The organism is Rhodococcus sp. IC4_135, from assembly GCF_011602025.1.
Lineage (GTDB): Bacteria > Actinomycetota > Actinomycetes > Mycobacteriales > Mycobacteriaceae > Rhodococcus_F > Rhodococcus_F baikonurensis.
This window is the reverse complement of record NZ_JAAOLG010000014.1, coordinates 1-57,671: the sequence shown is the minus strand read 5'-3', so window position 1 is coordinate 57,671 and position 57,671 is coordinate 1. Positions and strand designations below refer to the sequence as shown.

The window sequence follows — 57,671 nt, the reverse complement described above, 5'->3', positions numbered from 1 at the left end:
TGTGGCAGAGCGACAACGAGACTGCAAGGGCGCGAGCAGCTTCCGCTTTGGCTTCCGGAGGCGTTGCAGCATTCGGATTGTCCGAGAAAGAGCATGGCGCCGACGTCTACTCCACCGACATGGTGTTGACGCCCAACGGCAGCGGCGGGTACCTGGCCAGCGGTTCGAAGTACTACATCGGAAATGGCAACTGCGCCAACACGATCTCCGTCTTCGGTCGTGTCGACGGAGTGGAGGGTGCCGATCAGTACGTCTTCTTCTACGCCGACTCGGAGCATCCGGCATTCACCGTGGCGAAGAACATCGTTCCGGCGCAGATGTACGTAGCGGAGTTCTCACTCACCGACTATCCCGTTGCAGCAGAAGATATTCTGCATACCGGTGAGGCAGCATTCAGTGCCGCACTCAACACCGTGAACATCGGAAAATTCAATCTCTGCTTCGGCGGAATCGGTATGTCGACGCATGCCTTGTACGAGACGATCACCCACGCGCACAATCGAATCTTGTTCGGCAATCCCGTCACGGCTTTCCCACACGTACGACGTGAATTCGTCGACGCGTACGCGCGCCTGCTGGCGATGAGGCTCTTCTCGGATCGCGCGGTGGACTACTTCCGCACCGCATCGCCCGAGGACCGCCGCTACCTCTTGTTCAACCCCGTCACCAAGATGAAGGTGACAACCGAAGCACAGAAGGTGATCGGACTGCTTTCCGACATCGCTGCGGCAAAGGGCTTCGAGAAGGACAGCTACCTCGCGGTGGCCAAGATGGATGTCGACGGGTTGCCCAAGCTTGAAGGAACCGTCGCAGTCAACCTCGCGCTCATTGCAAAGTTCATGCCGGCGTACCTCTTTGCCCCTGAGTCATTTCCGGCGGTTCCGACGCGCAATGACGCAGCCGACGACGAATTCCTGTTCCGCCAGGGCCCGGCACGGGGGTTGTCGAAGGTTCGATTCGACGACTGGCGAGCGGTGTACGCGAAGTTCGTGGATGTTCCCAACGTCGCGTTGTTCGTCGAGCAGGCAGAAGCGCTCGTGACCCTCCTTGCCGAAGCTGCACCGGATGCGGCGCAGCAGGTCGACTTGGACTTCGGCCTGGCGATTACCGAACTCTTCACTCTCGTCGTCTACGGCCAGTTAATCCTCGAACAAGCTGAGATCTTGGGATTGGACGAGGGACAGCAGAATGGTGGAGTGGTGGATCAGATCTTCGATGTCCTGGTCCGCGACTTCAGTGCTGCAGCGGTTGAGTTGTACGGAAAACCCAGCGCCAGTGACGATCAGCAACGGTTGGCTCTCGCGTCTATTCGCCGCCCAGCGTTTGCGGCCGAGCGATTCGAGTACGTCTGGCAGCAGGTAGTCGCTTTGTCTGGTGCCTACGAAATGAACGGTGACGGCGGATTGAACGGGGAGGAATGAAATGTCTGAACTGACGATGAATCGACCGCGTGAGGATTACGGTTTCTTCGGCCCAGGATCACCTAGTTGGAAGATATGGGCGGCGCCGACAGCACTGATCGGTTTCCAGCGATCAGTGGTGCTCGAACACTTCGACCCCTTCCTTGCTGCCGCAGTGGCAGATATGAGCGGGATCTACAGCGATCCTGCCGGGCGGCTCGACCGAACCTTGGCGTACTTCCTCACCGTCGCCACTGCCGACGGGCGGACGGCACTGGCGTTGTCCGACCATCTCATGACGGTTCATGCTCAGGCCACGGGTATCGAACCGATCACCGGAACTCGTTACAGTGCAAACAATCCGGCGTCACAGCTGTGGATCCACGTGACCGGTTGGCATTCGGTGCTCAAGTGCTACGAGATGTACGGGCCGGGCCCTCTCTCCACCGTCGAAGAGCAGCGGTACTGGGAAGAATGCGTGATCGCTGCCGAACTGCAGACATGCAAAGCGTCCGACGTTCCGCGCTCCCGAGATGAGGTACGGGAGTACTTCGCTGAAGTCAGGCCCAGATTGTGTACCTCCGAGCGTGCCAACCGCGCGATGCACTACTTGCTGAGAACACCAAGAGCGCAGGGGAAGACGAAGTTCGCGACATTCAGCCGACTCGTCGCGCCGGCAACTATCGCGACATTGCCCGGCTGGATGCGAACGATGGGTGGGTTCGATCAACCCGCGTTGTTGGACAAGGCGATTGCGCCCGCGGTGCGAGCTGCGGTACGAGTGGGTAGTTCGCCGAAAAATATGACCACAGCTCTGAAAGTCATTGCGCCGATGACCGGCAAGGTGTTGGAGCGCCACCTGCGCGACGAGCAACCCCTCGACCCGAGGGTTGTCACCCCGGCCGAGATTCGGGAGCGATTCCCGCGAGGGGCCATGGTTCCGCAGGCGGTCTGACGGAATCCACGGCTTTAGGCACCGCATCGAGGGCTTCTTTGATGCGGTGCTCGGCCGTGTTCTGTTGTGCCTGAGGTTCGTCCTCAGGTTTTGAAGGTGGTGTTCGCCGGCCGCGGGTGCCGCTGCGGGTCGATCGAGGGCGGTGGGATGAACCAGGGTTTGTTGTCGATGCCGATCCGGATTTCCCATTTGCCGACGAACTCGGATTTGCGGTGCATCAGGCGGTGATGTGAACGGCACAGCAGGACCAGGTTGTTCATCACGGTCGGGCCGCCGTTGGCCCAGTGCCGGATGTGGTGGGCATCGGTCCAGGCGGGCACGCATGTGCATCCGGGGAATGCGCAGCCTTTGTCTCGGGCGATCAGGGCGACGCGTTGTTCGGCGCTGACCAACCGTTTCCCTGGTTTCGCATCGAGCGGTGCGCCGTGATCGTCGAGCAGAACGGTTGACAGGAAGCAGTCGCACCCGAGAAGTCTGGTCTGCGAGATCGAGAGTGGTCCGAGCCAGGGCATGTGCCCGACATCGAGATCCGACAGATCTAGATCGGGTGAGCCTTCCTCGTCGACATCAGTGGCAGCGGAAGATGCGGCGCAGTCGCGGTGCTCGGCCAGATCCCGGGCGTTGATGTGCACGTTCACGTGCGGCCGCTGACCACCATCCATGCCGGTCTTGGCGCAGTCGAGGTAGCGGCGGATCAGTTCGGTGAACCCGTCCGCGGTCCGCTTCGCCGCCGACCGGGCATCCGGGGTTCCATCGGGTGCCGGGGTCGGCATCGTCAGATTCGACAGGGCGGAGAGCAGCATTTCGCCGGTGAGGGCGTCGAAATCGCCACGCACCACCACCCGACCGTTCAGCGTCGAGGCGATCCTCAACTCGTTGCGGTCGACGTCTTCGGCGGGTGGAATTTCATCGGATTCGAAGATTCGCTCCAATGTCGCGATGACGTTCCGCACCTTCGTCGTCGTTGCTTCCACTCCCGAGGCGGCAGCCAACAACAAATCGATGCAGCGAGGCAACGCTTCGTCCGGCATCCCCTTCGGAGGCGACTCACAAAACGAGACGATCAACGCCGCATGCTCGAACGAACAATCCCCGCAATCGAACCCCACCGCCACCGCAGGGAATGCGCGAAGAGCCGCGCCGAGGGCGGCGATCTTCTTCCCGTCCCGAACTTGCAGCATCGTGTTCGCTGCCAACCACGCGCCGACTCCGCGGCTGGCGATCACCTGATCATCCGGGCGCAACGACAGCTCGTCGACCACCGCCACCCGAACGGCTTCCAGACGCAGGATCTCCGCGCTCGTCTCGATAGCAGCAGCACGCAATTCCGCAGCAGACAACTGCCACAGGCGTCCGCGTAACCCCACCGCAGAACCCGAAACCACTTCCGACAGATAGACACTCATTGAATCCCCCGATCCCCACCCTAAACAATACTCGAACATGCGTTCGAGTCAAGAGTGTTTTCGAATCTGCGATTCGATCCCGTCGAGGAGGATTTGGAGGCCCTGAATAAACGACTCCTCGGCTTCTCGTTCGAGATAGAAGTCGCCGCCGAGTGTTGGCGGGGCCTCCCGACCCAACTGCATCGTGTGGGGGAAGCGGTCTGCGAAGTCTGGTGCAGCAGCGGTCAGTGCAGCAGAAGACTGTGCCCACCAATGTGACTCGGATTCTCCAATCGTCGATGCGCTCCGGATCTCGGCCAGGGTCCGCGCGGATCCTCGGATGAAATGGAAAAGCATGCTCACCGATCTGCGAATGGTCGGAGAATCGAGACCTGTGGAGTAGAGGATGGACAGGAGCGATTCGAGTCCGGCTTGCTCGCGCGGACCGAGGACAGGGCGCGCCAACGAGACGTCCAATGTCCACGGATGGCGTGTGTGTAGGGCGAAAAGTGTGGCAGCCCAGTCGGACAGCGAAATGCGCCAGTTACCGGTGCCTTTGATCGTAGGTTGTTCGGCATGAACCCTGTCGTACATCAGGTCGAGCAACTCGTCCTTTCCTGGGACATACGTGTACAGCGACATTGCGGTGCGTCCGAGATGCTCGCCGAGCATGCGCATCGACAACGGTGTCGTGGGGTTGGCGTCGGCGACTTCGATTGCGGCGTCGACTACCGTGTCCGTTGACAGGGCGGGTTTCGGTCCTCGCCGTCCGGAAGGCGCCTCGGTACGGCGCCACAGAAGTGAAATCGTGCGTGCGATATCGCGTCGGCCTGCCTGTTTGTTCATCTTGTCGCTTTCGTGGAGTCGCGCTACTCTTAATTACTTTACAGTGTAAAGATTTGGGAGTGGGCATGGTTGAGGCAAGACTTCACGACGGGACAACTATCGAGGTGGAGGTTCTCGGACATGGCCCAGCCGTGCTGATGCCCGTGAACCCGATCCCGGCTACCGGCGACAAGGCGGAAGAACTGAGTGTCTGGGGCGTCGACCCGGCGCTCGGTCGAACATTCGTGGAAGCATTGGCGTCGAATTTCACCGTGGTTGCCTTCGATTACGAAGGGCACCGGATGGCGTCGCCTGCTCCGGACACGCTCACTCCCGACAAGATCGCGTCAGATCTTCTGGCCGTGGCGAATGCTGCTGGCATCGATCAGTTCGCCTACTACGGATACTCCTGGCTGGCTGTGTGTGGGTTGCAGTTGGCGCTGCGCACCCATCGTCTGACCGCACTGGTCATGGGCGGTTTCCCGTCGCTGGACGGGCCGTACAAGGCAATGCTCCAGGTCACCGAAGCGACACATCGCATGGCGAGCGAACCGCCCCAGTCCTCATTACAGTCCACGGCATCGCCGGACGAGTTCGATTGGAACTCCATCGACATTGCATTGACCGAAGCGCAGACCCGGCAGTTCGTGACGCTGTACCGCGCACTTGGTGAATTCGACGATCGAACGATTCAAGAGCGCATCCTTTGTCCGCGAATGTGTTTCGTCGGTTCGCAAGACGTCATCGAGTACGGTGACCGATGGGGTGGGGTACGGGTCGCGCCGGCCGATCTCGACCTCGACGCCGCTCGGTCGGCAGGGTGGGATATCGAGGTACTCGACGGTCTGGATCACACGCAGGCAATGCAACCGGCTCATGTTCTACCCATCCTCAAACCTTGGTTGGAGAAGGTGGTCGGTGTTTGACCGTGCGAGCACGCGGGTAACCCGCTCCGGATGCCGTCAGCGTGAGGGGGCCGTGAGTGGACGAGTCACACAAGATCCGTCGCCGATCGTTTGTTCAAGGGCTGGGCCTGCTGGCTGGACTGAGCGCATTGTCCGCTGGATCTGCGACGGCTCGACCTCCTGATGTCGATCCACTGCGCCCGTTCCAACTTCCATCTCCCCGGCTGGAACCGTTCCGGGAGTCCCTTCCTGTCCTGCCGAGCATTTCGGGTGGCAATCTGGAAATTCGTGCGGCCTCGTCGATGCACCGTTTCCATCCGGACCTACCGCCGTCGCCGTCGCTGGGCTACGGCGGAATGGATTATCTGGGCCCCACCATCGAGGCGCACGTCGATCAGCTCGTGACAGTCCGATATGCCAACGACATTGCTGCGTATCCGCTTGCCGCGGATGTGGATCCGGGTTTACACGGCGTCAGCGACCTCGACCGTACACAGGTCCCCACTTCGCTTCACCTGCACGGAGGTGTAACCGCACCGCAGTTCGACGGGCATCCGGAGCTGATCCAGCGTCCGGGCGAAGGCTTGGTCCACGAATACACGAATGGTCGTGCCGCCGGCAATCTCTGGTACCACGATCATGCCATGGGGATGACGCGCCTCAACGTCTACGCCGGGTTGGTCGGGATGTATTTTCTCCGCGACGATGCTGACACAGGCACCGCCGGGAACTCGCTCGGCCTGCCGTCCGGTGAGTTCGAACTCCCGATGATTCTGCAGGACAAGGTATTCACCTCCGACGGCCAACAGAGTGTCCGTTCCACGTGGCTCACTCCGCAGGGGTCCTGGGACCCGGCGACTCCCGGTGACGTGGGTGTGGTGAACGGCGTCGTATGGCCGAAGTTGGAAGTCGCTCGCGGACTGTACCGCCTGCGCCTGCTCAATGCAGCAACCTATTCGGTGTGGAATCTGCACTTCGCAAATCGCATGCGGTTCTGGGTGATCGGGTCCGAAGGCGGGTTGCTGGCCGCTCCTGCGCCGACGGATCACGTTCGGTTGAGTCCGGGTGAGCGCGCTGATTTGCTTGTCGACTTCAGTATGCTCGAGCCGGGCACGATGGTGGAATTGCGCAACGACGAACCGGTACCCCTTGCGGTGGCTCAACGCGGCACCCAGGTGATGCCGGTGTTCTGTCGGTTCGACGTTGGCAGCGCAGCGGGGTTCACCGGATCGATCCCACAGCAGCTGAATTCCGTTGCTGCCGAACCAGCGTCCCCGGATGTGGTGCGAAATCTCACGATCATGCAGCTGTCGCGTCCCTCGGATTACCCGTCGATCACTATGTCGCTCAACAATTTGAGGTTCACCGATTCGGATATCGAACTGCCGCGTCAGGGAACCGTCGAGCAATGGAACCTGATCAACATCACCACGGAACCGCATCCGATTCATCTGCATCTGGTGGCGTTCCGCGTTGTGGGACGCCAGAACATCGACACGGCAGCGCTGATGCAGCGGTATCCGGTGCCCGACTTGGGGGTCCGATGGACGCCGTCGGCAGAGGAATTCGTGACTTCGTCGCTGCGGCCTCCCGAAGTGTGGGAAACGGGGGAGAAGGACACGGTCATCGTGGATGCCAACTCGATCACCCGCGTGATCGTGCGCTTTCCGACTGCCGATGAGTTGGGCTTCGATCCGGATGCAACTTTCGCGAGAGGATCCATGGCAGATCACTCGGCCCATGGAGAAGCCGGCATGGGAGACCTGCAGGGGTACGTCTGGCACTGCCACATGCTCGATCACGAAGACCACGACATGATGTTGCGATACCGGGTGGTGACGTAGCCTTCAAAGGGAGAAAAGTTCCCAGAGGAGGCAGCTGTGTCGGAAGGTGCGCCCACCGGGCCCCTGGACGGATATCGGGTGATTGAACTCGGAACCTTGATCGCCGGGCCCTTCGCCGGGAAACTGCTCGGCGACATGGGTGCCGACGTGATCAAGATCGAATCACCGGACCGCCCCGATCCTCTTCGTACCTGGGGTCAGGCAGAGCAGGACGGTCATCGATTCTTCTGGACGGTTCACGCCCGCAACAAGCGCTGTGTGACGTTGGACCTTCGGGTCGACGCGGGCCGAGACCTGTTTCTGAATCTGATCGAACATGCCGACGTGGTGGTCGAGAACTTCCGGCCGGGCACCCTCGAGAAGTGGGGTCTGGGATTCGACGTTCTCAGCGCGCGCAACCCGAAGTTGGTGTTGGCCAGGGTATCCGGCTACGGACAGAGTGGTCCGCAGGCGAAGAGCGCCGGATACGCCTCGGTTGCCGAAGCGGTCAGCGGATTTCGGCATCTGAACGGTTATCCAGGGCAGGCACCTCCGCGTATTGCCCTTTCACTCGGAGATTCTCTCGGCGGGATGTTCGCCGTTCAGGGAGTGCTGGCGGCGTTGCTCTCGCGAGAGCGGACCGGCCGTGGTCAGGTGGTCGACGTTGCTCTCACGGAATCCTGTCTGGCGGTGCAGGAATCCACGATCCCGGATTACGATCGGGGCGGGATCATCCGGCAGCCCTCGGGAACGAGGTTGGAGGGTATCGCGCCGTCCAACATCTACCAGACCTCTGAAGGAAACTGGGTGGTGATCGCGGCCAATCAGGACACGCTCTTCGTGCGTCTGTGCACCATCATGGGTCGACCGGAACTAGCGCATGACGACCGATTCTCCAATCATGTTGCGCGTGGCAAACATCAGGACGAGCTCGACGAATTGATCAGCGCCTGGGTCGCGCTCCAAGATCCCACCAGCCTGGTGGAACGCCTCACCGAAGTGGGAGTTGTTGCCGGGCCGATCAATACGGTTGAAGATGTGGTCAAGGATCCGCAGCTGATCGAACGGGGGATGCTCGTCGACCATTACGACGAACGGATCGGCGAAAACGTCCTCGGCCTGGGCGTCGTGCCTACCTTCAGTGAGACACCCGGGTCCGTGCGCAACGCGGGAGCGTCGTCGCCGGGGCACGACAACGCTTCCGTCTGGGGCGGGATCCTCGGACTCTCGGACGACGAGCAGGAAGAACTGAATAAGAAAGGCGTGATCTGACGTGTCGGTACCTGAAGCAGGTGTTCCCGCGGTCAGCATTCGTGAAGTCGGGCCTCGGGACGGGCTACAGATCGAAAAGCCAGTAGCGCTGGCGGACAAACTTCGACTCGTAGAAGCTCTGGCTGCGACGGGTGTTTCGCGCATCGAGGCGACGTCATTCGTGTCGCCGCGAGCTGTGCCGGCATTAGCCGACGCGGAGTTGTTGGCCGCAGAGCTGCACCGGTGGCCGGGTATCGAGTTCTCGGCATTGGCCGCCAGAATCGGCGGAGCAAAGCGGGCCGTCGCCGCAGGAATGAAAACCGTCGAATATGTTGTGTCAGCGTCGAACGGCCACAGCGAGGCCAACACTCGGTCGACGACGCAGCAAGCGACCGAACGTATCGGAGAGGTCGTCCGGATCGTTCACGACGCCGGCGGGCGGGTAGAGGTCATCGTCGCTACAGCCTGGGACTGTCCGTTCGACGGTCCAACCGATCCGGATCGCGTTCTACGGATTGCGGAGCAGGCCAAAGAGTTCGGCGCCGATCAGTTCTCGATCGCAGATACCATCGGTACTGCAACGCCCGGACGTGTCGGACGATTGATCGACGCTGTCGGCGAAAGAGTGGGTGACTTCGGCTTGGGTGTGCACTTCCACAACACGCGTGGTGCTGGCATTGCCTGCGCGTTGGCGGCTGTGCAGCACGGTGTTCGAAATCTGGACGCATCCACCGGTGGTCTCGGCGGCTGCCCGTTCGCTCCCGGTGCGAGCGGTAACATCGCGACCGAGGAGTTGGTCTACATGCTCGAAGACATGGGTATCACGACGGGCATCGACCTGGATGCGAGCATTCGGGCCGCCGCGGTCGCGGAAGAGGTTGTGGGCCATACTGTTCCCAGTAATCTTCTCCGCGCGGGCGATCGGAAGCGATAGGGAGCTTCACTCGTTTCGGTTGGGTGATGCGAGTTGAAGTTTGACCAGCTGTTCGTGTGCTGCCGGGGGCCAACCGATGCGCTGCTTCTCCAGATACCAGGCGCCGGCGGCGAATACGATGGCGAGGACGATCCAGATCGCGACGCTTCCGATCTGCGAACCCAGGTCGCTCGATGAGGACACTTCGCCCGTGCTGTAGTCGTATTCCGTTGTCGTGGTGATTCCCTCGACTGCGAAGGTCCACAGAATCGGAAGGGCGCACAGTGCGGCGAGAGCGCGAGCGACATGCGCTGGACGCAGTTCGAAGATCATTCTTTTCTCCTGGCGATCGACCCGGTGAATCTCACTCGCCTCGAAAACTATTCGGGATCGACGGCGCTGTCTGTAGTCGGATCGACGGACATGGACGGGGTGCCGAGTTCCCCCCGATCTCCCTGCCGTACCAGCTGCACTCCATTGTGATCGAACTCGATTCGTCGAACGTCTTCAGCGTCGACCAGCATCGTGGCCATAGCGGTACGCCGAGGTGGAAGGATCCGAATGGTCACTTTCCCTCGCGTGATCGCGGTGAGTTCCCGGACGATGCTCGAGTGGATCCTGTCGCGAACGGCGGGGTTCGCGCCATCCATTCCGTGGTCGTCGAGCAGGACCACCTCGACGCCACGGTTTCGAGCGGCATGCACAGCATCGATGACATCTGTCTGTTGTAAGACAGGCGCTCTCAGCGAATCTCGGAGTTGCGCCTCGAGGAGTTCGCATTCTTGCCGTTCCGCCGTTGTCAGCGGAATCCCGGAAGCAACCCGTTCGAGAAGCGGGCGTGCAAGGAGATCGAGCCTGTCGAGTTGCGCGTCGCGTTCCTCGAGAACCGCAGCGCTAGCGGACGCGGAGGCAATTCGTTGGGTGGACTGCTCCCGAAGTTCGTAGATAACCCTGGCTTGAGGACGGATGGTGTACGCGAAGAAGGTCGACATCAGAACGGGGCCCGCGTTGATGACCGTCAATGACACTCCGTACATGGCCCCCTGGCCGGTAGTGGACGACCAGATGGCGGTCACCAACACCATGAGCCCAAGCCCGAGCCACGCGAGTGCCGTACGCCCACGAACGCACATGAAGGTGAAAACGGCCGTCGACATCCCGAACATCCACAATTGAGTCATGTCGTTGACGGGCACTGGAACCACTGACAACACCAGGCCACTCGTGACGGCGCCGGTCAGGGACACCAGAAGGCTCTGGCCCAGCGGCATCGGGTCGCCTCTGCTCAGAACGAGTGTGAATGCCGCAGTTGAGCACACGACAATTGCCAAAACCATCGGCCAGACTGCGCGGACGTCGGAGGAGGTGTACGCGACCGAGATCACGCAGGTGAGAGCGAAGCATGCAGCCATGAATCGAGCAGCACGGCTGTGCATGCCGAGGAGATCGCGGACATCTCGTCCGTCCGGTCTGGTCACGCCATCACCGCTGCGGGCAAGCTCAACGTCAGAGTCACCGAAGTACCGCGACCGGGTGACGATCGAATGGTTGCCGATCCACCGTCGAGTTGACGCATTCTGCCGCGGATACTGACAGTGATTCCGAGGCGATGCGTTTCGACGGAGCTCGGATCGAAGCCGACGCCGTCGTCCTCGACGACTACCTCGAGGCGGGTTGTGGTTGCCGTGACCGTGACCGAACGCCGTGCACTGCTTCCGGCGTGCTTGACGCTGTTGCGCAGCGCCTCGGCCATCGCACCGGCTATCGCACGAATCGAGTCGGGTGCGAATCCGCTCGGATCGGACTCGCTCGAGATGGCAGTCTCGAACGCGACGCTTTCATCTACTTCCGAAGCAGCTGAACGCAACTGAGCGAGGATTCCGTCGAAGTCGAGAATCGTCTCGTGATCGGTTCCGGAGCGGAGTTCGTCAAGCCTTTCGACAGTCCGTCGCGCCTGAGCGATGACCGAGGGATCGGCATCGTTTCTCGAGGCAGCGAGCAGAGTGGACATCACGGTGTCATGGATCAGTGCGTCGAATCTCTCGCGTTCGACGGACTTGGCCTCGGCCGCGGCGGCACCGGCGGCAGCGGCATGAGTGGTGGCGATGGTCGCGTCCAGTACTCGGCCGGTGCGCAAGGCCATGACGGCTGCTGCGACGAAAACCGCGCAAAATGTCCAGGCGAAGGCGAGGTCGGGAACAAGCAGGTGCGTCGTAGGACTCGTCCGGATTATGTGATTGGTCAACTGTGCGAGCGTTGCCGCCAGGAAAAGGTGCACGACGGCAGCGGCCGGTCGCCAAGCCGCAGCTGCCGCAAGGCTGGCGACACCGGGGAAATTGGAAATCCACAACGTGAAATCCGTGACGTGCTCACCATTCCACGCCGGCCACCACAGGAGGATGACCACGACGTAGAGAATCGCGTTTGCGCTCGCGGCTCGTTTCACCCACCGGGTGTCCGCGTGAAACGTCGAAGCTCCCAATAGCAGTCCACTACCGAAAGTTGCGACCGCTGCCAGCGGGGTCCACCATGACGCGGACATCGCAGTGGCTTCGGCAATGGCAGGGGCAAGCAATAGCAGATAGCAGATATAGCCTGCACCGATGAAGCGGCCGAAGAGCCTCAGAATTTCGTCGGAAGCTGTGGCTGTTTTGTCGAAGGCAACTCTGTCGATCAGAGTTCGTCGATCGTCACTATCCGATCTTGTATCGCTCGCACGAGTAGTTCGCATTTCGTCGGTGCTTTCCTTCCAACGTCGGCATACTTCTCGCGAATCCGAGACAGGTGAGTCCCCACCGTTCCCACGCTTATGTAGAGGTTTTGAGCGACGCGTGACTTCGAATCACTCAGTAGCCATTCCCTGAGAACCTCGACTTCGCGATCCGACAAACTTGGTCCGACGGGATCCTGTGCCATGCAGTTTTCCACAGTGACGGTCATGAGTTTCGTCCTTCTTTCGTCCAGCGGAATGACAGACTCCCCGACAGTGCCGTCTTCGTACCAGGTGAATGTAAGTCGAAGTTGGCCATTTCCCCAGACATCAATTCCTCTGCCCATATTTCCAGGGGCAGCCTTTTGGCAAAACCATTCGTTACCGAACTTTTTCTTTACTGAAGGTCATTATTAGTCAGGGTCAGATTTCTACCGAAATCCCTCCGTTCCGGAATCGGTAACACCCCGTCCTCGACTGCTCGCTTGTACAAATCGGTTTTGGTTGGCGCCGGCCGTCCGGCGGCAGCATATTTTTGCCTGATGCGCTGTAGGTAGTCGTTGACCGTTTGTGGTGCCAAACCGGTGAGCCGTGCAACGCGATCCGCTTTCTCTCCGGATGCGTAGAGTTCGAGGACCTCTAGCTGTCGAGGGCTCAGACCTACTTCATCTAGACCTGGATCCCCGTCGATGGCGGCGGCCCACTCCGTCGTCACCACTTGCCCTCCCGAAGCGGCGGCACGTATCGCATCAACCACGACGGCCGTCGGTTCGGACTTGCGCACAACTCCGAGTACACCGGCACGCGCGGCCGAGCGAACAAGGAAAGGGTTTTCTGCCCCGGTGAAGATCAGAGTCTCGAGGCCGGCGGTCCGAAGTTGCTCGACGTTGCTCTTGGGTGATGACCCGTCAGCTAATCGGAGGTCGAGAATTGCCAGATCCAGGGTGACGTTCTGCGCCAGAAGTTCGGACACGGTGGTCCCGATGCACACCAACTCGAGATCTGGCTCGTCCTTCAGCATCACAGACAGGCCGATAGCCACCGACTCGTGGTCCTCCACCAGCCCTATGCGGCGATGCTGAGATGCAGTTTGCTCTGACATAACGACCGATCCCCTCCTCTCGATGCGAAGACGCTATCAGGGAAGCTGACTGGTTGGTCCGGATAGTGTTATCGGCTGGCTAAGTTTTGAAGTCAGCCTGGACTGTTTTACGTTTCGGCTCTACAGTGTTCTTGTGACCGAGACCACTTCTGATGCGAAAGTGAGCCGTACGCAGGCCGAACGAACTGCCGCGATGCGTGGGCGTCTGCTCGACGCCGCCGTCGAATCGTTGGTCGAGCTGGGCTACGCACGGACCAGTACGCAAGAGATCGCCCGCCGCGCAGGCGTCTCGCGGGGTACGCAACTGCATCATTTTCCGACCAAGGAATCGCTGGTCGTCTCGGCCGTCGAGTATCTGGTCGACAAGCGACTTGAAGAAATCCTCACCGCTGAAGTGGATCGCGGCCGAGGTCTCGAGGTCCTGGCGGACGCGTTCTCCGGGCCGCTGTTCTACGCTGCTCTCGAATTGTGGGTCGCGGCGCGAACCGATCCTGTTCTGCACGCGGCGACGGTGCCCCTCGAACGCAAGGTCAGTGAGGCACTCGAGTTCGGTAGCGCCGAGTTGTTCGGCGATCGATTCGATTCCGAGTCGGTCGAACTCACCATCGAACTCGTCCGCGGTCTTGCAGTCTCAGCCCTTTTCCGTACACCCGAAGCCGACGATGCGCTCAGAGCGCGACTGTTGCCGGCCTGGCAATCCCGAGTGGAGAAGAAGTGAAGCTTCCCGAACATGTCGAAACGCTGATCGTCGGTGCCGGATTCGCTGGTATGGGCTTGGCAGCCAGAATGCTTCGCGACAATCACGCGGCGGACGTCGTGTTGATCGAGCGCGGAGCTGACATCGGCGGCACTTGGCGCGACAACACCTACCCAGGGTGTGCCTGTGACGTGCCGACGGCGCTGTACTCGTATTCTTTTGCGCCGAGCGCCGATTGGAGTCACACCTTTGCTCGTCAACCCGAGATCTACGACTATCTGAAGAAGGTGGCGGCAGACACCGGCATCGTGGATCGCGTAGTCCTGAACTGCGAACTCGAAGCTGCTGTGTGGGACGAGGATGCGGCGCTGTGGCGTGTTCGGACATCCCGAGGGGCATTGACGGCCAAGACGCTGGTCGCTGCGACCGGGGCGTTGTCGACTCCAAAGATCCCCGACTTTCCCGGTCTCGACCAGTTCTCCGGTACCACTTTCCATTCGGCGACGTGGAATCACGAACACGACCTGCGTGGTGAACGCGTAGCAGTGATCGGAACGGGAGCGTCGGCGGTTCAGTTCGTTCCCGAAATTGCCGACCCGGCGGACCATGTCACCGTGTTCCAGAGAACTCCGGCCTGGGTGATTCCGCGAATGGATCGCACCCTGCCTGCTGCGCAGAAAGCCGTGTACTCGCGGATTCCCTTTACTCAGAAGGTTGTTCGCGGAGCGGTTTACGGCTTCCGTGAGCTACTCGGTGCCGCGATGTCGCATGCGACGTGGGTGCTGCCTGCCTTCGAGGCGGCCGCGCGCCTCCATCTGCGAAGGCAGGTGAAAGATCCGGAACTGCGCCGGAAACTGACCCCCGATTTCACGATCGGTTGCAAGCGCATGCTTCTGTCCAACGACTGGTTGCGCACCCTTGACCGCACGGACGTGAGTCTGGAAGACAGCGGGCTCGTCTCGGTCACAGAAAACGGAGTGGTCGACGGGCGCGGAGTCGAGCACAAGGTCGACACCATCATCTTCGCCACGGGATTTACTCCCACGGAACCGCCTGTCGCGCATCTGATCACCGGAAAACATTGCGAGACGCTGGCTGCGCATTGGAACGGGAGTCCCAATGCGTACAAGGGCACCGCGGTCAGCGGGTTTCCGAATCTGTTCCTCATGTACGGTCCGAACACCAACCTCGGACACAGTTCGATCGTGTACATGCTCGAGTCCCAGGCCGAGTACGTCAACGACGCCTTGAACACCATGAAGCGAGAGCGGATCGATGCACTCGACGTGAACGAGACGGTACAGGTGCACTACAACAAGGGAATTCAGCACGAGTTGCAGCACACGGTGTGGAACAAGGGCGGATGCTCGAGTTGGTACATCGATCCGGAGGGGCGCAACTCGGTGCAGTGGCCGACGTTCACGTTCAAATTCCGTTCGCTGCTGGAGCATTTCGATCGCGAGAACTACTCCGCTCGCAAGATCGAAAGCGTCGAGGCATGACCACGACGCACTACGACGTGGTGGTGATCGGATCGGGATTCGGTGGCAGTGTCGCCGCTCTTCGCCTGACGGAGAAGGGTTACCGTGTCGGGGTGCTCGAAGCCGGCCGCCGGTTTGCCGACGACGAGTTGCCTGAAACCAGTTGGCGACTGCGAAAGTACCTGTGGGCGCCGTGGATTGGGTGCTACGGGGTGCAGCGCATCCATCTGCTTCCGGATGTACTGGTGATGGCGGGGTCCGGAGTTGGCGGAGGATCGTTGAACTACGCCAACACGTTGTATCAGCCACCCAAGCGGTTCTTCGAAGACCGTCAATGGGCGCACATCACCGACTGGCACGATGAACTGGCGCCGTACTACGACCAGGCCAAGCGGATGTTGGGTGTTCGTACCAATCCGTCCTTCACTCCCGCCGACGCGGTGATGAAGGACGTCGCCGAAGAGATGGGCGTGGGGGAGACCTTCACGTCTACCCCCGTCGGTGTTTTCTTCGGGGAGGCAGGAGTTTCCGTGCCGGATCCGTTCTTCGGTGGCAAAGGGCCCGAACGCACCGGTTGCACCGAATGTGGGGGATGCATGACCGGGTGCCGAGTCGGGGCGAAGAACACGCTGGTCAAGAACTACCTCCATCTCGCCGAGCAAGCGGGCGCCAGGGTTCATCCGCTCACGACCGTCACCGACCTTCGGCCGAGCGCAGATGGTGGTTACCACCTGCTCGCCCGAAGAACGGACGGCGTCCGCCGGCGAGAAATCAGGTTCACCGCAGATCAGGTGGTGGTTGCCGCCGGAACGTACGGAACGGCGAGACTGCTGCTCGGTATGAAGGAATCCGGCGCCCTGCCCGGCCTGTCGGACACGCTGGGCACCGTCGTACGTACCAATTCCGAAGCCGTGCTGGCCGCAACGTCGAAGTCGCGTGGACGGGATTTCACGCAGGGCGTTGCGATCACCTCCTCCTTTCACCCGGACGATCACACGCATATCGAACCGGTGCGATACGGCAAGGGCAGCAATGCGATAGGTCTTCTGCAGACTGTCCTGAGTGACGGGGGTGGGCGAACTCCCCGGGTGCTGAAGACTCTGGCAGTCGCGGCCCGGCACCCGGGTGCGTTCTTCCGATCCTTGTCGGTGCGGAACTGGTCCGAGCGAACCGTCATCGCGCTGGTGATGCAGACCGACGACAACTCCCTCGAACTTTCCAAGAACACCAAACGATTCGGACGTTCCCTCACCAGTAGGCCGGGGCCGGGTGATCCACCTCCGCCGTGGATTCCGCAGGGGCATACAGCTATTCGCAAGGTCGCCGAGAAGATCGACGGCGATCCGGGTGGTTCCATCGCCGAGATCGTGAACATCCCGATGACGGCGCACTTTCTCGGTGGCTGCGCGATCGGGGACAGTGCGTCGAGTGGTGTCGTCGATCCGTATCTCCGTGCCTACGGACATGCGGGCCTGCACGTCATGGACGGTTCGGTGGTGAGCGCGAACCTCGGAGTGAATCCTTCCCTGACCATCACCGCGCAAGCGGAACGAGCGTGCGCGATGTGGCCGAACAAAGGTGGCGCAGACGCCCGCCCGAGGACCGGCGAGCCATACGTACGTATCGACCCGACGTTGCCGTCCGATCCGGTGGTGCCGACGCATGCACCAGGCGCTTTGCGGCTTCCCCTGACCATTCGAGCTGAGAAGGTGTCCGATGTGGAGCGTGCCTGAATCGACAAGTGACCGCGTCGACTGGCCGGTGAGTGATCCGCCGCCGTGGCCTGCTTCCGTTCGCGCGACACTGTGGTGGCACCGCAGTACGCCGGCGGCGCGGGAACTCGGGCCAGACGGTCGAACGATTCCGGTGACGGTAGCCATGATGGTGGACTACCTCGATTCTCCGGTCGGCCCGTATCGCGAGATCCTCGCCAGTCCGGTCTTGCATGCGCCAGGGAAACGGATCGGGCTTGTGCCGCGGATGGCGGTCCCTTTCATCGCGGTGGATTCGGAACCTTCGGTGCACGGCGGACGGTTCCACTGGCAACTACCCAAGGTTCTGGCCGAGTTCGACGGAGACGTGCAGCAGAAATTCACGGCAACCGGCGACGGATGGCGGGTGCGTTCCGACACGCGGATGCTCGGGCCGCGTCTGCCGATTGCCGGGGCGTTGGGATTCGCGCAGCCGGAATCCGGTGGTGGTCTGGCGATCGCGTCGGCCAGGCTGACGGGGTCGTTCCGATACGCGCGCGTGAGCGTCGAGGCAGAGGGACCGACACTGCCGAACTGGTTGGCCGCGGGCACCCATCACGGCGTCGTGATTCTGGGCGGAAAAATGACTACCGGAGCAGCCGAACACCGGTAGCAGGGGTGTGACCTGCGCAAGAACGACCGAGGCCGCCCATCAGTGATTGGGCGGCCTCGGTCGTGTTGTGTTGAAAGTTAGGTGTCGACGTCCCACAGGCGCCTCTCGGCGGGTGGTCGCTCGCAGCGACAAAAGGGGTGGGGCCCGGGGCTTGTTCGGACGCCGACAGGGTGTTCAACGGTGGTCTCCCCGGATTTGTTCCCGGGGATCGCCAAGTAGTTTCCGACAGGGTGTGCAGCGAATTCCAGCAGGGCCGACGAGTTCAGGCAGGGCCGAGAAGGGCGAGTTCCTTTTTCAGTCCCACACACAGATCCGATCCCGCCGGCCCACTCAGAGCTGATCGCAATCGGTTGTAATACGTCCGCGGCGACAGACCGAAAGTGACGAAGATGTCCTCGGCGGTGGCACCGTTCCACGGTCGCCACAGGATTGCGAAGTCGATGAGGTCGTCCGCGTACGATCCACGATTTCGCGAGCGTTTGGCGCGTCGAACCTGGCATTCGTGGGTGGTAGGGACGCCCGCTCCTCCGCAGGGCTGAGGTGGCATCTTCGTCACTCGGTTCACGAGAGTCTCCTGAACTGGTCGAGCACTCACATGACCAGCACGCCGCCGTCCACAGGCAGTGCGACGCCGGTGATGTAACGCGCTTCGTCGGAGGCGAGGAATTTGACGGCATTGGTGACGTCGTCGTTTTCGACCCACGGAATCGGGTAGAGGATCATGTCTCCGGAGGCCTTGGCGAAATCGTCGCGACCCGGATTGTCGGTGCCGGGAACGAACTGGTTGTACATCGCCTGGTTCTGCACCATCTCGGTGTCGACCTGCGTCGGGTTCACGGTATTGACGCGAATGCGGTGCGGAGCGAGTTCCTGAGCGAGAGTCTTCATCAATCCCACGACGCCGTGCTTGGCCGAGACGTAGTGCCCGACACCCGTGTACGCGCGTAGCCCGGCAACTGAGGCGGTGAGGACGATCGCGCCGCCGGTGCCCTGTTCGATCATGTGGGGGATCGCGGCCTTGACGGTGCGCCACACCCCGCTGAGGTTGACGTCGATCATTTCGCCCCACTTCTCCTCGTCCAACTCGTGCGCGTTCCCGAAGGAGAGGATGCCCGCGTTGGCGATGACGATGTCGACGTGCCCGAAGCGATCGAGCCCGGCTTCGAGGGCGAGCTTGACCGAGTCGAAGTTGCGCACGTCGGCGTGCGAGAAGATGATCTTGCCGCCTGCTTCTTCGACGAGACGGATTGTTTCCTGGACGTCGTTCTCCGTGGCCAAGGGGTACGGCACGGTGTCGTTGTCCTTGACGGAGTCGAGAGCGATGATGTTCGCGCCCTCCTGGGCCAGCCGCAGCGCGTGATTGCGTCCTTGCCCGCGAGCAGCACCCGTGATGAATGCGACCTTGCCTTCGAATCGTCCGGTCATGAGGATCCTCCTGTTGCTGAAATCGTTGTATGAGTAAGTGATCGGAGAGTTACTTGACGAGTACGCCTGCATCGACAGGTAGTGCGACGCCAGTGATGTACCTGGCTTCGTCGGACGCGAGGAAAAGCACGGCGTTGCTGACGTCGACGGATTCGACCCACGGGATGGGCAGCGCATTCATCGCTTGTGACAGCGGGGCGAAATCCTCGCGAGTGGGCTCGTCGATGTTCGGGCAGAACAACTGATACATCGCGTCGTTCATGATCATCGGAGTGTCGACCTGGGTGGGGTTCACGGTGTTCACTCGGATTCGGTGGGGAGCCAGTTCCTGAGCGAGGGTCTTCATCAATCCGTTGACGCCGTGTTTTGCGGCCGTGTAGTGCGCGATGTTGCCGTATCCCTTGAGCCCGGCCGCTGAACTGGTCAGGATGATCGCGCCCCCGACCCTCTGCTCGATCAAGTAGGGGATTGCCGCTTTGGCGGTTCGCCACGTGCCGCTGAGATCGATGTCGAGGACAGTGCCCCACTGGCTTTCGGTGAGTTCGTGCGTAGGCGAGGGGATGTTGATACCGACGTTGGCGCAGATGATGTCGACGTGACCGAATTGGTCGACCCCTCGGTCCAGGACACCCTTGATCGCGGTGAAGTCGCGAACATCGGCCACCTCGGCCAGGATTCGCCCGCCGACGGCCTCGACCGACCGGACGGTCTCGGCGAGGTCGGCTTCGCTTGCCAGTGAGTACGGAACGCCGTCGATGTCGGAACAGATGTCGAGCGCGATGATGTCTGCGCCTTCTTCGGCCAGACGGACCGCGTGTGCCCGACCCTGGCCGCGTGCTGCGCCGGTGACGAACGCGACCTTGCCCGAAACGCGTCCGGTGGTGCGTGCTGTGGTGGTCACTTGATCACTCCGTATCGGCGTCGGTCGATGGTCAGGGCAACTGCGGCAATCACCACGATGCCCTTGATGACGAGTTGTGTGTAGGGGTCGACGGACGTCAGGTCCATTCCGGCGCTCAGCAACACGATCACGAGTGCGCCGAGGATCGTGCGATGTGGGCCGCCGACGCCACCGGACAGCGCAGTGCCTCCGACCACCACGGCCGCGATGGAATTGAGCAGGCTGGGACCGGCACCCATCGGAACGCCGGTGCTGGCCTGGCCGGTGAAGATGATTCCGGCGATCGCGGCGACGGCTCCGGCGACGGCGAAGACAGCAAGTTTGGTGCGTCGTACGCGAACACCGACGAGGGCTGCGGCGCGCTCGTTGCCACCGACCGCGTACATGTGGCGACCGAATGACGTACCGAAGGCAAGGACTGTCGCGCCGATGGTCAGCAGGATTGCGATCAGTGCCCCGTTGGGGACGTTGGGAATCATCGACTCGTTCACCAGGCTCTGGAGAAGATTCGAATTGTAGGAAACAGGACCGCCTTTGGAGACGGTATTGGAAATGCCGTCGAGTACGGACATCATTCCCAGCGTCACCAGGAACGACGGCACCTTGAGCATTGTCGTGATCAACCCGTTGACCAGTCCAACCACAGCCCCCGCGACGATCACCATGACTATCGCCAACGGGCCACCGAATTTGTCGATCCATGTGGCGATCAGAATTCCGGCGAGAGTGGCCGTCGCGGCGACTGACAGATCGATACCGCCGATGAGGATGACAAATGTGCCGGCGAGTGCGAGCACGGTCAGGAAAGCCATCTGGTTGAGAATGTTCTGCGCGGACGTGGCAGTGATGAAACTTTCCGTGCGCCACTGGAAATAGATGATCAGGACCAGCACTGCAACCGTCGGAACAACTATGTTGCGGTGCTGATCGAGTCGACTCAGCAGACCGCGCGCGCCTGACGGTGCTGCGGCATCGCTGGCCGGCGATTGCTTCGAGAGTGTCTGGGTCACTGCATTCCTCACATCATGTGCTTGATCACGTCGACTTCGGCGGGCTTGTGCTCTGCAGGGGCCGCCAACTCTGCGCTGATGACCCCGTCCTTCATGACCACGATTCGGTCGGACATTCCGATCACTTCTTCGAGGGACTCGGCGCACAGCAGCACACCGACCCCCGACGCAGCCATCGATCGGACCAAACCGTAGATCTCCTCTCGAGTTCCGACGTCGATTCCTCGCGTCGGATCGCTGAGTACCAGCACTTTGCATTCGCGACCTTGCCACCGAGCGAAGATCGCCTTCTGTTGGTTTCCGCCACTGAGTTCCCCGATAGGCGTCGACAACGACGGAGCCTTGACCTGCAGCGCGCGGGCCAACTCCGTCGTCCGTTCCCGTTCGGTCCGCAGACGCAGTAGCCGCGTCCACGGGTGGCGGATGAGATCGAGGAAGCCGATCGAGATGTTGTTTCTGATCGATGCGCTGCGGAAGAGGGAGTCCAGGGCGCGCTCCGGTGGGACGTACAGGACGCCGGCGGCCACGGCGGCGGGAACCGACCAGTGCTCGTGCACGGTACCGCCGACGTGAATCGAACCTGTCGACAACGACTCGGCACCCGCGACAGTTGCGGCCACCGACGCTTTCCCCGAACCGATGACCCCAGCTAATCCCACTACCTCGCCCGGTCGGACGACCAGATCGACCGACTCGAACTCGCCTGTGCTGCCTGCATTTCGGAGTTCGATCAGCGGGTTCGTCGACAGCGCTCCGGCCTGTTCGCCTTCTCGGTAGTAGTCGGCGCTGCGCTCGCTACCCACCATCAACTCGTGCAGTCGCTCCGCCGTGACGCCGTCGGCAGAGAGGGTTTCGATGGACCGCCCGTCGCGAAGTACGAGTAGCCGCGTGCTGATCCGCAAGACGTCTTGCAGGATGTGGGACACGAAGATGAACGACACCCGATCGCGCCACCCTTCGATCAATGCGAAGAGAATTTCCACCTCGGTCTCGGTCAACGCGCTGGTTGGCTCGTCGAGAAGGATCACCGGAGCTTCGGTGGCGTCGGTGATCCGCGAAAAGGCGCGTGCGATCTCGACCAGTTGCCTTTGTGGGTATGTCAATTCGGCGACGACGGCGTCGGCGCGCAACCCTTCGATGCCGAGGGTGTCGAGAAGGGACTGGGCGGCGTCGCGCATTCTCCGACGCCGGCCGGGGCCCCAACCACCTATCTCGCCCTCACGTCCGAGGTAGATGTTCTCGTACACCCGCAGTGCATCGACCAATGACTGCTCCTGGACCACCACGGAGATTCCGAGTTCGCGGAGAGTGCGAGAGTCGCCGAGTTCCACGTGAGTCCCGTTGACGTCGAGGCTGCCGGCGTCGGGACGTACCGTTCCCGTCAAAACGCCGATCAGCGTTGACTTTCCGGCGCCGTTCTCACCGATCAAGCCGAGAACGTCACCTCTGCTGACGTCGAGTGAGACGTCCTGGAGGGCGTGAACGGGCCCGTAACTCTTGCAGACCCCACGCAAGCTGATGGTTGCTGTGTCGCTCACCTTCGTATCACTCATTTCAAGCCACGAGTTGATCTTTGTACTGCAGCAACGGGCCCGATCGGAACGCGGCTGCGTAATCGGTCCGTACTCCGGTGATGTCTGCAGAGTTCCAGGCGCTGTTCAGCGTGTACTGGTCCTGCGATACGCCGGCGTAGTACTCCCGCGGATCGATCGGGTTGAGTACGGTCTGCGGGTCCCAGTCGTCAGGATGCAGAGCCTTGCTCATCTTTGCCCAGTCGAACGGAAGTGTAGGCGCGTACACAGTTTTCAGTACGTCGTCGGCGATCTCCGGAGTCACCAGGAGTGCTCCCTGTGAAAGGAAGCGCTCCGGCAGGGACAGGTCGACACCGTTGAGTTGATCGAAGATGGTGACACCGAGAATTCCTGCCGTGAGTCCGCCGACCGTCGCACTGGTCAGGTATTGCTTTCCCTGCGCGATGTATTCGACGTTCTGCTTGTTGCCGTCGAATCCGACAACGATCTTGCCCGTGATCTTCGCAGCATCCAGTGCCGCGATGACTCCTGCGGCTTGACTGTCGTTCTGCGCGAACACCCCGACGAAGTCCGGCACCGAAGGCAGGATGTTCGTGAACGCCTTTCTTGCGTCCTCCGAAGTCCAGTTGCCCGGCGAAGCGGTGACGATCTTGATTCCCGGGTAGTCCTTGGCCGCGGCGTTCAAACCAGCGGTCCGTTGATCATCGGAAGACGAACCCTTCTGTCCCGGAACATGAATGATGGTTCCGCTGCCACCGACTTTCTCGAACAGAGCCTTGGCGGTTGCGACGGCGATCTTGGTCGACGGCGGCGTGATGAAACGAACCCACTTGTCCGCGTCGGCAGGCGTGTACCAGGCGGGTGCCGTGTACGAGCTGGCATACAGGATCCCCGCTGCCTGGCAGGCCTTCGTGACAGCGGCCGCTTGAGCTTCCGTGGCGGGAGTGCCGAAGATCGACTTGCCGCCCGAAGCGCGGACGTTGCCTACCTGCCCCAGTGCGGTGTTGACGTTGCCCTGGTCCTCCACCGAGGACATGCTGACGCCCAACGCGTCCATTGCCTGTTTGCCGCCGTCCGAGAAGGCGACGAAGTAGTCGTTGGAGAGTGTTGTCACCTGGCAGAGGGTTTTTTCCTGGACTTTTCCCGCACCGGCGCCACCGCCGGCAGCGGTACTGGTGGAACTGCCGCCTGCTCCGCAGGCCACTGCGCCGAGAGTGATGCCTGCTGCGCCCATTGCGGCGAAGAAGGAACGTCGGGTCAGTGGATGAGAGAACGTCGCGTTTCGCGCGACGTCCACGATCTTCGATTCGATCGAAGGCATGATCACATCCTTGGTCTCGCAAGAGGGGGTTCTCGAGAGGTCTTCTCGAGGTGTGGAGGAAACGGGAGATTTCGCTACTTCGACAGCAGATGCGTTGTGAACCAACGGGAAGCGTGTTCGGCAGCCACTGCGAGCTTGGACTGGTCGCTGTAGAGCGTCATGTGCGACGTGTGCGGCAGGACGACAAGTTCTTTCTTCGGAGTCGGGATGTTGTTGAAACTCTCGATTTCCAAGTCCCACAACGTGAGGTCGTCACCTTCGGCGACGATCATCATCGACGGTGTGTCGAGGATCCTGGGCACGAAATAGTTGACGTCGTAGTCGAGCAGGAGATCGACGGATTCCATAGTCGAACTGTTCTGGTAGAGAGGAGCTTCGGTGGCTTGAAGAGCTGCGAAGGTCGTCTTCGTCTCGGGGAACGGCCAGGAAGACAGTTCTTCCTCGGGATTCTCGCTGGCGTGAGCGATGTGCAGTCGCTGATCCGGATCGTCGAAGCGGAGTCGGCGATCTTCGAGGATCGCGTCCCACAGCTTTCGATAGCCCATGGTCCCGTGGATCCGACGCATGTTGCGGAACCCGTCGATCACCGGAATCTGAGACACGATGGCCTTCACCCGAGGATCGGTCGCGGCGAGAATCATCACGTGGCCGCCGGAGTAGGAGATGCCCCAGGCTCCGAGACGGTCGTTGTCGATGCCGGGAGTGCGCTCGAGAAAGCTGAGCGCGTTCTGATAATCACGAATCTGTTGCTTCGGGTCCAGGTGTTGACGGGGTTCACCGTCCGACACGCCCAGGTTGCGGTAGTCGAAGACCAGCGCAGCCATACCGGCCGTCACGAAGGCCTCGGCGTAATAGGGCATGACCAACTCACGGACGTAGCACCAACCGCCTGCCAGTACGACGGCCGGTACGTCTTCGTCGGTGTCGGGTCGGTACAGCCAACCGCGGACGGTGACTCCGTCGCTGGAGAATTCGACATCTTCACGGCGCATTGCGCGACTCCTCATGTAACGAGTGAAAGCTGAACGGAAGTAGGTGCGAAAGAAAACGGACGGTCTTGTCGCCGTGCGTATTACGGCATCGACGCGGTTCGCTCGTGTCAACTGCCCCGAGCGGATCGTCGCGGATCCGAAGTACCCCGTAATCGTGAGTCACCTCACAGCCTTTGTCAAGTGTCACTGGACAGCAAGGAAAATCCGTCGGTATAGTCCTGCTCACCCACTGCGCATGTATTCGTAACGAGCGCAGCATTATTGGAGGTGTTCCGGCTCGTGAACGGCGAAGAAGTCCTGTGTGCCTACGAAAAGATGTTGTTGATCCGTGTGATGGAGGAGCGCATCTCGGCGCTCTACAAGGGCGACATCATTCCCGGATTCGTTCACACCTCGATAGGTCAAGAGGCATGCGCGGTGGGGGCTCTCACTCATGCGCGGGTCAGTGACGTCATCACCTCGACGCACCGCGGGCACGGTCATGTTCTGGCCAAAGGTCTCGAGCCCGACCGGATGATGGCGGAGTTGATGGGAAAGGTCACCGGGGCCAACAACGGCCGGGGCGGTTCGATGCACGTCGCCGATCCCCGCCTGGGAATCTTCGGTGCGAACGGCATCGTGGGCGCAGGGTTGCCGATCGCCCTCGGTGCGGCTTTCGCTGCCAAGGATCGCGGTGAGGGTGATCTGGTCGTGGCGTTCTTCGGTGACGGGGCGATCGCGACCGGCGCGTTCCACGAGGCGATGAACATGGCCGCGCTGTGGAAACTGCCGATCATCTTCCTGTGCGAGAACAATGGGTTCTCGGAGTTCTCCTCGACGGCGGATCAGCATCCGGTCCCGATCTCTGCGCGCGCAGCGGGATACGGAATGGAATCGATCACGCTGGCAGGCAACGACGTCGAGGCAGTCGCCGACGGTATTCGGCCGGTGTACGCGCAGGTGCGAGGCGGCAGTGGTCCGGTGTTCGTCGAGGTCACGACCCTGCGGGTGCACGGGCACTACGAGGGCGATCCGCAGGTGTACCGCGACAAGGACGAGATGGCCCGAGGCATTCTCGCGGCCGATCCACTGACGGTGACGCGGGGCCGACTCCGGGATCGAGGCATCGGGGACGATGTCCTCGATCTGGTGGACAAGCGGGTGAGGGCGGTGGTCGACGAGGCGGAGCGTTTCGCGCGGGCGTCGCCGCAACCGGAGGCGTCGAGCGTGATGGAGTACATCTATTCACCGCGACGTGTCTATCCGCCGGGCCACCTCGACGTGAGTGTCGACGCGGGTGGTGCGGCGGTGTCGCAGTCCAAGATCATCAAAGCCGCGCTCGACGACTCCCTGGGGGCGGATCCGGATGTGTTTCTCGCCGGTATCGATGTTGCCGGCGGGAATGTTTTCGGTCTGACCAGGGGATTGGCCGCGAAGTATCCGGGGCGGGTGTTCGATACTCCGATCTCGGAATCGGCGATCATGGGCCTTGCCGTCGGCTCCGCGATGGCAGGCCGAAGACCTGTCGTGGAACTGATGTACCTCGATTTTCTCGGGGTGTGTCTGGATCAACTGATGAATCAAGCGGCGAAGTTGCGGTTCATGACGGGCGGCGCAGTCAGTCTGCCGTTGGTGGTGCGGACGCAGTTCGGTTCCGGCAGATCGTCGGGTGGCCAGCATTCGCAGAGTCTCGAAGCGCTGTTGGCGCACATCCCTGGACTGACTGTGCTCATGCCCAGTTCGGGCGCCGATGCGTACGGCCTGCTGCGGGCAGCGATCGAGGACGACAACCCGGTGATGTTCATCGAACATCGACTGCTGTACGAGAAGAAAAGTTTGTTGCCGAGCAAGGATTTTCGGGTTCCGATCGGAAAGGCGGCGGTGACGAGACCAGGGTCGGACGTCACCATTGTCTCGTGGTCGAGGATGGCGATGCACGCTTTGATTGCGGCGGAGTCGTTGGCAGACGAAGGGATCGATGCGGAGGTCATCGATCTACGAACGATTGCTCCACTCGACCGGGAGACCATTCTCGAATCCTTCGGTCGGACCAACCGGATGGTCATTGCTCAGGAAGCGGTGGTGGACTTCGGCGTCGGAGCCGAGATCGCAGCGTTGGCAGTAGATTCCGGTTTCTACTCGCTGGACGCCCCGGTGGTACGGGTGGGAGCACGGTACGCACCCGCACCCTATGCGCCGGTGCTCGAACGTGAGTGGGAAGTCGGACCTGACGACATCGTTGCAGCTGTTCGGCGGGTGATGTCATGCTGAGCGCTACCCGTCCGCGGGCGATGACCGGCGGAGGCCCGGTGCTGCCTGAGATGCTTCTCGATGCTCTGCATCGAGATCCCGAGGCACTGGCCCTTGTCGATGGCAGTGCGCGGTGGACGTACCGGGCATTGGTGGACGCTTCGACGAGATTTGCAGGCGCGCTGCATAAATCAGGGTTCGAGCCTGGAGAAGTGGTACTCGTTCAGCTGCCGAACTGGTGGGAATCCGTGGTTGCGGCCTGGGGTACATGGCTTGCCGGCGGCATTCTCCTTCCGGTAGTCCCGATCTACCGTGCACACGAGTTGTCCTTCATCATCGAGCAAGCTGAGCCGACGGTGATCGTCGCCCCGCAGGAATACCGCGGATATCGTCACGTCGAGCAATTCGGGACCGTACTCCGTGATCTGGGCCGAGAGATTCTTCTCGTGGAAGCTCGCGGCGAAGGTGGGTTGCGGCGCACCACGTTCGACGACTTTCTGGACTTCGGGACGGCGTCGAACAGGCCCGACCGCCACGCGGATCCCGACGATGTCGCCCTCGTTCTCTACACGTCCGGAACCACTTCGGCTCCGAAAGGCGTTCTGCACACTCACCGGACCCTGATGGCCGAGAGTTCGAGCATGATTGCGCACTGCGGCGTGGATTCGCACGATCGAATCTTCATGCCTTCGCCGTTGCCCCACATCACCGGGATTTCGTATGCGGTCGTCCTGCCGGCAGCGGCAGCCTGCTCGACGGTTCTGATGCAACGGTGGAATCCTGACGAGGCGGTTGCGTTGATCGAGCGCGAACAATGCACGTTCACCGTGAGCGCGACACCGTTTCTCCGTGGTCTTGCCGACGCGTACGAGAGTGGCGAATATCGACGATCCCAGCTGACCCGATTCGTGTGTGGTGGGGCCGGGATTCCGCCCGAGTTGGTGCGCCGGGCCCATCGCGTGATGGGGACAGCGGTTGTACGTACCTACGGATCGACGGAACTTCCGACTCTCGTCATGGGTGATCCTTTCGGTGACATCGATTTGCAGGCCGAGGACGAAGGGGCTGTGATCGGGGGAAACGAATTCCGGCTCGGCGAAGACGACGAGCTGTTGGTGCGGGGTCCGGAACTGTTCGTCGGCTACGTCGACAGCTCGATCAACGCGGAATCGTTCACCGAGGACGGCTTTTTCCGAACCGGCGACGTAGCCGCCGTGGACGGACCCGGTCAGATCCGGATCACGTCGCGAATCAAAGACATCATCAATCGGGGCGGAGAGAAATTCAGTGCTGCCGACATCGAGTGGGCCCTCGAGGCTCATCCCAATGTCGGAGAGGTGGCAGTGGTCGGGTATCCGGACGAGGAACTGGGGGAGCGCGCGTGCGCCTTCGTCGTTCCGGAGGGTGAACCACCAAGCGTTCGAGACCTGCGGATCTTCTTGCTGTCCGAAGGATTCGCTGTTCAGAAGGCTCCGGAGAGAGTCGAGACTGTCGCGTCTCTTCCTCGGACGGAGAGTGGGAAGGTTCAGAAGTTTCTCCTGCGTCGAGCGTTAGGCTTGGGCTCCGCACAGGCGGTCCCCGAGACCTACGGAAGCGAGTTCGGACATGACGGCAACCGGCGCAAAGCCACCTCGTAGGGCGGCTGAGTCGACAGCGGCTGCATCGAAGAAATCGCAACCGCGCAAGACGACTCCCCCAAAGGCGACGGCACAGAAGAAGTCGGCACAGAAGAAGTCGGCACAGAAGAAGTCGGCACAGAAGTCGGCGCCGGCCAAGGTGGCGGCGCGCAAACAGAAGGCGGAGGACAACGGTTTGGGGACGTCGGTAGGCAAGACGGTTCGTGCCGAACGCACGCGACAGGGAATCCCGGTTCGCGAATTGGCGAGGCGGCTCGGCGTATCGCCGTCCTTCCTGTCGCAGTTCGAACTGGGGCAGAGTCAGGCCGCGGTGAACACGCTTTTTGCGATCGCGACCGAACTCAACCTGTCGCTGGACGTGCTGCTGGGCAACAGCGTCGATCCGGAACGTGAATCCGCATCCGAAACGAAGACTCACGAACCGCGGATCTCCGACTGCCTCACCTTTCGGTCGGGTGTTCGCTGGCAACGGTTGGCGAACACTCCCGCCAACCATCACGTCCAGTTCCTCCTCACGGAGTACGAGCCCGGCGCCGACTCCGCGCCGGGCGATGCACCGCAGACCCATTCGGGTGACGACTACGGGTACGTGCTCGAAGGGACTTTGACTATCGACATCGACGGAATGCGTCGGCTGCTCAAGTCGGGTGAAGCGATCCACCTGGTCGGGAACGTTCCCCACCGGTTGCGCAACGAGACAGACGAGACGGTCAAGGCGATCTGGTTCGTCCTGGGCTGAGTAACCGGGTGCGGTGCACTGGGTGTGATGCCACTGGGTGTGACGCCGATCTCGATTCAACTTAGGCAATCCTTTTCTTGACTAATTCCAGAAAAGCGGCATACTGGGAAACATGCGAGACGGAGAGCATGACTTCGACCCCCGAGCGCAACTGCGCGCCGTCGGGTTGAGGGTCACTGCTCCGCGCCTCGCCGTGCTGGATGCGGTTACAGCCCAACCGCATTCAGACGCCGATTCTGTTGCAGCACTCGTGCGGCAGCAGCTCGGATCGGTATCCACACAGGCCGTTTACGACGTGCTGAAGGCATGCGTGAACGCAGGATTGCTGCGACGCATCGAGCCGGCGGGTTCACCCGCCCGGTTCGAGACGAGAACTGGTGACAACCACCATCACCTCGTCTGTCGCGGCTGCGGCAAGGTCGTCGACGTCGATTGTGTTGTCGGCCAAGCTCCCTGCCTCGAACCTTCCGATAATCACGGCTTCGAAATCGACGAAGCCGAGGTCGTGTTCTGGGGCCGTTGCGAAGATTGCCTGAAGAAGTCTGCCGAATCCGACACCGCGTCGGACACGGTCTCGCAGAATCGAATTGATGCGTCCAGAACCTCCGAGCCAGCCCCTTCGCATGCAGCCCATGCGTTCGGCTCGGATGCAGCCCCGCTCCTCTGACGCCCAGCCCACAACGCTAGGAGGCTTCGCCATGACCAAGCCCACCACCAACAATTTCGGTATCGCGGTCGCAAGTGATGACGAATCGCTGACCGCGGGTATTCAGGGGCCGGTGCTCCTTCACGACCACTACCTGATCGAGAAGCTCGCGCAGTTCAACCGCGAGCGTGTCCCGGAGCGCATCGTCCACGCCAAGGGCGGCGGTGCTTTCGGTGAACTCGTCATCACACACGACGTCAGCAAGTACACGAAGGCCGCGTTCCTGCAGCCGGGTAAGAAGACCGAGTCGCTCGTCCGCTTCTCCACCGTCGCCGGTGAGCAGGGCAGCCCGGACACCTGGCGCGATCCGCGCGGTTTTGCGATGAAGTTCTACACCGAAGAGGGAAACTACGACCTCGTCGGCAACAACACCCCGGTGTTCTTCATCAAGGACGCGATCAAGTTCCCCGACTTCATTCGTTCGCAGAAGCGACTGCCGGGTTCCGGCCTTCGTGACCACGACATGCAGTGGGACTTCTGGACGCTGCGTCCCGAGACTGCTCACCAGGTGACCTGGCTGATGGGTGACCGCGGTATCCCGAAGACCTGGCGCAACATGGACGGTTTCGGATCGCACACCTACCAGTGGGTCAACGCTGCGGGTGAACGCTTCTGGGTGAAGTACCACTTCAAGACCGATCAGGGGATCGAGTTCCTGACGCAGGCCGAGGCAGACAGCCTCGCCGGTAGCGATCCCGACTACCACCGCGCGGATCTGTACAACGCCATCGAGGCAGGTAATTTCCCGAGCTGGACCCTCAAGGTCCAGATCATGCCCGTCGACGAGGCCGAAGGCTACCGCTTCAACCCGTTCGACCTCACCAAGGTTTGGTCTCAGAAGGACTACCCACTGATCGAGGTCGGCAAGTGGACGCTCAACCGCAACCCGGAGAACTTCTTCGCGCAGATCGAGCAGGCGTCGTTCGAGCCGTCGAACGTGGTGCCCGGCATCGGATTCAGCCCGGACAAGATGCTTCTCGGCCGCGTCTTCTCCTACGCCGACGCACATCGTTACCGTATCGGCACCAACTACGCCGACCTGCCGGTCAACGCCCCGAAGAACGAGGTGAACTCCTACTCCAAGGAGGGCGCCATGCGGTACAGCTTCAATTCCCCGTCGACGCCGGTGTACGCACCGAACTCGTACGGCGGACCGCATGCCGATCCGTCGGTTGCCGGTGACGAAGGACTGTGGGCGTTCGACGGCAAGGCAGTGCGCGCCGGATACATCGAGCACGCCGAAGACGGCGACTTCACGCAAGCCGGAACGCTGGTTCGTGAGGTTCTCGACGACGCTGCTCGTGAGCGCCTGGTGAGCAACATCGTCGGCCACGCTCTTGCGGGCGTCAGTGAAGAAGTTCTGCTGCGTGTCTTCGAATACTGGAAGAACGTCGACGCTGATTTGGGTAAACGCGTCGAAGAGGGTGTACGCGCAGGTCAGTGACCCGCTGACATGAGCATCGCCTAGGTGTACCGAATGCGGACCGCTGCAAGGGAAATCACTTCCCCGCGGCGGTCCGTTTTCGTCTGCCCGACTACAGCAGTGCGAACCAGTAGACGAAGCATGCGAGAAGAAACACAACTACTGACTCCATGACGACACCCCTGTTCGACGTGCACTTCTGCTGTTCGCACTCTCCATGATCCGCTTCTCGAGCGGAGAATGCTCGGGGCACAAGTTTCGCGAACGGAAGTGTTGGGCAGTCAATTCCCATGGCAATAGGTGCAGTTCTCTTCGACATCGACGGAACGCTCGTCGATTCCAACTATCTGCATGTAGAAGCGTGGTCACGAGCCTTCTTCGAGGTAGGTCGCCCGGTTGACGCGTGGCGGGTGCACCGCAGCATCGGGATGGACGGCGACCAACTGTTGGAGACGCTGCTCGGCGAAGACATCGACGGGTGCGGGCCGCGGGCCAAAGAACTTCACACCACGTACTACCGGCAGTCGGCCGACCGTCTCCGAGTGCTGCCGGGAGCGCGCGAGTTGATCCGCCGAGTACACTCGCTCGGACTGCACGTGGTGCTCGCTACCTCGGCGCCTGACGACGAACTGAAGTTGCTTCGCCAGACGCTCGACATCGACGAAATGATCTACGCCGCCACCTCTTCGGAATCCGTCGAGGAGGCCAAACCTGATCCGGACCTGATCGAGGTCGCGCTCGCGAAGGCAGGTGTCGACGCGGGCGAGGCGGTCATGGTCGGGGACGCCGTCTGGGACATGAAGGCGGCGACGTGGGCGGGCGTTGTGGCTGTGGGAGTGCGCAGCGGCGGCATGTCGACCGACGAACTCGAAGGCGCGGGTGCGGCGGCCGTGTACGACGACGCCCGCGATCTTCTCGACCACCTCGACGGCAGTGTGATCTCCGAACTCGTTTCAGGCCAAGATACCGGGAGTTGATCAGTGATGGCACGATTCGGCTACACCTTGATGACGGAACAGGCAGGCCCGAAAGAACTGGTTCGCCATGCAGTTCGGGCCGAGGAAGTCGGCTTCGACTTCGAAGTGATGAGTGATCACTACTCGCCGTGGCTGACCGAGCAGGGGCATGCGCCCTATGCCTGGTCGGTGCTGGGGGCAGTCGCCCACGCCACCGAGCGAGTCGGATTGATGACGTATGTGACGTGTCCGACCGTGAGGTACCACCCCGCCGTCGTCGCTCAGAAAGCTGCGACGATCCAGATCCTCGCGGACGGTCGCTTCACCCTGGGGTTGGGAAGTGGCGAGAGCCTGAACGAGCATGTGGTTGGCGAGGGTTGGCCGTCCATCGACACCCGCCAGGACATGCTGCAAGAGGCTGTGAGCATCATTCGCGCACTGCTCGCCGGAGATCTGGTGAGCTGGAAGGGGGAGTACTTCGACGTCCAGTCCGCCAGGATCTGGGATCTCCCGGAGAACCCGGTTCCTCTGGCGCTGGCCATGTCCGGAGACAAGTCCGTCGAGCGTTTCGGTCCGATGGCTGACGATCTGATTGCCGTGCAACCTGATTCGGATCTGGTGCACCAGTGGAAGCACGTGCACGGCCGGGCATACGGATTGGCTCCCGCAGGACGGACCATCGGTCAGATTCCGATCTCGTGGGACCCTGATCGCGACACGGCAATTGCCCGAGCTCATCAGCAGTTCCGCTGGTTCGGCGGCGGGTGGTCCGTGAACTCCGAACTACCGACGCCGGCGAGCTTCTCGGGCGCGACTCAGTTCGTGCGCAAAGAGGATGTAGCTGAAAGCATTCCGTGTGGTCCCGATCTGGATGTGATCGTCGAGGCGGTCAAGGCATACACGGACGCCGGATTCACCGATGTGGCACTGGTACAGATCGGTGGAGATACCCAAGACCGATTCTTCGACGAGGCGGCCAAGCCGCTGCTCGAGGCTCTGCACGTCGAATTGGGTTGATCGAGAAGATCAATCGAGTTCCGCCTAGTGGGCTCTTGTCGAGTCGCGCGCTACCGCCGTGCAGTCGCGCCTGCTGCGCCACGAGGGCCAACCCCAAACCGCTTCCGGCGTCGCCCGCACCGGTACCACGAACAAATCGTTCGAACATCGCTTCGCGTTCCGAAGGCGCGATCACGGTGCCGTTGTCGTCGACGAATACCGTCGCCGAACCGGTGGCAGCACCTGATCGGACGGTGATCTCGACTTCGTCGGCATTGCCGTGCCGAACGGAGTTGGTGACGGCGTTGGTCAACACCAGACGGATGCCCGCGGGGAAGGCCTGAACCGAAAGTTCTTCCGGTGCTTTCAAGCGAACGTCGACCTGAGGGTGCAGACGGCCCGCATCCGCGACGGCGCGATCGGCAACTTCCACGAGATCGACGTCGGCACAATCCTCGGGATCGGCCACTTCACCCAGGGCGAGTGTCTCCAGATCGGTCAAGGTGCGCTCGATCTGGCGCTGCGCTTCCAATAATTCGCTGGACAGTTCGCGCCGTTGGCTTTCCGTGAGATCCAGTGTTGCGAGAACTTCAAGATCGGTGCGCATCGACGTGAGAGGTGTGCGCAGTTCGTGGGCGGAGACGCGAGCGAAATCGCGTGCCGACTCCAACGCCTCCTCGGTGCGGCTTCGATCGCTCTCGATGCGACTGAGCATGCTGTGGATTGCCTCCGACAGTTCTTCGGCTTCGCGCGTTCCACGTACCGACGGTGCCCGGCGTGAGAGTCCTTCGACATCGAGGTTGTTGCCTATGGAACTGGTGGTCTCGGTCAATTGCTGGAGAGGGCGGACGGCACGGCCCGTGAGTAACCAGCCGAGCCCGGCCGCGGCGAGGATGGCGACCACTGCCGCAGCGGCCACTTGGAACTGCTGCTCACGGATTGCCTGGGTCAGTGGGTCTTCGGGGATACTGACAGCCAGTGCGGCACCGCTGTCGCCGGGTACGAGAACATCACGACTGCGAACATCGGTGGTAGCCAAGGCGCTGACGGTCGTGGCATTGAACCCAGGGCTGACGACCAATGGTTCTGTTGTTGCAGTTGGTGTTTCGATGAACAGCGGGCTCGGCGCACTCGCTGCGACACCCAGGGTGACGGAATCGAGAGTGCGTTCCAGTTGTTCGGATCCGTTGACGCGCAAGAAGACCGCGAATGCAATTCCGATCGCGGCAATCACGATTCCGGCGGCCAGACCCGAGGCGATGGCTACCCGGGTCTGAAGTGACAGCGGCCGCTTCATCGTTCGGCCCTCAGGACGAAGCCCACTCCGCGCACCGTGTGGATCACGCGGGGCGCCCCGTCGACTTCGAGTTTCTTCCGTAGATAGGTGACGAAGACGTCGACGACATTGGTGTCGGCCGCGAAGTCGTAACCCCAGACGAGTCGCAGGAGTTGTGCGCGACTGAGTACGACACCGGCATGCTCGGCGAGTACCGACAACAGGTCGAACTCTCTTTTGGTGAGTTCGATTCGCCTACCGTCGATGTGCGCTCGATGGCCACGGAGATCGACCGTCAGCGGTCCCACCGTGATCGGATGGTCGACCGACGGAGTGGCTCGCGTCGTGCGTCGAAGCAAGGCATTGAGTCTGGCGACAAGCTCCGCCAACTCGAAAGGTTTGGTGAGGTAGTCGTCGGCGCCCGCCTCCAGCCCCGCGATGCGGTCACCCACGGAACTTCGGGCGCTGAGTACGCAGATCGGAACCTCGTTGCCGATTGCGCGCAGGGCCGTCACGACTCCGACGCCGTCGAGGCCGGGCATGTTGACGTCGAGAACAAGTGCGGCCGGGCATTGCTTGTTCACCGAGGACAAGGCGGATCGTCCGTCGACGGCAGTTGCCGTGTCGAAGCCCGACAATCGAAGTCCACGTTCGAGCGAATTCAGAACCTTCGTGTCGTCGTCAACGATCAGGATGCGCTCGCGTGTACTCACCCCAGCCATGGTGCCATCGGATTACGGCCCGGGGCCTCGCTCGGAGCCAGGGCCGCCGCATTCTCATCAACTCCTAAGAAACCGACAACAGATCTGCAGTGTCGGCTTCATAACCTCGGGTTTCTCGGATGCGACCGCGCCGAGAATTCGGGAACGTTCGATCAAGGAGAACAACGATGACGCGATTGACAGTGAACGGCAAGCGGGCCCGCCGCACCGGTGTGGTGGTGGCGTCCGTGGCGGTCCTCGGTATGGCCGTGGCACCGGGAATCGCCTGGGCTTCCAATCCGATTTCCGACGGGTCGCCGGTAGCGGTGCGATCGATCGCGACCGCTCCGTCCGATGCTGGTGTGGCACCCGAAGTAGCGTGTGGTGCCACGACGCCGATATCCGACGAGGGGCTGCAGAAGCTCATCGACGAGGGCAAGGTTGTGCGCGCGGAGGAGGCCGGTACAGCCGCAATCACGATTGAAGTGCCGAGCGACGCCGCGACATTCATTGCGCGTGAAGGGGTGCCGGCGTTGCCGACCGTCGAGTGGGCTCCGACCACCGAGGGGGTTCCGGCAGAGGTGCTCGACATGGCCGGCGTCGCTCCGCTGGAGGAAGGCGTTGCCCTGTCATGCACCGTTGCTGCGGGCTGACGAGCGAAAAAAGCTCCGCATGAACCGCTTTGACCTGGAACGGTACGGCCGTACTCAACTGGGACGAGAGGGCGGTCAACCCTGTCGGTAGCACTTGCTACGTTCGGGGCGGTCTCGGCGAGCATGCCGGGACCGTCGCCGATGGCGTCATGTGTGTGGTGTCTCGCAGAGGGTGCGGTACGGCCTGATGCGGGGCGCGTTTCGAAAGGTGTTGTGTTTCATGGTCATGGGCCCCACCCACGCGATGTCCGGTGCTGCTGTGGGGTTGGTGGTTGCAGAGTTGTTGCCTCTCGATTGGGGAGGGCCCACATCCACCGCTGAAACCTTGACCTTTGCCGGGGTGTGCGCCGGCGCCGCCTTGCTTCCCGATCTCGATACCGGTCAGTCGACGGTTTCCCGATCATTCGGTCCGCTCAGCAAAGCGCTGGCCAAAGGTATCGACGCAATTTCGGTGACCTTCTATCGCATCACCAAAGGCAAGAAAGACGGCAAGCGTCGTGGTGGGCATCGGACGCTCACGCACACCGCACTGTTTGCCGCCGGTCTGGGGGCCGGGGTCTCTGCGTTGGTTGTTCAATTCGGGAAGCCCGCCATCATCATCACGCTGTTCTTCTGCCTCGGGCTGGCCATCCGAGGGTTGGCGGGTGAATTGGCCAAGGAGAAGGGGTGGTTCGCGGTTTCCGCCGTTGCGTTGGTGCTCTCCGCCCTCACTTGGCAGTGGTATCCGAGTGAGGCCGGATCCACCGGGCTAGGTGTTGCGGTGGCACTGGGCTGCGCCACGCACTGTCTCGGCGATGCGATCACCAAGGAAGGGGTGCCGTTTCTCGCGCCCCTGATTCCGCTCGGCGGCAAGCGATGGTGGGAACAACGGCTGCCGTCATTCCTGTCCATCCGTGCAGGTGGGAACCTCGAGAAGATCCTGATCGGGCCGGCGCTGACTGTTCTGACTGCCTGGTTGATCATCAGTGCGTTCGACGGCGCCCCGGAAGCGATCTATGCCGTCTTCGCTCCGATGGTGCAGTGAGCTTCGGAAAACTTTTATTACGGAACCACTGGCATCGTAATCATATTTGTTCTACGTTCGTCCCTGACATGAACCGAGTCGGCTGACGGAGTGAGCAGTGGTGCATCGAGCAGAACCCAAGGCAGAGCACAGCTCAGGAGTAGACGGTGTGAGCCGGCGCGGATTTCTCGCAGCGAGTGCCGGTGCTGCCGCGCTCGCGGGCATTTCCTGGGCGCCGGCGGGAGCAGTGCCCTGGGGTTCGGCATCGACCATCGCGCCACCGCCCGGATTTCCGTCGGACATTCCGCTGTCACAGCAGGCATACGCCAACTGGTCGCGAGAAATCATGCTCGACAGCGTGTGGACTGCAACGGCGCGTCACAGCGGCGACGTCGTCACCCTCGCCAACTGGGCGTTCGACAACGGGTACACAGTGCGTGCGAAGGGAACGATGCACGGGTGGAGTCCGTTGACCGTGGTGCCCGGCGCGCCTTCGGATCGAGTTCTGCTGGTCGATACGATGGCGAACTTGAATTCGGTTGTGGTGCAGCACAGCACGCCCGCAACAGTCACGGCGGGCGCCGGTGCCAGTATCGAAGCCATTCTGACAGCGCTCGAGCGAGAAGGGCTCGGCTGGGCGAACTCTCCGGCGATCGGTGAGCTGTCCATCGCCGGGGCACTGGCGATCGGCGCTCACGGGGCAACGTATCCGGCGGTAGGGGAGACGATCACCCCTGGTCAATCGTATGGTTCGCTGAGCAATCTGATCACCGAGATCACGGTGGTGGCGTGGGACGAAGGCAGCAATCGATACGGGCTGAAGACTTTTCGCCGATCAGATGACGAGATCACGGCTTTCCTGACTCACCTGGGCCGAACCTTCGTCACCTCCGTGACGCTGCAAGGCGGGGAGAATTATCGGCTACGGTGCCAGAGTTTCACCGACATTCCGTGGCAAGAACTCTTTGCTGCTCCCGGTTCGCCAGGGCGTACCTACGAGAGTTTTGTCGAGAAATCCGGACGGGTAGAAGCCATCTGGTTCCCGTTCACGCAAACACCGTGGCTCAAGGTCTGGACGCCGACCCCGGTCAAACCTCCGGAGTCCCGAGAGGTGAGCGGGCCGTACAACTACTTCTTCTCCGACGCGATTCCCGAAGAAGTCACCACGCCGTTGGGGATGGTGGCGCAGGGTCTTCAAGCTGCGACACCACTGTTCGGCGCCTCTCAGTTCGGAGCTGTAGCAGCAGGGTTGGTGCTGACCGACACCGACGATCTGTGGGGCTGGTCGAAGGACGTCTTGTTCTACCTGCGGCACACGACGTTGCGCGTCGTAGCGGGCGGCGGGGCGGTGATCACCAAGCGCTCCAACATCGGCCGCGTCGTCCACGAGATGACGAGTTGGCTGAACGAGCGAATGACGCACTACGCGTCGCTGGGGCAGTATCCCGTCAACATGCCGTTCGAAGTACGTCTCTGCGGTGTCGACGATAACGGCGAGGTGTTGGTCGACAGCGCCGGTGTGCCGGATCTGTCAGCGGTGCGGCCCCGCGCGGATCGTCAGGACTGGGACACGGCGATCTGGATGAACGTGGTCTCGATTCCCGGCACCGCGGGATTGCCCGTGTTCCTTCGTGAGATGGAACGGTGGATGGTCGCGAACTACTCCGGCGACTACGCGACTTTCCGTCCGGAGTGGTCGAAGGGATGGGCATTCACCGATCAGGCGGCGTACCAGGACGACGAATTCCTCACCAGCACAGTGCCGGCCACCTTCCGGGCCGGTGGAGACGGGAACTGGGACTTCGCTATCGCCACGCTCGACGAACACGACCCACACCGCGTATTCAGCAATATGTTCCTCGACCGCGTATTGCCGCCCAGCTGAATCTCCTACTGCGGGAGCGGTTTGCGCCAACGTACGTCGGTGACACGGATACGCTGATTGTTGTCACCGTTCCAGTCGATGCTCAGTCCCTGGGCTCGGAGTGCGTCGGCCACCTGGCGCCCGACGGTCTGATCGGTGTGCGCGATCATGTGTGCCTTGGCGGTTTCGTCGCCGCCGAAAGCAGCGGCGATCAGTGCGGGATCGAGATCGTGGGCAGGGCGAAACGCACTGTAGGACAAGTAGAGATCGGACGGCTCGTCGCCGAGACGCTCCGCATCCTGCATGTGGAAGAACGTGTACGCCCACTGAGCAAAGGGATACCCGTTCTCGTCCGGTTCGGCCGGCGTGCGCTCGTCGTCGATTTCGGTAGTGCCACACTGCATGCAGCAGGTGAAGTTCATTCGGGCCACGATGCCGTTGTACTCGAGTTCTGCGAAGGCGGCGGATAGGCGCTCGAAGTCGCCAGGAGCCGTCCACTGGGTCTGCTCCTCGAGTCTTCGGTCCCAGACCTCACGCACTATTGCGTCGATCCGTCTGCCGAGTTCATCGTTCTCGAAACCGCCCTCGACGCTGTCTCGGGCGGCTTCGCAGATTTCGTCGAACGTCGCGAAACCAGGGACTACCAGTTCGCGCGCTTGCTCACGGACAGCGACGATGTCAGCCTCACTGAGCACCGGTGCTGACCGTGACTGTGCTGACCGTGACCAGGGCAATTGCATACCGGCACCGTACTGCACCTATTCGGCCGTCAGGCGACGTCGGCTGGTGCTTTCGTTTCCTCCTCGCTTGACGGGGCAGGCTTGTTCGGGATGAGCGCGGTGGCGATCAGACCGACCACGACGAATCCGGCCGCAAGGTATCCGCCGAGTGTGATGCCGTGAGTCATTGCAGACTGTGCAGCGTCGGCGACGAAAGCGGTGCTCGGTGACCCGGCCAGCGAGTCTATGGCGGCGCCCGCGCTGTCGGTGACAGCACGAGTCAACTGATCAGCCTGAGCTTGGTCGACACCGGATTCGGTGAGGTCGTTGTTCAGCGTGGAATTGAGAGTGCTGAAGAAGACCGTGGTCAGGACAGCGATGCCCAGTGCGGATCCGAGTTGGCGGAACGCACTCTGAATTCCGGAGCCTTGACCGGCGCTCTGCTCGGGAATCTCCTCGAGCACGACGTTGGTCACCTGCGCAGTCGCAAAACCGACGCCGATTCCGTAGAAGAACAGCACAGCGGCGATAGTCCACCAGGGGCTGTCTGTCGCAGCGATGAATCCGAGACCGGCGAGACCGAGCGCTTCGAGGGCCAAACCGATACGGACCAAACCCAACGGCGAGACCTTCGATGCCATTCCGAAGCTCGCACCACTGGCGACGAAGCTGCCGATGGCGATGGGAACCAGTGCAAGTCCGGCCTGGAGTGCGCTGTATCCGAGCGTGAACTGAAGCCAGAGAGGAAGCACCGCAACGATTCCGAACTCGCCGAGCCCGATGATCAGCGTCGCGATGTTGCCGTTGCGGAACGACGAGATGGAGAAGAGTCGCACGTCCATCAGCGCCCGCGACGGATCGTCGCTGCGGGTGAGCATGGTTTGCCGGTAGGCGAACGCACCGAGCGACAGAACGGCGAGTACGAGCGCGACCAGAACCGGTGACGGTCCGCTGGTCCATGACAGACCGAACAGATCGAAGGGTTCCTTCGTGGTCAGCCACCCGTACGTACGTCCCTCGACGAGGCCGAAGGCGAGCAGGCCAAGGCCGGCGATGGACAGTGCCGCTCCCGTGGCGTCGATGCGCCCAGCGGTGCGGGGTGAGGGCGCGATGAACAGCACTGCGCCGATGAGAATGAGCGCAGCCAGTGGAATGTTGATCCCGAATGCCCAACGCCATGAGGCATGTTCGGCGAGCCAGCCGCCGAGTAGTGGGCCGAGGGCGGAGGCTGCACCGATGGTGGAGCCCCAGACTGCGAAGGCCTGGCCGCGGGCTTTGCCGGTGAACATAGCGTTCAGCAGCGACAGTGAGGTCGGCAGGATCATGGCCGCGCCGGCGCCCTGCAGGAATCGCGCCAGGATCAATAGACCGCCGTTCGGTGCCAGTCCGGCCAGCAGGCTCGTCGCGCCGAACACGATGACACCGGCAATGAAGATACGACGAGCGCCGACCAGATCGGCAACTCTGCCGACCAATAGCAGAAGTGCCGCGAACACGATTGCGTAGGACTCTTGGATCCATTGAGCCTGAACGGAATTGATTCCGAGATCTTCGATGATCGAGGGAACGATGACGTTGACGATGGTGGTGTCGACGACGATCAGCGCCACGCCGAGTGCAATGGCGATCAGGCCCAACCACTTGCGGGTGGTGGGTGAGATGTTCACGAATAAACCTCCATGCTGAAGTAACTTTATAATGAAGGTATATTTGAGGCGGTAAGTTGTCAACGTGCGCGCTGGGCTCTGCTGGCCGCCGTCTGGCACAGGAAAGGTGGGATCACCGAGGTGGAGGCACCGCGCGACATCTCCGTGGAGCGGGAGCGGCTGATGGACGAATTCCGCGCGTACGGTGGGACGTTCACCGAATTCAGCCATCGATTCGCGTCGTGGCTGGGTCTTCATTCCACCGATGCAACTGCCCTGATGGAAATCACCGCAGCCGAGGAGAAAGGTGCGCCGCTCTCACCCGCGCGCCTCGCGGAGCGGATCTCCTTGACGTCGGGCGCAACCACCGCGCTGCTCAATCGTCTGGAGAAGGCGGGACACATCGTCAGGACCCGAGAGAATGCAGACCGTCGCGTGGTCACGCTGCACAGCAGTGCGCATGTGCAGGACCTCGCGGACGAGTTCTTCGGCCCACTTGCCGTGCGACTCGACGCCATGATGGAGAAATACCCGCCCGAACTGCTCAGTCGATTCGAGGAATTTCTCGTCGACCTGCACTCGACGATGAACGAACACCTCGAGCAGGACAACCGCTGAACAAAAAACGCCGCTCGACTCCGGAGAGTCGAGCGGCGGTCTTGGCTTCGGTGACGGCTACTTGCCGAGCTTGGCCTGCAGGTCGTCGAGAACCAGGCCGGCACCTGTCGGGCCGAGACCCAGGAACCAGGTCTCGTCGCTGACCTCGGTGGCGCGGCCTTCCTTGACTGCGTCCATGCTGGCCCACAGCGGGCCGGCAACGACGGTGGTCTGGCCGGTGTCGGCGGGATTTCCGTAGCTGGAGTAGAAGATTCGGTCACCCTCTGCTTCGGTGATCGTTTCCGGGCTGACCTCGACGGCCAGTTCGTCGATGTCCTGGATCGCCGGGCGGGGCAGGCCGACGTCCTTCAAGATGACGCCGATGAACGACAGGTTGCCGTACAGGCGCAGCTTTCCGGACATGAAGCGAACCAGTGAGATGGTGGGGGAGCCGTCGATCGACTCACGGACCTGATCCGCGTGCGTCTGGTAGTCGTTGAGAACCTGCTCGGCCTTGGTCTCCTCGCCGAGTGCGTCACCGGCAAGGAGGAAGTTCTCCTTCCACGGGAAGCCGGGGCGGATACTGAAGACCGTCGGAGCGATTGCCGCGAGCTGCGGGTACAGCTTGTCCTGGCGCAACTTGCTACCGAGGATCAGATCGGGCTGCAGTGCGGTGATCGCCTCGAGGTTGAGGTTGTTGGTCGTGCCCACGTCGGGGACTCCGACCAACTTGTCGGCCAGGTACGACGGCTGACCGGCGGCACTTTCCGGGCTGGCGATGCCTACCGGCGTGATCCCGAGCGAGAGGACCTCGTCGAGTTCGCCACTGTCGAGGACCACGACGCGGGTCGGCTTGGCCTCGAGGGTGGTCTCGCCCAGAGCGTGGGTGATGGTGCGCGGGAACTCGCCGGGCGCGGCGTCGCTGCCGAGCTTCGCAGTTTCCGTGTCGGCAGTGCTGAACAGCTTGCCGCCGGTCGCGACATCGGTGTTGCCGTTTGCGTTGCCGCCGGCGTCGGAAGAACCGCAGGCCGTAGCGGCAAAAACAGTCGCCAAGGCAACCATGGCGACCCGGACCGACGTGCGGCTCCGGAGAGTGGTGCGTGAATGCATTAGGCTACCCTACCTTTATTGTCCGATTGCCTGATCCGCCGGTTCTCGCCCAGCGGCTTTGCGAACGCGGCAGATCGTTTCTGCCGTCAGGCGTCGGTCGGTGGTACTCGGTACAGGGATTGTGTGGGAAGGGCTTGACGAAGGCGGTCGATCTCGTTGCTCGAATCCATCACCTCGGAACAAGTGCTTCACTCACTACGTCCAAGGCAACGGCGACCGCTACTGCCTTGCAAGGGCCGATGGTCCAGTCGGGCGCGGGATGGCTTGCGAACAAGATGAATACACAGTTGAGCTGACCAATCGCTAAGGCCCGCAACGGATTCGTTGCGGGCCCTGCCGCCGTTCCTGCCCCGGGGTAGGGCGCTCCGCATCGTCAGAGGTTCAGCGACTTGGAGATGACGCTCTTCATGACCTCGCTTGTGCCGCCGAAGATGCGCGAGACGCGGGCGTCCGCGAACAGTCGCGCGATCGGGTACTCGCGCATGTAGCCGTAACCGCCATGCAGCTGCAGGCACTTGTCTATGACCCGCGACTGCATCTCCGTGCAGAACAGCTTCGCCTTCGCGGCGTCGGCAGGGGTGAGCGTTCCGGCGTCGAGGGCGGCTATAGCGCGGTCTACCAACGCCTGACCCGCTTCGAGATCCGTCGCGCATTCGGCGAGGACGAACTTCGTGTTCTGGAAGTCGGCGACCCGCTGACCGAACACCTTGCGCTCCTTGACGTACTCGACGGCCAGGTTCAGCGCCGCGACCGCGGTGGCCTGCGCCGTCACCGCGATCGTCAAACGTTCCTGCGGCAGGTTGGCGCTGAGCATGGAGAAGGCCTCGCCCTCCATCCCCAGCAGGTTCGAAGCCGGCACCCGGACGTTGTCGAACAGCAGTTCCGCAGTGTCCTGCGCCTTCAGTCCGAGCTTGTCGAGGTTGCGCCCGCGGCTGAAGCCGGGCATCCCGGACTCGACGACGAGCAGCGAGAGCCCCCTCCGTCGATTGCTGTCGCCGCGTGACGTACGCGCGACGACGACGACGAGATCGGCATTGATACCGCCGGTGATGAAGGTCTTGGCGCCGTTAAGGGTGTAATCGTCGCCGTCGCGCACCGCGGTGGTGGCCACGCCGGCCAGGTCCGAACCCGTCCCGGGTTCGGTCATCGCGATTGAGCTGACCAGTGATCCGTCGGCGAACCCCGGGAACCAGCGTGCCTTCTGCTCCTCGTTGGCAAACTCGAGGAAGTACGGCAACACGGTGTTCAGGTGCACCTGCAACCCACCCAATGTCGCGGCGGCGTAACCGTTCTCCTCGAGAACGACGGTGTTGAAGCGGAATGTGTCCATCCCGCCGCCACCGAACTCCTCGGGGATCTGCAGGCCGTTGATGCCAATTTCTGCGGCCTTCGTGTACAGCTCGCGGGGGACAATCCCAGCGGCTTCCCATTCGGGGATGTACGGCACGATCTCCTTGCCGACAAACTGCCGAACGGTGTCGCGGAACGCCTCGTGATCCTCGGTGTAGATGTCCCTGAGCATGATTCTCTCCTAGCAAGGTATGCGGAATGGGGATTCGGCGGGTGTGCCGAATCCTGAATCTTCGAGATGGGGTGTTACTGAGGCAGGCCGATCACCGATCGTGCCGCCAACGTGGAGATGTCCTGACCGGTGTAGCCGAGCTCGCTGAGCAGTTCTGCGGTGTGCTGGCCGATTCCCGGCGCACCCCTGCCGTCACCGCCGATCACGCTGGCCAAGTGCCACGGTGACCCAAGTGTGGTGTGCTGCGTCCCGTCGGGGCCCTCGACGTCGATGAAGAGTCCGGTCGCCTCCACGTCGGGGTTCTTGCGCACCTCGTCGTAGCTGCTGATCCGGCCGGCCACCACACCGTTAGGCGTGAGCAGGTCCATCGCCTGCTCGGTCGACATATGAGCGAAGGCCGCGCGCAGTTCGACCAGCAACTCCGCGCGGTTCGCGACCCGCACCGCATTCGATTCAAATCTTGCGTCCAGGACCAGGTCGGGTCGCTGGATCAGCCTGCACAGCTTCTCGAAATGCGGTACCGAGTAGGCGGACACCACGATCGCGCCGTCTCGCGTGGGCATGATGTCGGCGGCCGGGGCGACCGTCGGCTGCCCGTTTCCGCTGCGCACTGGAGGGTTCCCGGTCAGCAGGTATTCGCCCCAGTTTGGTCCTTGCAGATGGATGGCCACCTCGAGGAGCGAGACCTCGACCTCGTCGCCTGCCCCGAAGCGCAGCCTGCGGACGTAGGCGCCGAGGATGGCCTGCGCTAAGACGTGCGCAGCGGCGGCGTCGACCATCGGGAACCCGACCCGTTGCGGCTCACTGTCGGCCTCGCCGGTGACCCACATGATCCCGCTCTCGGCCTGCGCGGCGATGTCGAGGCCGGGCCTGCCCTTCGACGGGCCGTGCAAACCGAAGCCACTGACGGTCGCGTAGACGAGCCGCGGGTGCGCGGCTCGCACCGCGGCGGCTCCGAGTCCGAAGCTCTCCATGACGCCGGGGCGCAGGTTCTGGACGACGATGTCGGCGCCGTCGATCAGCTGGCGCGCAATCTTCTGTCCGTGCGGATTCTTGAGATCAAGCGCGATGCAGCGCTTGTCACGGTTATACGTGCGGAGGATCGCCTCGCCGTACAGTCCGATCAGTCGGGCGGACTCGCCGTGTACAGGCTCGACCTTGATGACATCGGCACCGAGATCGACCAGGATCTGCGTTGCTGCCGGGGCCGCGATGAACTGTCCGAAGTCGACGACCCGGACTCCTTCCAGCGGTGGATTCACAGCGAAACCTCCACTCGTTCACGGATCTTGGCCAGATCTCGTTCGGGGCGGACCAGGAACAGAGCGAGCACGCCACCCACAGCCATGATGATGCCGGTCAGCGAGAAGCCCTGCCCGTATCCGGTGGCCTTGTCGGCCGCTCCGCCAATGAAGTGTCCGAGCAGCAAGGGGGCTATGACGCCTGCAAGGCTGTAGAACGCGACCAGGCACCCGAGGACCATGCCCCGCTGCTTTGGATGCACGACGTCGCCGATCGCGGTGAAGGCGATCGCGTAGGCGGCCGTGTTCATCGAGAAAGCAAGGGTGATGAAGGCCATCTGCATGGGCCCCCTGTCGATCGTCGTGAACAGGTACATCGACAGCCCGGCGATGACCACCAGGCCGCCAGCGAGATAGCCGCGCGCGATGCGCCTCGACACACCGCGTGCGGTGAGCCGGTTCGAGAGCAGTCCGGCGCCGATCGCCGCCGCTGCGGCGACAGCATAGGGCAGCATGATGAGCCAACCGGCGGTGATCGTGTCGTAGCCGAGTCCTTGGTTGAGGTACAGCGGCAGCCAGGAGACCTTGAGCGTGGTCGACCAGTAGGCGAAGAACGTGAGGAATCCGATGCCGATCACGCTCCCCGTGGTGAGCAGCACGCGCAGCGACGCTTGCACCGGCAGCGCTGCCGCCGCTTTCGGGTCGTCGGCGACTGACTCGGCCGTCTGCTGTTCGGGCGCGTCCCTGCTGAGTATCAGCCACGCAACCAGCCAGAGCGCCCCGACGACGATGAGCACACCGAAAGCAGCGTGCCAGGACCACGTGGCGATCACCCAGGTGAGGACGGGTGCCGCGATCAATGGGCCGATGGACGCTCCGGCGCTGACGACGCCCGCCGGTAGGCTACGTTTTTCGGGTGGGAACCACGAGTGCACGATGTGGGTCGCCAACGCGTAAGCGGGACCCTCCGCGAAGCCCAACGCGATCCGACACGCCAGGAGCACCGTGAAGTTGACCGGCCCGAGCATCGGGAGCATGGTCAGGATCCAGATCAGCATCAACACCGAGACAAGCCACCGGACATTGATCTTCGAGGTCAGCGCGCTGACCAGGATCGCGCCCGCCGCGAACAGCCAGAAGAAGGCGCTCTGCAGCAGGCCGAACTGTTGGGCCGAGATGCCCAGATCGTTCATTATTTGCACACCGCCGAAGGCGAGGACGGCCTTGTCGGCGAAGTTGAGCAGCATAAAAGCGAGCAGGAGCAGCGTAACGATCCAGGCCCGCCGTTTCACGGAGGGGCGTGACATCAATGTCTGCGGGGGCGATGTTGGAACCTTGATGGTCATGAGGGTCTCCAAAGGAAGAAGAGAACGCAATGTCTGCCGCGCGAAGGTGGAATATTCAGCGACCGGCGAAAACAGGCTCGCGACGTTGCAGGAAGGCCGACGCAGCCTCACGTGCGTCGTCGGTGTGGAAGCAATGGACCATGCGGTCGACCTCCACGCCGAGGTATTCCGCGAGCGGAAGTGCCTGCGCGCCGAGTAGGTTCTGCTTCATCGCCCTGACAGCGACCGGGGCGGCTGACGCCAACCGCGCGGTGATCCGGTCGGTGAGTTCGCCGAGCCCGTCGGCGGGAGCGACCGCCGTGACCAGCCCGATCTCTGCCGCCCGGCGCACGTCGAACTTCCCGGGCATCAGGAACAGTTCTCGGGCCCTTGCGCTACCGAGCAGGTGTGTGAGGAACCAGATCCCGCCTAGGTCGCCGGAGAGGCCGGCACCGAGGAAGGCCGTATTGAAGACTGCGGTGTCGGCGGCGACCCTGAAATCGGTCGCCAACGCCAGCGACAACCCTGCCCCAGCGCAGGCGCCGTTGATCGCGGCCACCGTGGGCTGGGGCATCAGGTGCAGGTGCTGTGCCACGTTGCTCGCGGCGCGCAACCGCGCCGTGTCACCCTCGACCGAATCACCGCGCAGCGACCGGAGTTCCGGCGGTGCGGCGAGATCAGCGCCGACGCAGAAGGCCGAGCCGGAGCCGGTGAGCACAATGACTCGGACCTCGCGATCGGCCTCGAGCCGGGTCAGAATGGCTTCGAGGTCGCCGAGGAGCCGGATGGACAGTGCGTTTCGACGCTCGGTGTTGCGGAGGGTCACCGTCGCGATTTCGCGAGCGATCGAGCACGTGACCTGAGATGGCATCTGGGTGCCTCCTGTGAGTATGTGGTCACTCACGAACCAGCTTCGCGATGACATGCATCACATTCAATGTCTGCTTATCGACAGGGTCAAAGACCTGTTTCGGTTCACTTGACTGCAATTGCCTATCTATCGATGTCGTTGCCCTCTACGAGCCGGGAAATCGGCGACTGGATGCGAAACTCCTCGAGTTGCCGCTTCTCGACCGCCGACACCGTCAACGCTGCGGCTTCGATCCTGCTCAGACCCGATGCCATGCGACGTTCGACGGCCCGATCCCAGGACGCGAGACTTGCCTTGGTCTGGTCGAGGAAGGCCGAAGCGGCGCCGGTAAGTCGCCCGGGTCGATGCACGACACCCATCTGTCGCCGAAGCTCCGGAGCCAGTTCCCGCACGACCGCGCCACGCTGCGCTGCGTCCAACGCGATCCGCATCGGCAGGATTGCCGCGCCTGCGCCCGATAACACCATTGGTACAACGGCACCGCGCTGTGGCACTTCGACGGCAATCCTCGGCTCGACCCCGCTGGCTCGCAGCATGGACTCCACGTAGTCGCGACTACCGGTATTGCGCTCCCCCATCACCAGCGGTATGCCTGTCAGCGACTCGAGGGGGACGGGATCCGGAAATTCGGATTCGGTTCCGGGTGGGAGCACCAGCACGAAGGTCTGCCAGCCCAGGGGCTGGTCGACAACCCCCTCTCGCGGTAGTGGGAGGACCGTGATTCCAAGTTCACAGGCACCCGACTTGACCATCTCGATAACCTCCGAGAGGTGGTCGCGCTCCTCGATTCGGAGGTGAATGTTCGGATTCTTGACCCGGAACTGAGCTACCCACACGGATAGCGGATCCGTCGACATGTCCGACAGGCCCGCGATGTCTATTCGGCCCCGTTCGACATCTCGAACCTCGCGCACTGCCTCGCGCGCGGAATCCATGTCCCGCAGGATCTGCCGGGCTGGGCCGACGAGCGCCTCGCCGGCCGGGGCCAAGACGATGCCCCTGCCGACCCGATGGAACAACTCGGTCCGAAGGTCCTTCTCCAGCTTTCTGATGGACTGAGACAGGGAGGGCTGCGCGACGTGCAAAGCGGCGGCGGCCCGATTCACGCCGCCGTTGTCGACCACTGCGAGGAAATACTCCAACTGCCGAACGTCCATCCCCAAAACCTACGGGTCGGCGACAGTCTCGGCCGAGGGAGACGTCCATCTCCAGGTCCTCGGGGCCTCGTCCACCGGAGATCGTGGATTTACGTCTAGAAGAGGACGTCCACGTAGACAAGGGCCTGTCCGGTTCGTTTCCTTACCGCACGGCTGATGGTCAGGTACGGAGCGTCCGTCACGATCTCGGCAGTGCGGCCGTGGGCTAGGCGTCCGCGATCAATAGATTGCGCCTATCGACGGGACTGCAAATTGGTCATGGACTGCGCCGCCGGTGCCCACCACGCTTATCGGAGAATCCGATCCGAGGTGAGGACATCCGTGGACACACTGCAACCAACATGGCAACGCGAGGGTGAGGAACCCCATGCTCAACGGCGAGACCATCCGACTCGACGACGCCATCAGCACAGCCTCGCGCTGATCGAGGAGGGACGATAACCGGAGAGCACGAAACCACCGCCGGCATGACTGGAATTCCAGCGCTGCAGCGCGGCCTCATCTGTTAGATCACGCCACCTCCTAAGACCACGAGAACAAGAAGCCGTCCTCGTGGTCTCCCGACCAGTTCGCCGTCGGGTACACAACCATCGTGCTGCGCGTCGTCGGCCACCGACCCAATGACTGAAACATCAACTGCGAGGAGATTTTCGTGCTGTCCACCGCCTTCACCGAGACCTTTGGCGTCCGCCACCCCATCGCGCAGGGCGGCATGCAGTGGGTCGGTCGCGCCGAACTCGTTGCCGCTGTTGCCAACGCTGGGGCCCTCGGCATGATCACCGCATTGACCCAGCCCACCCCCGAGGATCTGGCCAAGGAGATCGCCCGCACCCGCGAGCTGACCGACCAGCCGTTCGGGGTGAACCTGACCATCCTGCCCGCGATCACTCCTCCGCCGTACGAGGAGTACCGGCAGGTCATAATCGACTCGGGTGTCAAGATCGTGGAGACCGCCGGATCCAACCCTGCCCCGCACTTGCCAGACTTCCACGCTGCCGGCGTCAAGGTGCTACACAAGTGCACCAGCGTCAGGCACGCGATCAAGGCACAGGACGCGGGTGTCGATGGCATCAGCATCGACGGCTTCGAATGCGCCGGCCACCCCGGTGAGGACGACATCCCGGGTCTGGTGTTGATCGCCGCCGCGGCCGAGCAGATCACCATCCCGATGCTCGCATCCGGCGGCTTCGCCGACGGACGCGGTCTCGTAGCGGCGCTCGCACTCGGCGCCGACGGCATCAACATGGGCACCCGCTTCATGTGCACTGCCGAATCGCCTATCCATCAGAACATCAAGGAGGCGATCGTAGCGGCCACGGAGACCGACACCGAGCTGATCTTTCGGCCGCTGCGCAACACCGCGCGCGTCGCCAGTAACTCGGTCAGCCGCGAGGTTGTCGAGATCTTGAACGCCGGCGGTCAATTCCTGGACGTTCAAGAACTCGTCGCTGGCGCCCGCGGTCGCCGCGTCTACGAGAACGGCGATCCCGAGGCCGGCATCTGGTCCGTCGGCACCGTCCAGGGCATCATTCACGACATCCCCACCGCCGGTGCGCTCGTCGAGCGCATCGTCCTCGAGGCTGAGGCACTCATCTCCGAACGGCTCACGGATATGATGTCGCGTGTAAACGCCTGATAGACATTGTCTTTCAGAAGAAGTTATGAATCGCAACTATTTCGAGAGTGGTCGTGAGGCGTGCCGGAGCCGGAGGGGAGCGACACGGCAACGATTCTCGACGTCGATGTGGTGCATCGGTGACTTCATTCGAGGGCCGATCGGAGCCGACATCCGCAGCCCTGTGAACAGGATCGTTGCCCCCTGTCCTGGGAGCACATGTTGCACGTCGTTATCAAGGAAGGCGGCCGCATCCTCCACGGCGGAGGGGCGCACCCATGGCAAGGGCTTCGACGACGCCCGCGTAGTCGAACGCTGCAAAGCCAAGGGTGCTCGTGCTGGAGTCGTATACCTGCGCTCGATCATCGCCAGCTTCTCCTGGCTCGCCTCCAACGAGACACTCGTCGATGAAAAAGGTTTCACAGCAGCATGTTCCATCAATCGGGCCGGGTGTTCTTGGCCCCGCGCGGCATCGTCAGGTTACGTGGGCTGTCGCGGACAACGGCGCCTGCTACCGCTCGACTTATGTTCGCCCGCACCTTGGCCGGGATGCGGCACCGGAACATTCACTGCAACTACCGTCACCCCCTCCTGTCGCGATGAAACCGCCTCCAGTGACACGACTCCACGCCGGGATCATCAATGTCATGGTCTTGAGCTTTGTGTAGCGAGGCCATGTCCGTGAATGTCTAATTGACCCTTAAGGTTTCGCTAATGAGTGCCGAGTTTTTCGCCCATACCTTGGGTGATGTCGGAGCCACAAGGGCCACGACATCGAGCGAGGAGTCCGATAATGAACAAGTCCTTAACCACCCACACCACCCGTCGGCGGTTGGTCATCGCCGCCGCGGGAATCGCCGCTGCGGGCGCGCTGGCCGTACCGGGCATCGCTTGGGCTCAGGACGGGATTCCGGCGAGCGAGCCGACTGCCGTCGACGCCTCCGTCGAGGTCGCCCCTGCTGGCGGGATCGCGTTCGACACAGTGGAGGGTGTGACCTCGCCGAGTGATACGCCGGAAAGCACGGTGATTACTCCGGGTGACGGCGCGACCCAGGGCGGACTCGGGCTCGAAACAGTCGAGGGTGTGACCTCGCCGAGCGATATGCCGGAAGCCACGGTGATTACTCCGGGTGACGGCGCGACCCAGGGCGGACTCGGGCTCGAAACAGTCGAGGGTGTGACCTCGCCGAGCGATACGCCGAACGTCACAGTCATGGTACCCAACCCCTGAGTTCACGGGTGCGGGCACCGCGTTTGCCCGCACCCTGGCCGGGTGTAGGACCCGTTCTCCGGTCCTACACCCGGCCACACCGGCAAGTCGATGGCCGCCCACCGGATCCTGACCGAGGAGTTCCTTACGCGCGTCCGTCGACGCTGTCACGTTGTTGAACGTGCATCAATGTTGCATCTGATGCAACCTTCAGCTCGCTTAGCGGCCCGTCGCCTCCGCGCGCTCTCGAATCCTGGGCTTCCGATAGTCGACGGTCCTCCACCGTCCGGGTCGAGCCCGACCTCTTTCATCCGCGACTGCCACGCCTCCGACATCGGGTTCAGCCCTGCCTCGGAACTGAAGAGGGGGGTCGACCTACGCGGTATGAATTCCGTTCTGCCACAGGTCGAACGAGGATGCGGCTTCGACGTCGCGCGAGTGTGTGAGTACTTCACGCCCCACCGACAGAGGCATCATCAGGTCGTCGTCCGAGCCGGTCCACGCCATCGGAGCGATCGTGATCGTCCCGTTCCCCAAGGCCGCGGCGCCGACGATCGAAAACTCTTCCCACTCTATGTCGTTGATACCGTGCAACCCGCGGAATTCCCCCAGGTAGCGCACGGTCATCGACTCGATCACGGCAGTCGGCGTCGCGTCGCGCACGTAAGTCACGTGCAGCCCGTTCTCGGTCCACGGATAGTCGCGGAGGAGGCACTCGAAGTCGCGATAAGTTTTGATGCGTAGGCCCTCCCGAAACGATTCCGTCATTTCCTGGTGATGATCGTCCGCAGCACGAAGCGGAACACCACCGCGGTACAGGCCCCGACCGCGATTCCGGCCATCCTGTCGTCCAGGAGAACCCCGACCGTGACGCCGGGAACTGTGGCAGCGACGATCGCCAACGCGACATCGGCGGGCACCGGCCGAGGACTGATCGCCATTCCCCTGTCGCGACAGTCGACGACGTACTCGCAGAGATCATCACACTCCGTTTGACGCGGACAACGCTGTTCAAGATGGGTGGGAACCGGTGACGAGGAGGTCAGGCCATGTGTGGGCGCTACGCAAAAAGCGCAGACATGGAATTGCAGTCGTCCTCGACACTATGCAGACCGCCGGGGATGAACTCCCACCGTCCTGCAACGTCGCACCCACCCAACCTGTCCGCGTCATCCTCAACAAACCCCAGGCGAGGAACCCGACTCCGAGCCCCAGGGGCAGCTCCGGACCGTCAACTGGGGCTTGCTCCCTGCCTGGGCCAAGGATCGGAAGATGGCATGCCTACTTTTCCAGATTCGGGCGTAGGGCGTACGGTGACCGTGGTGTGCCCTCCGCCTCGAATGGGACGGCGCATGGTTCAATGCAACCGATCTGCCAGCAGCACTAGCGGTTTCAACGGTGGAGTCGACGGGTGGGCGAGCTTGGCCAGCGTGTTGTCCGCCGCCGTCGATACCAGGTGAACGGCGCGTCAGGTCTCGCTCAGCGGGACCTCTACGCAATTCGGACTACAGGGCTCGAGCAACGTGTTAGCTTCGCGAAAGACCTGTGCTGGTAAGTGAAGACGCGTGTAGTGAGGAATTCGATGACCCTGAACATTGCCGATCTGTTCGAGGCCGTTGCCGATGCGATCCCCGATCGAGTTCCCTTGATCCTGGAAGATTCGCGGTTGAGCTACGCCGAACTCGAACTGCGATCGAACCGCCTCGCTCATCATCTGCAGTCCGTCGGCGTCGAAGCGGGCCAGCATGTCGGTATTCACATGCGTAACTGCGTCGAGTACGTCGAAGCGCTCCTGGCGTGCTTGAAGATCAGAGCGGTGCCGATCAACGTCAACTTCCGTTATACCGATGCAGAACTGCTGTACATCTACACCAACTCTCAAATGGTGGCACTGCTGGTCGAAGCAGAATTCGTGCCGACGGCTTTGGCTGTAGTTCCGCAGTGTCCGGAGATCACCCACGTGCTGATCGTCGGCGACGACTACGAGAACGCGCTTGCGGCGCAATCCGATACCCGCGACTTCGGCCCTCGCAGCAACGACGACCATTTCATCATCTACACCGGCGGTACAACCGGAATGCCCAAGGGCGTGGTGTGGCGGCACGAGGACTTCTTCTTCGCTGCGCTGTCCGGAGCAAACCTCAGCGGGCCACCGCGTCGGAGCCTCGAAGAGGTTGTGGAGGCGGCCCTGGCGAACACCAACCCGACTGTGCTGCTACTCATTCCGCCGCTCATGCATGGAGCCGCGATCTATTCACTGCTCACGGCATTTCTCATGGGAGTGCCCCGAGTGTTGACCCGCAGCTTCGATCCGATGGAGGTGCTGCGACTGGTCGAGGCCGAGAAGATCACCGGGATCACCGTCGTCGGCGATGCAATTGCTCGGCCGATCGCCGACGCCATCACCGCAAGCGAAGGGCGCTACGACCTTTCGACTCTTAAACTTATCGGGTCGGGTGGCGCATTGTTCTCCCCGAACCTGAAGGCAGAACTGACAACCCGATTGCCAGGGCTGGTGATCAAGGATGCGTTCGGTGCTTCGGAATCCGGCAACGACGGCGTCGTCGAATTCGGGGAGGACGGTTCCAAGCGAATTCGATCCAACCCCAACATGATTCTTGTCGACGACGAGTTTCGTCGTATCGAACCAGGCTCGGACGCAGTCGGTTTCATCGCCAGGGCCGGCCATGTTCCCGTGGCCTACTTCGATGACCCCGTCAAGACTGCGGCAACTTTCCCCGTCGTCGACGGGGTGCGTCTGGCGGTGCTCGGGGACATGGGCACGATGGAAGCCGACGGAACCATCGTGCTGCTCGGGCGCGGTTCGATGTGCATCAACTCCGGTGGCGAGAAGGTCTACCCCGAGGAAGTGGAGCAGGCACTCAAAACTCACCCGGCAGTTTTCGACGCGCTGGTCGCGGGCGCGCCCGACGCACGATTCGGTGAGAAGGTCGCCGCTGTCGTGCAGGTTCGACCGGGGTTCGAAGATGTTGCGACGGAAGCATTGTCGGAGCACTGCCGCACCCACGTCGCCGGGTACAAGATCCCCCGCTCGATCGTGCTCGTACCAAGTATCCTCCGCTCACCCAGCGGTAAGGCGGACTACCGTTGGGCTCGCGAAACCGTAGCGGGAGTGTGAATCAACTTTCGACTCCTTTGACGACGCACCACTCGTTTCCCTCGGGATCCAGCAACACCTGAAACGTGCCTGCCGGGTCCTCCTGAACAGTGCCGACCCGAGTTGCGCCGAGGCGCTCGGCGGCCTCGGTTGCAGCGACGACGTCATCCACGCTGACGTCGATGTGTAGACGATTCTTCGTCAGCTTGGATTCCGGTACGCGCTGGAACGCGAGGCGGGTCCATCCTGGTGGGTCGACAAACGCCCACTCCTCGCTCCGTTTCACCGGCTGCCCACCGAGGATTCCGGCCCAGAAGGTCGCCAACTGAACTGGCGCGGAGCAATCCACAACTACTTCGTCGACCTGCCCGATCACCTGTTCACAGCTCCGCTGAATGCGGCTGTCACATCTGCGCCCAATTCGGCTGTCACAGCTGCGCTGAATTCGGCTGTCACAGCCAGGGCTCGATCGGTTTCTTCACCCACATGATCTTCTCGTCCGGATGCTCACGCCGAGCTTCGGGTCGGTCTGGATGAGCGGCTGCCCACACGGCTTTCTCGTCGAGCAGTCCGGCCGCGATCGTCCAGGTCTCCCGCGTGCTCGGCGGATTGGCGCCCGCCGCCCGCGCGAGTTTGCGCAGCCGATCGTCGGGCATCTCGAGCAACTCTGCACTGCTGATATCGCGATCCCAGGCGAACTTGGCAAGGCCGACAGCTTTCTCACGTCGGCTACGGCTCGCCATGTCGTTGTGCGCGAAGTCTGGTTCGGATGCCACGGCTTCACCTTATCGTCAACGCAATCGAGGCCCTCCCGCGTAAGCGGAAGGGCCTCGATTGCTGTTCTTCACTGTCGGGGTGGCGGGATTTGAACCCACGACCTCTTCGTCCCGAACGAAGCGCGCTACCAAGCTGCGCCACACCCCGTGTCGAACCTCGGTTAGCTTACATTACCGAGTCGACTGACATTAAATCCGCAGGTCAGTTGCGTAGAACCGACGCTGGAGACTCTGTGGAACTGTGTGCGGAGACGTGCTCCGGTTCGCGCTTGGTGGCCGGAACCAGAGTCAGCAGAGTTGCCTCGGGGCGGCAGCAGAAGCGCGCCGGCGCCCACGGCGAAGTGCCGATGCCCGCGGAGACGTGCAGCTGAGTGTGTGCGCCCCACTTGGACGGCCCCTTGACCCGCGACCGGTCGATCTGGCAGTTGGTGACCAGCGCGCCGTAGAACGGAAGGCACAGCTGACCACCGTGCGTGTGGCCGGCGAGCACGAGGTCGTAGCCGTCGTCGGCGAACCGGTCGAGAACTCGAGGTTCGGGCGAGTGTGTCAGGCCGAGCTTGAGCTGGGCGACGGGATTGGGTGTTCCGGCGACGGTGTCGTAGCGATCACGCTTCAGGTGCGGATCGTCGACGCCGGCGGCCGCAATGCGAATACCGGCCACTTCGAGTTCGCGGCGCACGTGGGTCATGTCCAGCCACCCACGTTCGGTGAACGCGGCCCGCAGATCGCCCCAGGGGAGGGGATCCCCGGTGATGCGCTTGTCCTTGTTGAAGATGTAGCTCAGTGGGTTCTTCGGTTTCGGAGCGAAGTAGTCGTTGCTGCCGAAGACGAACAGACCCGGCCGAGCCAACAGATCGCCGAGTGCCTGGACCACTGCCGGGACGCTGCGCTGGTGCGACAGGTTGTCGCCGGTGTTGACCACGAGATCGGGATCGAGGCCTTCGAGCTCACGCAACCAATTCTGTTTCAACCGTTGGTTCGGCATCATGTGCAGGTCGCTGAGATGGAGGACCCGCAGCGACGACGAACCGGGCGCCAGGACTGGCATCGTCACCTCACGCAGTGCAAATGCATTGCGTTCGATGCCGGATGCGTACCCGATCCCTAGTGCAGCGGCGCCCGCGGCACCAAGTGCGGTGCGGGTCAGATTGGTGCGGAACTGGGAAGACACCTCTCAAGGATACGGGTGTGGCGTTCTTCTGCGTCGCTCTCGCCGCCTTTTACAGCTATTCCACAGAGAATTGTGTCCGGGCGGAGGTAACTATCGGCACGCTCGAAACGCCGAGCGCGTAACGTTTCCACCATGTCCGACACGACACCATCGCTCAAAGCCACTCTCCGAACCGACATGGTTGCATCCATGAAGGCGAAGGATCCGCTACGTACAGCCACCCTTCGGATGCTCATGGCAGCCATCCAGACCGAAGAGGTGGCCGGTAAGGAAGCACGAGTCCTCACCGACGAAGAAATCATCAAAGTCCTTGCAAAGGAATCGAAGAAGCGCGGCGAATCGGCCGAGATCTACACCGAGAACGGCCGCGGAGAGCTTGCCGCGAAAGAGCGCGCCGAAGCTCAGATCATCGACGAGT

At 62.2% G+C, this 57,671-nt stretch carries 53 protein-coding genes, 1 tRNA gene and 1 pseudogene (1 of these 55 running past the window's edge); 25 read left to right on the top strand and 30 right to left on the bottom strand.

Translation table 11 applies throughout. From position 1 onward, the window contains the following. Both G8767_RS22655 and G8767_RS22650 read left to right on the top strand, forming a co-directional pair. Window positions 1–1,421 carry the 3' portion of an acyl-CoA dehydrogenase gene (locus G8767_RS22655; RefSeq protein WP_166811896.1) on the top strand. 361 nt of this gene lie to the left of the window's left edge, so the window shows 1,421 of its 1,782 coding nt (coding positions 362–1,782); its start codon lies beyond the left edge, outside the window; its stop codon occupies window positions 1,419–1,421. Between the two features lies 1 nt (window position 1,422). Further along, window positions 1,423–2,355, top strand: a complete 933-nt coding sequence (locus G8767_RS22650) for an oxygenase MpaB family protein (protein ID WP_166811894.1) — start codon at window positions 1,423–1,425, stop codon at window positions 2,353–2,355. An 83-nt stretch (window positions 2,356–2,438) separates the two neighbouring features. Here G8767_RS22650 and G8767_RS22645 read toward each other — a convergent pair whose 3' ends face one another. Further along, window positions 2,439–3,761: an HNH endonuclease signature motif containing protein gene (locus G8767_RS22645; protein ID WP_166811892.1), complete on the bottom strand. Its 1,323-nt coding sequence runs from the start codon at window positions 3,759–3,761 to the stop codon at window positions 2,439–2,441. Between the two features lie 48 nt (window positions 3,762–3,809). After that, a complete protein-coding gene (locus G8767_RS22640; protein ID WP_166811890.1) occupies window positions 3,810–4,586 on the bottom strand; it encodes a TetR/AcrR family transcriptional regulator C-terminal domain-containing protein in 777 nt (258 codons plus the stop codon). A 65-nt stretch (window positions 4,587–4,651) separates the two neighbouring features. Here G8767_RS22640 and G8767_RS22635 point away from each other — a divergent pair, with 65 nt between their 5' ends. From G8767_RS22635 to G8767_RS22620, 4 genes are read left to right on the top strand one after another with little or no spacing between them, the layout of a single operon-like run. Continuing rightward, a complete protein-coding gene (locus tag G8767_RS22635) occupies window positions 4,652–5,491 on the top strand; it encodes an alpha/beta hydrolase (RefSeq protein ID WP_166811888.1) in 840 nt (279 codons plus the stop codon). 56 nt (window positions 5,492–5,547) lie between these two features. After that, complete coding sequence (locus G8767_RS22630) at window positions 5,548–7,314, top strand: multicopper oxidase domain-containing protein (RefSeq protein ID WP_166811886.1); 1,767 nt, start codon at window positions 5,548–5,550, stop codon at window positions 7,312–7,314. A gap of 36 nt (window positions 7,315–7,350) precedes the next feature. Continuing rightward, entirely contained in the window at window positions 7,351–8,565 is a 1,215-nt protein-coding gene (locus G8767_RS22625) for a CoA transferase (protein WP_166811884.1), read from the top strand. Between the two features lies 1 nt (window position 8,566). Then, on the top strand, window positions 8,567–9,478 hold the full coding sequence (locus tag G8767_RS22620) for a hydroxymethylglutaryl-CoA lyase (protein WP_166811882.1): 912 nt from the start codon (window positions 8,567–8,569) through the stop codon (window positions 9,476–9,478). A gap of 6 nt (window positions 9,479–9,484) precedes the next feature. On the opposite strand, the gene G8767_RS22615 is transcribed toward G8767_RS22620, so the two are convergent. From G8767_RS22615 to G8767_RS22595, 5 genes and pseudogenes are all read right to left on the bottom strand, one after another. After that, the gene (locus G8767_RS22615; protein ID WP_166811879.1) at window positions 9,485–9,790 is read right to left on the bottom strand and encodes a hypothetical protein; all 306 of its coding nucleotides are present in this window, start codon (window positions 9,788–9,790) and stop codon (window positions 9,485–9,487) included. Window positions 9,791–9,837: 47 nt separating this feature from the next. Next, on the bottom strand, window positions 9,838–10,935 hold the full coding sequence (locus G8767_RS22610) for a hypothetical protein (protein WP_166811877.1): 1,098 nt from the start codon (window positions 10,933–10,935) through the stop codon (window positions 9,838–9,840). Then, window positions 10,932–12,188 carry an ATP-binding protein gene (locus G8767_RS22605; protein WP_240952616.1) on the bottom strand — a complete coding sequence of 419 codons (1,257 nt, stop codon included), beginning with the start codon at window positions 12,186–12,188 and terminating at the stop codon, window positions 10,932–10,934. The genes G8767_RS22610 and G8767_RS22605 overlap by 4 nt, the downstream gene beginning before the upstream one ends. Continuing rightward, window positions 12,131–12,352 (bottom strand): annotated as a pseudogene (locus tag G8767_RS22600) (LuxR C-terminal-related transcriptional regulator); the annotation flags it as partial. The pseudogene G8767_RS22600 and the gene G8767_RS22605, both read right to left, overlap by 58 nt. A gap of 212 nt (window positions 12,353–12,564) precedes the next feature. Continuing rightward, the gene (locus G8767_RS22595; RefSeq protein WP_166811873.1) at window positions 12,565–13,269 is read right to left on the bottom strand and encodes a response regulator transcription factor; all 705 of its coding nucleotides are present in this window, start codon (window positions 13,267–13,269) and stop codon (window positions 12,565–12,567) included. 193 nt (window positions 13,270–13,462) lie between these two features. Between G8767_RS22595 and G8767_RS22590 the strand changes: the two genes are divergently transcribed. From G8767_RS22590 to G8767_RS22575, 4 genes are read left to right on the top strand one after another with little or no spacing between them, the layout of a single operon-like run. Continuing rightward, window positions 13,463–13,987: a TetR/AcrR family transcriptional regulator gene (locus G8767_RS22590; protein WP_206029677.1), complete on the top strand. Its 525-nt coding sequence runs from the start codon at window positions 13,463–13,465 to the stop codon at window positions 13,985–13,987. Beyond that, the gene (locus tag G8767_RS22585; RefSeq protein ID WP_166811869.1) at window positions 13,984–15,468 is read left to right on the top strand and encodes an NAD(P)/FAD-dependent oxidoreductase; all 1,485 of its coding nucleotides are present in this window, start codon (window positions 13,984–13,986) and stop codon (window positions 15,466–15,468) included. The genes G8767_RS22590 and G8767_RS22585 overlap by 4 nt, the downstream gene beginning before the upstream one ends. Next, window positions 15,465–17,180, top strand: coding sequence for a GMC family oxidoreductase (locus G8767_RS22580; protein WP_095969644.1), 1,716 nt, complete (start codon window positions 15,465–15,467; stop codon window positions 17,178–17,180). The genes G8767_RS22585 and G8767_RS22580 overlap by 4 nt, the downstream gene beginning before the upstream one ends. Next, window positions 17,164–17,811 (top strand): acetoacetate decarboxylase family protein, encoded by a 648-nt coding sequence (locus tag G8767_RS22575; protein WP_166811867.1) that lies wholly within the window; start codon window positions 17,164–17,166, stop codon window positions 17,809–17,811. Before G8767_RS22580 ends, G8767_RS22575 begins: the two co-directional genes overlap by 17 nt. Window positions 17,812–18,073: 262 nt before the next feature. On the opposite strand, the gene G8767_RS22570 is transcribed toward G8767_RS22575, so the two are convergent. From G8767_RS22570 to G8767_RS22540, 7 genes are all read right to left on the bottom strand, one after another. Further along, window positions 18,074–18,376: a hypothetical protein gene (locus G8767_RS22570; RefSeq protein WP_166811865.1), complete on the bottom strand. Its 303-nt coding sequence runs from the start codon at window positions 18,374–18,376 to the stop codon at window positions 18,074–18,076. 26 nt (window positions 18,377–18,402) lie between these two features. Further along, the gene (locus tag G8767_RS22565; protein WP_166811863.1) at window positions 18,403–19,236 is read right to left on the bottom strand and encodes a mycofactocin-coupled SDR family oxidoreductase; all 834 of its coding nucleotides are present in this window, start codon (window positions 19,234–19,236) and stop codon (window positions 18,403–18,405) included. 49 nt (window positions 19,237–19,285) lie between these two features. Continuing rightward, the gene (locus G8767_RS22560) at window positions 19,286–20,137 is read right to left on the bottom strand and encodes a mycofactocin-coupled SDR family oxidoreductase (protein WP_166811861.1); all 852 of its coding nucleotides are present in this window, start codon (window positions 20,135–20,137) and stop codon (window positions 19,286–19,288) included. Continuing rightward, on the bottom strand, window positions 20,134–21,147 hold the full coding sequence (locus G8767_RS22555) for an ABC transporter permease (protein ID WP_166811831.1): 1,014 nt from the start codon (window positions 21,145–21,147) through the stop codon (window positions 20,134–20,136). Before G8767_RS22555 ends, G8767_RS22560 begins: the two co-directional genes overlap by 4 nt. Before the next feature lie 8 nt (window positions 21,148–21,155). Next, window positions 21,156–22,685: a sugar ABC transporter ATP-binding protein gene (locus tag G8767_RS22550; RefSeq protein ID WP_166811859.1), complete on the bottom strand. Its 1,530-nt coding sequence runs from the start codon at window positions 22,683–22,685 to the stop codon at window positions 21,156–21,158. A 16-nt stretch (window positions 22,686–22,701) separates the two neighbouring features. Continuing rightward, window positions 22,702–24,000 carry a sugar ABC transporter substrate-binding protein gene (locus G8767_RS22545; RefSeq protein ID WP_166811857.1) on the bottom strand — a complete coding sequence of 433 codons (1,299 nt, stop codon included), beginning with the start codon at window positions 23,998–24,000 and terminating at the stop codon, window positions 22,702–22,704. A 74-nt stretch (window positions 24,001–24,074) separates the two neighbouring features. Next, complete coding sequence (locus tag G8767_RS22540; RefSeq protein WP_166811855.1) at window positions 24,075–24,992, bottom strand: alpha/beta fold hydrolase; 918 nt, start codon at window positions 24,990–24,992, stop codon at window positions 24,075–24,077. A 279-nt stretch (window positions 24,993–25,271) separates the two neighbouring features. Here G8767_RS22540 and G8767_RS22535 point away from each other — a divergent pair, with 279 nt between their 5' ends. From G8767_RS22535 to G8767_RS22505, 7 genes are all read left to right on the top strand, one after another. Next, window positions 25,272–27,242 (top strand): dehydrogenase E1 component subunit alpha/beta, encoded by a 1,971-nt coding sequence (locus G8767_RS22535; protein ID WP_206029662.1) that lies wholly within the window; start codon window positions 25,272–25,274, stop codon window positions 27,240–27,242. Then, on the top strand, window positions 27,236–28,858 hold the full coding sequence (locus tag G8767_RS22530; protein ID WP_166811853.1) for an AMP-binding protein: 1,623 nt from the start codon (window positions 27,236–27,238) through the stop codon (window positions 28,856–28,858). The genes G8767_RS22535 and G8767_RS22530 overlap by 7 nt, the downstream gene beginning before the upstream one ends. Continuing rightward, on the top strand, window positions 28,827–29,597 hold the full coding sequence (locus tag G8767_RS22525; protein WP_166811851.1) for an XRE family transcriptional regulator: 771 nt from the start codon (window positions 28,827–28,829) through the stop codon (window positions 29,595–29,597). Before G8767_RS22530 ends, G8767_RS22525 begins: the two co-directional genes overlap by 32 nt. A 112-nt stretch (window positions 29,598–29,709) precedes the next feature. Beyond that, window positions 29,710–30,264, top strand: a complete 555-nt coding sequence (locus G8767_RS22520) for a Fur family transcriptional regulator (RefSeq protein ID WP_095969646.1) — start codon at window positions 29,710–29,712, stop codon at window positions 30,262–30,264. Window positions 30,265–30,295: 31 nt separating this feature from the next. Continuing rightward, a complete protein-coding gene (locus G8767_RS22515) occupies window positions 30,296–31,747 on the top strand; it encodes a catalase (RefSeq protein ID WP_003943483.1) in 1,452 nt (483 codons plus the stop codon). Window positions 31,748–32,016: 269 nt separating this feature from the next. Continuing rightward, on the top strand, window positions 32,017–32,703 hold the full coding sequence (locus G8767_RS22510) for an HAD family hydrolase (RefSeq protein ID WP_124566735.1): 687 nt from the start codon (window positions 32,017–32,019) through the stop codon (window positions 32,701–32,703). Window positions 32,704–32,709: 6 nt separating this feature from the next. Beyond that, the gene (locus G8767_RS22505) at window positions 32,710–33,699 is read left to right on the top strand and encodes an LLM class F420-dependent oxidoreductase (protein WP_080961128.1); all 990 of its coding nucleotides are present in this window, start codon (window positions 32,710–32,712) and stop codon (window positions 33,697–33,699) included. Here the strand turns inward: G8767_RS22505 and G8767_RS22500 are convergent. Then, the gene (locus tag G8767_RS22500) at window positions 33,596–34,975 is read right to left on the bottom strand and encodes a HAMP domain-containing sensor histidine kinase (RefSeq protein WP_166811849.1); all 1,380 of its coding nucleotides are present in this window, start codon (window positions 34,973–34,975) and stop codon (window positions 33,596–33,598) included. The genes G8767_RS22505 and G8767_RS22500 overlap by 104 nt on opposite strands. Further along, the gene (locus G8767_RS22495) at window positions 34,972–35,676 is read right to left on the bottom strand and encodes a response regulator transcription factor (RefSeq protein WP_095969650.1); all 705 of its coding nucleotides are present in this window, start codon (window positions 35,674–35,676) and stop codon (window positions 34,972–34,974) included. Before G8767_RS22495 ends, G8767_RS22500 begins: the two co-directional genes overlap by 4 nt. 167 nt (window positions 35,677–35,843) lie before the next feature. Between G8767_RS22495 and G8767_RS22490 the strand changes: the two genes are divergently transcribed. From G8767_RS22490 to G8767_RS22480, 3 genes are all read left to right on the top strand, one after another. Then, window positions 35,844–36,308, top strand: coding sequence for a light harvesting protein subunit alpha (locus G8767_RS22490; protein WP_166811847.1), 465 nt, complete (start codon window positions 35,844–35,846; stop codon window positions 36,306–36,308). A gap of 220 nt (window positions 36,309–36,528) precedes the next feature. Continuing rightward, window positions 36,529–37,332 (top strand): metal-dependent hydrolase, encoded by an 804-nt coding sequence (locus tag G8767_RS22485; RefSeq protein ID WP_166811845.1) that lies wholly within the window; start codon window positions 36,529–36,531, stop codon window positions 37,330–37,332. Between the two features lie 97 nt (window positions 37,333–37,429). Further along, a complete protein-coding gene (locus tag G8767_RS22480) occupies window positions 37,430–39,196 on the top strand; it encodes a cholesterol oxidase substrate-binding domain-containing protein (protein WP_166811843.1) in 1,767 nt (588 codons plus the stop codon). A gap of 5 nt (window positions 39,197–39,201) precedes the next feature. Here G8767_RS22480 and G8767_RS22475 read toward each other — a convergent pair whose 3' ends face one another. Next, window positions 39,202–39,870, bottom strand: coding sequence for a hypothetical protein (locus tag G8767_RS22475; protein ID WP_166811841.1), 669 nt, complete (start codon window positions 39,868–39,870; stop codon window positions 39,202–39,204). A gap of 74 nt (window positions 39,871–39,944) precedes the next feature. Next, window positions 39,945–41,561 carry a DHA2 family efflux MFS transporter permease subunit gene (locus tag G8767_RS22470; RefSeq protein ID WP_166811839.1) on the bottom strand — a complete coding sequence of 539 codons (1,617 nt, stop codon included), beginning with the start codon at window positions 41,559–41,561 and terminating at the stop codon, window positions 39,945–39,947. Between the two features lie 120 nt (window positions 41,562–41,681). Between G8767_RS22470 and G8767_RS22465 the strand changes: the two genes are divergently transcribed. Continuing rightward, a complete protein-coding gene (locus tag G8767_RS22465; RefSeq protein ID WP_124566740.1) occupies window positions 41,682–42,158 on the top strand; it encodes a helix-turn-helix domain-containing protein in 477 nt (158 codons plus the stop codon). A gap of 57 nt (window positions 42,159–42,215) precedes the next feature. Here G8767_RS22465 and G8767_RS22460 read toward each other — a convergent pair whose 3' ends face one another. From G8767_RS22460 to G8767_RS22435, 6 genes are all read right to left on the bottom strand, one after another. Next, on the bottom strand, window positions 42,216–43,247 hold the full coding sequence (locus G8767_RS22460) for an iron-siderophore ABC transporter substrate-binding protein (RefSeq protein WP_124566741.1): 1,032 nt from the start codon (window positions 43,245–43,247) through the stop codon (window positions 42,216–42,218). Between the two features lie 373 nt (window positions 43,248–43,620). After that, on the bottom strand, window positions 43,621–44,769 hold the full coding sequence (locus tag G8767_RS22455) for an acyl-CoA dehydrogenase family protein (RefSeq protein ID WP_124566742.1): 1,149 nt from the start codon (window positions 44,767–44,769) through the stop codon (window positions 43,621–43,623). A 74-nt stretch (window positions 44,770–44,843) separates the two neighbouring features. Next, window positions 44,844–46,031, bottom strand: a complete 1,188-nt coding sequence (locus G8767_RS22450; RefSeq protein ID WP_166811837.1) for a CoA transferase — start codon at window positions 46,029–46,031, stop codon at window positions 44,844–44,846. After that, window positions 46,028–47,467, bottom strand: a complete 1,440-nt coding sequence (locus G8767_RS22445; protein ID WP_346843021.1) for an MFS transporter — start codon at window positions 47,465–47,467, stop codon at window positions 46,028–46,030. The genes G8767_RS22450 and G8767_RS22445 overlap by 4 nt, the downstream gene beginning before the upstream one ends. Next, a complete protein-coding gene (locus tag G8767_RS22440; RefSeq protein WP_124566744.1) occupies window positions 47,412–48,206 on the bottom strand; it encodes an enoyl-CoA hydratase-related protein in 795 nt (264 codons plus the stop codon). Before G8767_RS22440 ends, G8767_RS22445 begins: the two co-directional genes overlap by 56 nt. A 122-nt stretch (window positions 48,207–48,328) precedes the next feature. Continuing rightward, entirely contained in the window at window positions 48,329–49,363 is a 1,035-nt protein-coding gene (locus G8767_RS22435) for a LysR family transcriptional regulator (protein ID WP_185564459.1), read from the bottom strand. 652 nt (window positions 49,364–50,015) lie between these two features. Between G8767_RS22435 and G8767_RS22430 the strand changes: the two genes are divergently transcribed. Beyond that, a complete protein-coding gene (locus tag G8767_RS22430) occupies window positions 50,016–50,999 on the top strand; it encodes a nitronate monooxygenase (protein WP_124566745.1) in 984 nt (327 codons plus the stop codon). Window positions 51,000–51,771: 772 nt separating this feature from the next. Continuing rightward, entirely contained in the window at window positions 51,772–52,209 is a 438-nt protein-coding gene (locus G8767_RS22425) for a hypothetical protein (RefSeq protein ID WP_124566746.1), read from the top strand. Between the two features lie 354 nt (window positions 52,210–52,563). On the opposite strand, the gene G8767_RS22420 is transcribed toward G8767_RS22425, so the two are convergent. Together G8767_RS22420 and G8767_RS22415 are read right to left on the bottom strand one after the other, a co-directional pair. Then, the gene (locus G8767_RS22420) at window positions 52,564–52,956 is read right to left on the bottom strand and encodes a DUF6461 domain-containing protein (protein WP_124566747.1); all 393 of its coding nucleotides are present in this window, start codon (window positions 52,954–52,956) and stop codon (window positions 52,564–52,566) included. After that, window positions 52,953–53,129, bottom strand: coding sequence for a hypothetical protein (locus G8767_RS22415; protein ID WP_166811829.1), 177 nt, complete (start codon window positions 53,127–53,129; stop codon window positions 52,953–52,955). The genes G8767_RS22420 and G8767_RS22415 overlap by 4 nt, the downstream gene beginning before the upstream one ends. Before the next feature lie 641 nt (window positions 53,130–53,770). Here G8767_RS22415 and G8767_RS22410 point away from each other — a divergent pair. Further along, on the top strand, window positions 53,771–55,327 hold the full coding sequence (locus G8767_RS22410; protein WP_166811835.1) for an acyl-CoA synthetase: 1,557 nt from the start codon (window positions 53,771–53,773) through the stop codon (window positions 55,325–55,327). 1 nt (window position 55,328) lies between these two features. Here the strand turns inward: G8767_RS22410 and G8767_RS22405 are convergent, their stop codons facing one another. From G8767_RS22405 to G8767_RS22390, 4 genes are all read right to left on the bottom strand, one after another. Next, on the bottom strand, window positions 55,329–55,682 hold the full coding sequence (locus G8767_RS22405; protein ID WP_124566749.1) for a VOC family protein: 354 nt from the start codon (window positions 55,680–55,682) through the stop codon (window positions 55,329–55,331). 76 nt (window positions 55,683–55,758) lie between these two features. After that, window positions 55,759–56,082, bottom strand: coding sequence for a hypothetical protein (locus G8767_RS22400; protein WP_124566750.1), 324 nt, complete (start codon window positions 56,080–56,082; stop codon window positions 55,759–55,761). A gap of 74 nt (window positions 56,083–56,156) precedes the next feature. Beyond that, window positions 56,157–56,230: transfer RNA gene (locus tag G8767_RS22395), tRNA-Pro, on the bottom strand. Window positions 56,231–56,284: 54 nt separating this feature from the next. After that, window positions 56,285–57,253, bottom strand: a complete 969-nt coding sequence (locus G8767_RS22390; RefSeq protein ID WP_095969663.1) for a metallophosphoesterase — start codon at window positions 57,251–57,253, stop codon at window positions 56,285–56,287. A gap of 132 nt (window positions 57,254–57,385) precedes the next feature. Here G8767_RS22390 and G8767_RS22385 point away from each other — a divergent pair. Beyond that, window positions 57,386–57,671: GatB/YqeY domain-containing protein (locus G8767_RS22385; RefSeq protein WP_166811833.1), on the top strand; the 286-nt coding region annotated here is incomplete at its 3' end.

Excerpts from the sequence above, each read along its gene's own strand:
- G8767_RS22415 (WP_166811829.1), bottom strand. The coding sequence starts at position 53,129 with ATGGCGATCAGTCCTCGGCCGGTGCCCGCCGATGTCGCGTTGGCGATC.
- G8767_RS22455 (WP_124566742.1), bottom strand. The coding sequence starts at position 44,769 with ATGCTCAGGGACATCTACACCGAGGATCACGAGGCGTTCCGCGACACC.
- G8767_RS22590 (WP_206029677.1), top strand. The coding sequence starts at position 13,463 with ATGCGTGGGCGTCTGCTCGACGCCGCCGTCGAATCGTTGGTCGAGCTG.
- G8767_RS22645 (WP_166811892.1), bottom strand. The coding sequence starts at position 3,761 with ATGAGTGTCTATCTGTCGGAAGTGGTTTCGGGTTCTGCGGTGGGGTTA.
- G8767_RS22595 (WP_166811873.1), bottom strand. The coding sequence starts at position 13,269 with ATGTCAGAGCAAACTGCATCTCAGCATCGCCGCATAGGGCTGGTGGAG.
- G8767_RS22490 (WP_166811847.1), top strand. The coding sequence starts at position 35,844 with ATGACGCGATTGACAGTGAACGGCAAGCGGGCCCGCCGCACCGGTGTG.
- G8767_RS22435 (WP_185564459.1), bottom strand. The coding sequence starts at position 49,363 with ATGGACGTTCGGCAGTTGGAGTATTTCCTCGCAGTGGTCGACAACGGC.
- G8767_RS22500 (WP_166811849.1), bottom strand. The coding sequence starts at position 34,975 with ATGAAGCGGCCGCTGTCACTTCAGACCCGGGTAGCCATCGCCTCGGGT.
- G8767_RS22615 (WP_166811879.1), bottom strand. The coding sequence starts at position 9,790 with ATGATCTTCGAACTGCGTCCAGCGCATGTCGCTCGCGCTCTCGCCGCA.
- G8767_RS22460 (WP_124566741.1), bottom strand. The coding sequence starts at position 43,247 with ATGCATTCACGCACCACTCTCCGGAGCCGCACGTCGGTCCGGGTCGCC.
- G8767_RS22580 (WP_095969644.1), top strand. The coding sequence starts at position 15,465 with ATGACCACGACGCACTACGACGTGGTGGTGATCGGATCGGGATTCGGT.
- G8767_RS22540 (WP_166811855.1), bottom strand. The coding sequence starts at position 24,992 with ATGCGCCGTGAAGATGTCGAATTCTCCAGCGACGGAGTCACCGTCCGC.
- G8767_RS22635 (WP_166811888.1), top strand. The coding sequence starts at position 4,652 with ATGGTTGAGGCAAGACTTCACGACGGGACAACTATCGAGGTGGAGGTT.
- G8767_RS22575 (WP_166811867.1), top strand. The coding sequence starts at position 17,164 with ATGTGGAGCGTGCCTGAATCGACAAGTGACCGCGTCGACTGGCCGGTG.
- G8767_RS22565 (WP_166811863.1), bottom strand. The coding sequence starts at position 19,236 with ATGACCGGACGATTCGAAGGCAAGGTCGCATTCATCACGGGTGCTGCT.
- G8767_RS22440 (WP_124566744.1), bottom strand. The coding sequence starts at position 48,206 with ATGCCATCTCAGGTCACGTGCTCGATCGCTCGCGAAATCGCGACGGTG.
- G8767_RS22530 (WP_166811853.1), top strand. The coding sequence starts at position 27,236 with ATGCTGAGCGCTACCCGTCCGCGGGCGATGACCGGCGGAGGCCCGGTG.
- G8767_RS22425 (WP_124566746.1), top strand. The coding sequence starts at position 51,772 with ATGAACAAGTCCTTAACCACCCACACCACCCGTCGGCGGTTGGTCATC.
- G8767_RS22525 (WP_166811851.1), top strand. The coding sequence starts at position 28,827 with ATGACGGCAACCGGCGCAAAGCCACCTCGTAGGGCGGCTGAGTCGACA.
- G8767_RS22505 (WP_080961128.1), top strand. The coding sequence starts at position 32,710 with ATGGCACGATTCGGCTACACCTTGATGACGGAACAGGCAGGCCCGAAA.
- G8767_RS22485 (WP_166811845.1), top strand. The coding sequence starts at position 36,529 with ATGGTCATGGGCCCCACCCACGCGATGTCCGGTGCTGCTGTGGGGTTG.
- G8767_RS22640 (WP_166811890.1), bottom strand. The coding sequence starts at position 4,586 with ATGAACAAACAGGCAGGCCGACGCGATATCGCACGCACGATTTCACTT.
- G8767_RS22605 (WP_240952616.1), bottom strand. The coding sequence starts at position 12,188 with ATGCGAACTACTCGTGCGAGCGATACAAGATCGGATAGTGACGATCGA.
- G8767_RS22420 (WP_124566747.1), bottom strand. The coding sequence starts at position 52,956 with ATGACGGAATCGTTTCGGGAGGGCCTACGCATCAAAACTTATCGCGAC.
- G8767_RS22410 (WP_166811835.1), top strand. The coding sequence starts at position 53,771 with ATGACCCTGAACATTGCCGATCTGTTCGAGGCCGTTGCCGATGCGATC.
- G8767_RS22510 (WP_124566735.1), top strand. The coding sequence starts at position 32,017 with ATGGCAATAGGTGCAGTTCTCTTCGACATCGACGGAACGCTCGTCGAT.
- G8767_RS22495 (WP_095969650.1), bottom strand. The coding sequence starts at position 35,676 with ATGGCTGGGGTGAGTACACGCGAGCGCATCCTGATCGTTGACGACGAC.
- G8767_RS22520 (WP_095969646.1), top strand. The coding sequence starts at position 29,710 with ATGCGAGACGGAGAGCATGACTTCGACCCCCGAGCGCAACTGCGCGCC.
- G8767_RS22515 (WP_003943483.1), top strand. The coding sequence starts at position 30,296 with ATGACCAAGCCCACCACCAACAATTTCGGTATCGCGGTCGCAAGTGAT.
- G8767_RS22545 (WP_166811857.1), bottom strand. The coding sequence starts at position 24,000 with ATGCCTTCGATCGAATCGAAGATCGTGGACGTCGCGCGAAACGCGACG.
- G8767_RS22650 (WP_166811894.1), top strand. The coding sequence starts at position 1,423 with ATGTCTGAACTGACGATGAATCGACCGCGTGAGGATTACGGTTTCTTC.